Raw genomic sequence first — 57,671 nt, forward strand, 5'->3', positions numbered from 1 at the left:
TCGCTGAGCCTCGGTGACCGTTGCGTGTTCCGGTTCGGGAACACCGAGACCCGGGGGAAGCCCTACACGGACGTGGAGTTGGCGTCCGGGGATCTCTTCGTCTTCGGCGGGCCTTCGCGCTTCGCGTACCACGGGGTGCCCAAGGTCCTTCCCGGCACGGCCGATCCGGAACTCGGGCTGACGGGCCGCCTGAACATCACGCTCCGGGAGACGGGTCTCTAGGCCCTCTCACGAGACGCCTCAGCGCGAGCGGGAGTGGCCGAAGAGGATCCGGTATCCGATCAGCAGCACCAGCGCTCCGCCGACGGCCGAGAGCCAGGTCGCCGTGTCGTAGAAGCCGGTGGTGACCGGGCGGGCCAGGAAGGTCGCCGAGAGCCATCCGCCGACGAAGGCACCGGCGATGCCGATGACGGTCGTGCCGATGACCCCGCCCGGGTCGCGGCCGGGGAGCAGGACCTTGGCTATGACGCCCGCGATGAGGCCCAGGACGATCCAGCTGATGACGTTCATGCCGAGAAGGACGCGAGGGCGCCGGGCGCGGTTGCGGCCGCCCGCAGCGTGGGGTGCATGACATAGGGCCCGCCCGCAGCCCTTCGGTGCGTGACACAGGGCCCGCCCGCTGGGGCGGAGCCCTCCGACGCTCATCGCGAGGGCCGTGCCGGGCGCGTCGCGGGCCCTCGGGGCCCATGGCGTCCCCGGGGCGGGCCCGCCGCCTGCCGGGGGCCTAGCGGGCCGTGGGGCCGTATGTGGCGAAGGCCTCGTCCGTGCGGACGATCTCCTTGCCCAGCGGCAGCAGCGACACCGGGATCAGCTTGAAGTTCGCGATGCCCAGGGGGATGCCGATGATCGTGATGCAGAGGACGATGCCGGTGGTGATGTGGCCGAGCGCGAGCCACCAGCCCGCGAGGATCAGCCACAGCACGTTGCCCACGCAGGACGGGGCGCCCGCGTCGTGGCGGTCCACGACGGTGTAGCCGAAGGGCCAGAGGGCGTAGATCCCGATCCGGAACGCGGCCAGTCCGAAGGGGATGCCGATGATCGTGATGCACAGCAGGATGCCCGCGAGCATGTAGCCGAGGAACATCCACAAGCCGCACAGGATGAGCCAGATGACGTTCAGGATTGTGTTCACGGGCGGCGACCTGCCATCTGTTCGAGTCGGGCGATGCGCTCCGCCATCGGCGGGTGCGTCGAGAACATCTTCGAAACGCCTTTCCCCCCTCCGAAGGGGTTCGCAATCATCATGTGGCTCGCCGTCTCGATCCTCGGCTCGGGCGGCAGGGGGAGCTGCTTCGTGCCGGCGTCGAGCTTGCGCAGGGCGCTGGCCAGGGCCAAGGGGTCGCCCGTGAGCTGGGCGCCCGAGACGTCCGCCTGGTACTCCCGTGAGCGGCTGATCGCGAGTCGGATGACGGAGGCGGCGACCGGGCCGAGAATCATGATCAGGAGCATGCCGAGCAGGCCGGGGCCGTCGTCGTCGCTGGAGCGGCCGACCGGGATCAGCCAGGCGAAGTTGACCAGGAACATGATCACGGAGGCGAGCGCGCCCGCGACCGATGAGATCAGGATGTCGCGGTTGTAGACGTGGCTCAACTCGTGGCCGATGACTCCCCGCAGTTCGCGCTCGTCGAGGATGGCGAGGATGCCCTCGGTGCAGCAGACGGCGGCGTTGCGCGGGTTCCGGCCGGTGGCGAAGGCGTTCGGCGCCTGGGTGGGCGAGATGTAGAGCCGTGGCATCGGCTGGCGGGCCTGCGTGGAGAGCTCGCGCACCATCTTGTAGAGCGCGGGGGCCTCGAACTCGCTCACCGGACGCGCGCGCATCGCCCGCAGGGCCAGCTTGTCGCTGTTCCAGTAGGCGTACGCGTTGGTGGCGAGCGCCACGAAGACCGCGACGATCAGCCCTGTGCGTCCGAAGAAGCTGCCGATGACGATGATGAGGGCTGAGAGCCCTCCGAGGAGTACGGCGGTCCTCAGCCCGTTGTGCCCGCGGTGCACGGTACGCCCTCCAAGTGGTGCGGCAGGGGAACCCTTTGCTCGGTGGTGGTCCGACTCGTCCAGTGGACCCTCCCGTACTGGTCAACGCCAGGCGGGATGCGCGGGTTCCCCTGTGCTCACAGGGGGCGCTGTGAGCCGTACGGGTGATCCGTACGGCGGTCTCCTCGGCGAACCTCGCCCGGGGGCCCGTGGCGATCGCCAGGCCGTGCGGGCGGGCCGCGGGGTCAGAAGAGCGTGGTGGCCGCGAAGCGCAGCGCGAACTGCGGGTAGCCCGACAGCACGACGCCCACGACGGCCGCCAGCGCGATCGCGAGGGTGATCGCGGCCGGCACGCGCGCGTGGGCCCGCTCGCCGACGGGCGCGCGGAACAGCAGCGCGGTCCACCGTAGGTAGTAGTAGAGGCCGATCACGACGTTCACGCCCATGACGACCGCCAGCCAGCCGAGGCCGGCGTCGACCGCCGCCGAGAAGACGGTGACCTTGGCGAAGAGGCCGATGATGCCGGGGGGCAGACCGGCCAGGTTGAGCAGGAAGAAGCCCATGGTGAGGGCGAGCAGCGGGCTGGCCGCGTAGAGACCGCGGTAGTCGGCAATCCGGTTCTCCGGGTGCGTGCGCGCGACCAGGGCGGCGACCGCGAAGGCGCCGAGGTTCACGACGGCGTACATCAGGGCGTACGCGACGGTGGCGCCGATCTGGTCGTCGCTGGAGTACGCGGCGGCGGCGATCGGGACCAGGAGGTAGCCGGCCTGGGCCACGGAGGACCAGGCGAGCAGCCGGATCGCGCTCCACGCGCGCGTGGAGACCTGCCGCAGGGCGCCCACGTTGCCGATGGTCATGGTCAGCGCGGCGAGCACGGCGAGCGCCGGACCCCAGACGTCCGCGTACGAGGGGAACGCGACGACCGTGACCAGGATGAGGCCGGTGAAGCCGACGGCCTTGCCGACGACGGAGAGGTAGCCGGCGACGGGCAGCGGGGCGCCGACGTAGGTGTCGGGGACCCAGAAGTGGAAGGGGACCGCGGCGGTCTTGAAGGCGAAACCGACCAGGGTGAGGGCGACGCCCGCCTGGGCGACGGTCTGCAGCTGGGCGGGGACGTCGTCGAGGCGCTGGGCCACCTCGGTGAGGTGGAGGGTGCCGGTCGCCCCGTAGACGAAGCTGACGCCGAGCAGGGTGACGGCGGTCGCGGTGACCGAGGAGAGGAAGAACTTCAGCGCCGCCTCGCTGGAGCGCCGGTCGCCGCGGCGCAGGCCGACGAGCGCGAAGGCGGGCAGCGAGGCCACTTCGAGGGCGACGACGAGGGTCGCCAGGTCCCGGGAGGCGGGCAGCAGGGCCGCGCCGGCCGCCGAGGAGAGCAGCAGGAACCAGTACTCGCCCGCGGGGAGCTTCTCCCGGGTGTCGGCGAGGGACAGCAGGGCGGTGAGGAGCGCCCCGCCGAGCACCAGGAACTGGATGACCAGCGTGAACCGGTCGACGGTGTAGCTGCACGCGGCGGTCGCGGCCGGTTCGGTGGTCAGGCAGAAGGTCGAGCGGTCACCGGCGCGCAGCGGGATCAGCAGCGCCATCGAGGCGGCGAGCCCGCCGATCGCGGTCCAGCCGAGGAGCTGCTTGTGCCGCGCGGGCACGAAGAGGTCCGCGACGAGCACGACGAGCGCGACCACGGCGGTGAGGGTGGGCGGCGCGATCGCGAGCCAGTCGACGGACTGGACGAGGGTCGTGGGGGTCACGAGTTTCCTCCCGCGAGGAGCTGCTGCACGGCCGGGTCGGTGAGGCCGAGGAGAACCGCGGGCCACAGTCCGGCGAGGACGGTGAGGGCGACGAGCGGGGTCCAGGCGGCGAACTCGTACCCCTGGACGTCGGCGATCGCGGCCTCCCCGCTCGGGCGGGGGCCGCCCATGCAGACCCGGCGGACGACGACGAGGAGGTACGCGGCCGTGAGGAGCGTGCCGAACGCGCCGACGGCCATGAAGGTGAGGAAGGCGGGACGGCTGAGGCCCGGGGCCGGTTCGAAGGCGGCGAACAGGGCCAGCATCTCGCCCCAGAAGCCGGCCAGGCCGGGCAGTCCGAGGGAGGCGACGGCGGCGAAGGCGAGCAGTCCGCCCAGGCGGGGGGCCCGGCCGTAGAGGGCGGCGCCGGTGGCACCGGCGAGGGTGTCGAGGTCGGCGGTGCCGTACCGGTCCTTGAGCGCGCCGACGAGGAAGAAGAGCAGACCGGTGATGAGGCCGTGGGCGATGTTGGCGAAGAGCGCGCCGTTGACGCCGGTGGGGGTCATGGTCGCGATGCCGAGGAGGACGAAGCCCATGTGGCCGACGGAGGAGTACGCGATCAGGCGCTTGAGGTCGCCGTTGGTGCCGGGCCGTGTGAGGGCGAGGCAGGCGAGGGATCCGTAGACGATGCCGACGACGGCGAACGCGGCGAGGTAGGGGGCGAAGGTCCGCATGCCGTCGGGGGTGATCGGCAGGAGGATCCGGACGAACCCGTACGTTCCCATCTTCAGCATGACGCCGGCGAGGAGGACGGAGCCGACGGTGGGGGCGGCGGTGTGGGCGTCCGGCAGCCAGCTGTGCAGCGGCCACATCGGGGTCTTCACCGCGAGCCCGATCCCGATCCCGAGAACGGCGATGACCTGCACTGATGTGCTCAGTCCACGGCCGTTGTCAGTGGCGAGTGCCACCATGTCGAACGTGCCCGCCTTCAGACCGACGAGGAGCAGGCCGAGCAGCATGACGACCGAGCCGAGCAGGGTGAAGAGGATGAACTTCCAGGCGGCGGCCTGCCTGCCTCCGCCGCCCCAGCGGGCGATGAGGAAGTACATCGGGACGAGGACCATCTCGAAGGCCAGGAAGAACAGGATCAGGTCGAGGACGGCGAAGGTCGCGAGGGTGCCGGACTCGAGGACGAGGAACAGTGCCACGAAGCCCTTGGGGGAAGGGCCGCTCGGCATCTTGAAGTAGCTGTAGAGCGCGCAGAGGAAGGTCAGCAGCGCGGTCATGACCAGGAGGGGGAGGGAAATGCCGTCGACGCCGATGTGGAGGCGCACGTCGAGTGCGGGGATCCACGTGATGTCCGTGCTCGCCTGCATCTTCGACGGCTGGTCGTGGTCGAAGCCGAGCGCGAGGACGATCGCGGCGACGAGGACCACGCCCGTGACGATCACGCCGTGGCGGAGCACGGCCTGGTCCGGGGAGCTCCCCTTGAGCCCGGGCGGGGCGGGGAGCAGAGCGGCGACGGCACCGACGAGCGGTCCGGCGACGATCAACGCGAGAAGGAACTGCATCACGGATTCGCTGATATCGATCACGTCTCACGCTCCCGCGACGGCGACGAGTACGGCGGCGATCGCCAGGACGACGGAGCCGGCGAGCAGGGCGCTCAGATAGGTCTGCACGTTGCCGGTCTGGGCACGGCGGACGAGCCAGCCGAGCCACTGGGTGCCGGTGCCCGCACCGCGCACGTACGTGTCGACGACCTCGCGGTCCAGGAAGCGGACCAGGGAGGCCGCCGCGAGGACGGGGCGGACGAACGCGGCGGTGTAGAGGGCGTCCAGGTGGAAGCCGGCGGCCGCGGAGCGGTGCAGGGGGCCGAGCAGGGCGCGGCCGGGGTCGGTCGGGTCCTCGGCGGGGTGCGGCAGGTGCAGGGCCTCCGCCTCGACCTGGCCGGCGTCGGCGTCGGGGTGGGCGACGTGCGCCGGGACCGGCTCGCCGCCGGGGGCCGGGGCGGTGAGGGCCTGGGCCCTGGCGGCCTTGACGGCGAGGGTGCGCCAGACCGCGTAGGTGACGACGGCGCCGACGAGGGCGATGCCCGTGCCGAGGACCGCCGTGGTGACGGTGGGGGTGAGGGCGTGGCCGTCGAACCAGTCGTCGAGGTACGTGACGCTCAGACCGAAGCCGAGGGACGGGAGGGCGAGCACCCACAGGACGGTCGTCATGGCGAGCGGCTGGCGACCGTGATCGGGGGCCTCGGCGCCACGGCCCCGGAAGGCCAGCAGCCAGAGCCGGGTCGCGTAGGCGGCGGTGAGGAGTGCGGTGAGCAGGCCCGCGACGAGGACGGTCCAGCCGGCCCCCGCGGGCGCGACGGTCCGGTCGCCGAGGGCGGTGTGCTCGGCGGCCACGAGGACGGCTTCCTTGGAGAAGAAGCCGGCGAACGGCGGCAGGGCGGCGAGCGCGAGGAGGGCGACGGTCATCGTCCAGTACGCGTCGGGGACCCGCTTCGTCAGGCCGCTCATCCGGGACATCGCCGACAGCGAGTTCGTACCGGCGGCGTGGATGATCACGCCGGCGGCGAGGAAGAGGAGGGCCTTGAAGGCGCCGTGGGACATGAGGTGGAAGACGGCGGCGCCGCGGTCGCCGACGGCCAGGGCGCCGGCCATGTAGCCGAGCTGACCGATCGTCGAGTAGGCGAGGACGCGCTTGATGTCGTCCTGGGCGAGCGCGGCGAGCCCCGACCCGACCATCGTGACGGCGGCCATCACGGCGAGCACGGTCAGCGCGGCCGCGGACGAGGCGAAGACGGGCAGCAGGCGGGCCACGAAGTAGATGCCGGCGGCGACCATGGTCGCCGCGTGGATGAGCGCGGAGACGGGGGTGGGGCCGGCCATCGCGTCGGGGAGCCAGGTGTGCAGCGGGAACTGCGCGGACTTGCCCGCCACGCCGGCGAGGAGCAGCAGCGCGACGAGGGTGGGGTGGTCGAGGCCGCCGCTCGCGACGGCGCCGAGGATCCCGTCGATCCGGAAGGTGCCCGCGTCCGTGGCGAGCGCGAAGAGGCCGATCAGGAAGGGCACGTCGCCGAGCTTGGTGACCAGGAAGGCCTTGAGGGAGGCGGCCCGGGCCTCGGGGGTCTCCCAGTAGTGGCCGACGAGGAAGTACGAGCAGATGCCCATGATCTCCCAGCCGACCAGGAGCACCATCAGGTCGCCGGAGTAGACGACGAGCAGCATCGCGGAGGTGAAGAGGGAGACGAGTGCGGCGTACGAGGGGTAGCGCGGGTCCTCGCGCAGATAGCCGGTCGAGTAGATCTGCACGCAGGTGGCGACGACCCCGACGACCACGGCGACGAGGGCGGCGAAGCCGTCGATGTACAGCGCCAGGTCGATGGGGACCGAGCCGGTGGGGGTGAGCTGGGTGGAGGCCTCGATCGTCTGCCCGCCGCCCTGCCGGACGGCGACCACGACGGCCAGGACGGCGGCGGCCAGCGTGGGAAGGACGGCGAGGGGACGGACGAAGCCGGGCGCGGTCCGGCCCAGGAGCAGGCCGGCGGCGGAGCCGAGGAAGGGAAGGAGGGGGACGAGGACGGCGAGGGTCGTCGTGGTCACGCGGCGGCCTCGGCCTTCTCGTCGGCCCCGGCGGTCCGGGGCTCGGCGTCGTCGGTCCCGGGCCCGTGGGGCTCGGCGTTGTCGCGCAGGCGGTCGACGTCCGAGGTGCCGCGGTTGCGGTGGACCATCAGGACGATCGCGAGACCGATGCCGATCTCGGCGGCGGCGATGGCGATGGTGAAGAGGGTCAGCGCCTGGCCGGCGTGCAGGGCGTCGCGGAGCCAGACGTCGAAGGCGACCAGGTTGAGGTTGACGGCGTTGAGCATCAGCTCGACGGACATCAGGACCAGGATCGCGTTGCGGCGGGCGAGGACGCCGTACAGGCCGACGCAGAAGAGGAGGGCGGCGAGGACGGCGGGGTAGGCGAGATGCATCAGTCCCGGGCCTCCTTGGCGTTCTTGCGGGACAGGACGATCGCGCCGACCAGCGCGGCGAGCAGCAGGACGGAGAGCGCCTCGAAGGGCAGCACCCAGTGCCGGAAGAGGATCTCGCCGGACACCTTGGTGGAGCCCTGGGCCGGTCCGTCCAGCTCGATCCAGGTCGTACGGAAGGCGTCGACGACCACCCAGACGAGCGCGGCGGCCGCGGCGAGCGCGACCGCGAGGGCGACCGGGCGGTTGCCCGAGTCGGCGTCGGGGGAGCGCCCGATGGGGGCCTTGGTGAGCATGAGGCCGAAGAGAAGGAGGACGACGACGGAGCCGACGTAGATCAGCACCTGGACCCAGGCGATGAACTCCGCGGTCAGCAGGAGGTACTCGACGGCGAGCCCGCCGAGCGCCACGACGAGCCAGAGCGCGGCGTGGACGAGCTGGCGGGTGGTGACGGTGACGACGGCCGCGCCGAGGGTGACGAGGCCGACGAGGAGGAAGGCGACCTCGACGCCGGAGGGCGAGAGGAAGCCGGGGGTGGCTGCGGCGAGGGTACTGGCGGCGAGGTTCACTGCTGGTCCCCTTCGGCCTGAGCCTGGGCCTCGGCCTGCGCCTGGGCGGCGGCGGCCGCGGCGGCCGCCTTCTCGACGGCCTTGCGGGCGGCGCCGATCTCCTTCGGCTCCTCGGCGCGCGGGTCGAGCGCGGGCGGTTCGGGGACCGTCCACATCCACTCGCGGAGCTTGTCGCGCTCGTGGGTGAGCTCGTGGATGTCGGTCTCCGCGTACTCGAACTCGGGCGACCAGAACAGCGCGTCGAAGGGGCACACCTCGATGCAGATACCGCAGTACATGCAGAGGGCGAAGTCGATGGCGAAGCGGTCGAGGACGTTACGGCTGCGCTCTCGGCCACCGGGGGCGGCGGCGGGCACCGTCTCCTTGTGGGAGTCGATGTAGATGCACCAGTCGGGGCACTCGCGGGCGCAGAGCATGCAGACGGTGCAGTTCTCCTCGAAGAGCCCGATGACACCGCGGGTGCGGGGCGGGAGTTCGGGCTGCTTCTCCGGGTACTGCGCGGTGACGGTCTTCCTCGTCATCGTGCGGAGGGTGACGGCGAGGCCCTTGGCAAGGCCGGAACCGGGGATCGGGGACATCAGTTGATCGCCACCTTCACGATGCCGGTGAGCGCGATCTGCGCGAGGGCGAGCGGGATAAGCGTCGTCCAGGCGAGCTTCTGGAGCTGGTCCTCGCGGAGCCGGGGGTAGCTGACCCGGAGCCAGATGACGACGAAGGCGAGGATCGCGGTCTTGAGGAGGGTCCAGACCCAGCCGAGGCCTTCGGCGCCGAAGGGGCCGTGCCAGCCGCCGAGGAAGAGGACGGTGGTGAGCCCGCAGAGGACGACGATGCCGGCGTACTCGGCGAGCAGGAAGAGCGCGAATCGCAGGCCGGTGTACTCGGTGTACGCGCCGAAGATGATCTCGGAGTCGGCGACGGGCATGTCGAACGGCGGGCGCTGGAGCTCCGCGAGGCCCGCGACGAAGAAGACGATCGCGCCGACGATCTGCCAGGGCAGCCACCACCACTCGAAGGCATCGACGATGCCGGGGAGGGAGACGGTGCCGGCCGCCATCGCGACGGAGGCGGCGGTGAGGAGCATCGGGAGCTCGTAGGCGAGCAGCTGCGCGGCGGTGCGGAGGCCGCCGAGCAGTGAGAACTTGTTGGCGGACGCCCAGCCGGCCATGAGGCTGCCGAGGACGCCGACGCCCATGACGGCGAGGACGAAGAAGATGCCGGCGTCGACGACCTCGCCGACGGCGCCTTCGCCCGGGCCGATGGGGATGGCCACGAGGACGAGGAGGTACGGGAGGAGGGCGACGGCGGGGGCGAGCTGGAAGACGCGGCGGTCGGCGTCGGCCGGGACCACGTCCTCCTTCTGCGCGAACTTGACCCCGTCGGCGACGAGCTGGGCCCACCCGTGGAATCCACCGGCGTACATGGGGCCGAGGCGGCCCTGCATGTGGGCCATGACCTTGTGCTCGGTCTGCCCGATGACGAGGGGCAGGACGAGGAACACGGCGAAGACGACGAGCAGCCGCAGGGCGACGTCGAGTGCGTCGTTCACGCGGATTCGCCTCCGTCGGGGTCGGTGGGTGCGTCGGGGTCGGTGGGTTGTGTGCGTTCGGGCCGTCCGGCCGGGGGCGCCTGAGGACCGCCTTCCGGTGCCGCCTTGGGCGCGGGGGCGGGGCCGGCCTCCGGGGCGGGTTCGGGCTCCGGCGCGGGGGCGGGCTCCGGGGCCGTTTCGGGCGCCGGGGTCTCGTCGAACGTCGGGCGGGCGTGGTGCCACGGGGCGTCCGAGCTCCGGGTGCGCGGCGGCGCGGGCGCGGCAGGCGTACCCGCCTGGCTCGCGGAGCCGTCGGCCGCGCTGCGACTGCGGCGCGGCGGGCGCGCGGGAGCCTGCGGGGCCGCCTGGTCGGCGGGGGCCTCCGGGGCCTGGTTCGCGGCGCCGTCTGTCGTCTCGGTCGGCGTGGGCGCCTGACCGGCGGGGGCGGTGGCGTCTGCGGCGCCGTCCGCTGGCGGCGCCGCCTGGCTCGCGGAGCCGTCCGCCGCACTGCGGCTGCGGCGCGGCGGGCGGGCGGGAGCCTGCGGGGCCTGGTCCGGGGCGCCGTCCACCGTCTCAGCCGGCGAACCCGCCTGGCGCGCGGCAGCCTCCGGGGTCGCCCGGTCGGCGGGAGCGATGGCGCCCGGGGCCGCCTGGTCGGTGGAGGGGATGGCGTTCGGGGACGCCTGGTCCGTGGGGGGCTGCGGGGGCTGGCTCGTCGAGTCCTCCGGCGCCGTGCGGGCAGCGCGGCGTGGGGGCTCGGCCTCCGTACGGGTTCGGCGGGCCGGGCGGTCCCCCGTGGCGGCCGCGCGGGCGGGGCGGGCCGGGGCAGGGGGGAGCTGGCCCTTCATCGGGCCCCAGTCGTTCGGGTCGGGGACGCCCGGGGGAAGCATCTGGCGGCGCTTCGGGCCGCCGTGCTCCGACTCCCCCGGCTCCTTCGCACCCGGCCACGCCTTCACGACCCGCGCGGCCAGCACGAAGTCCTTCCGCAGCGGATGGCCCTCGAAGTTCTCCGGCAGCAGCAGCGGGACGAGGTTCGGGTGGTCCGTGAACTCGACGCCGAACATCTCGTGCGTCTCGCGCTCGTGCCACTCCGCGCCCGCGTAGACCGGGATCGCCGTCGGCAGCACCGGAGCCTCGTGGCTCACCGTCGTCCGCACCAGCAGGCGACGCACCGCGCCGCCCTCAAGGGCCACCACGTGCGCGCACACCCGGAACCCCGCGCCCGGCTCGTCCACGGCGCTCAGCCAGTCGAAGTACGTGCAGCCGAGCTTGTCCCGCGCGATCTCCAGCGCGGCGATCCACGAGCCGACGGGCACGTCCACCGTCAGCAGGTCGTACGCCCGTTCCGCCCGCGCCTCCTCGCCGAAGACCTCGGTCACGGCCTCCGGGAGGGAGTCGTACGCGTTCGCGTTCACTTGTCATCACCGCCCGGCGCGGGCGGAGCGACCAGACCGCTCGTCAGCTGGCCCACCGACGGGCCGGAGTAGCGCTCGGCCAGCGACTCCCGCGCGATCTTCTCCTGGAGCTTGAGGATTCCCTGAAGCAGCGCCTCCGGGCGCGGCGGGCAGCCCGGCACGTACACGTCGACGGGGATGATCTGGTCGACGCCCTTCGTCACCGAGTACGAGTCCCAGTACGGTCCGCCGCAGTTCGAGCAGGCGCCGAAGGAGATCACGTACTTGGGCTCGGGCATCTGCTCGTACAGCCGCTTCACCGCCGGCGCCATCTTGTCCGTCACCGTGCCGGAGACGATCATCAGGTCGGCCTGGCGCGGCCCGGGCGCGAACGGGATCACGCCGAGCCGGATGAAGTCGTGGCGGGCCATCGACGCGGCGATGAACTCGATCGCGCAGCAGGCGAGGCCGAAGTTGAAGACCCAGAGGCTGTAGCGGCGGCCCCAGTTCAGGACCACCTTCATCGGCTCGGGGGCGAGCCGCGCGAGCGGGCCCAGCTTCGGAGCCGGAAGCGGGTCCGGGAGCGGCGTCGGCGTCGAGGCCGGGGCCGAGGTCGGGGTCGGGGTCACGTCCATGTCAGGACGCCCTTCTTGTACGCGTAGAGCAGTCCCACGGCCAGGAAGCCGAGGAAGATGAACATCTCGACCAGCGTCGTCGCGCCGTAGCCGGGCGCGGCGAACACGGTCGCCCAGGGGAAGAGGAAGATCGAGTCGACCGCGAAGATCACGTAGAGGAACCCGTACACGTAGTAGCGGACCTGGGTGTGCGCCCAGCCCTCCCCCACGGGGTCGACACCGCACTCGTACGTCAGCAGCTTCTCCGGCGTCGGGACGACGGGGCGCAGCAGCCGGCCCGCGCCGAACGCGACGGCGACGAAGAGCACGCCGATGACGGCGAGCAGGCCGACGACGGAGTACGACCCGAAGTAGTCCGCCGCGAGTCCGATTCCCGCCCGCACGGTCGGATCCGGCACGTCCACCCCTCGCTTCCTGCCCGTTTCGACGATCTGTACGCACGGGAGTCTAGGGGGTGTCTTGTGGATCATGCCGGGCTCGCGACGCCTGGCACGCACTCCCCCGTAGCCCTTCGGGCACGGGAGGTGCCCCCACGCCGCGTTGTCGTCAGTCGCCGACGCTCCGCGTCGACTCCATCCTCCGCCTTGCGATCGCACGCACCAGACGCCGCTCCCTGATCCGGCCTGATCCACAAGACACCCCCTAGGCCCTGCTAAAGATCCCGTAAGCGGTCATGTCACAGAGTGAGCGGTGGGGATATCCCTACTCCCCTTCACCGACGTACCCCATGGCGTGCCGAGCCCCCCGACCGGCACGCTTGCCCCATGAGCGTCGACACCGAGACCCCGCTGCCGCCCGTGCGCCTCGCCTACGGCCGGCACACCTGGAGGGAGATCGCCTTCCTCCTCACCAACCTGCCGGCCGCCCTCGTCGGCTTCGTGTACACGGTGGTGGCGGTCGCCGTCGGCGTGGGTCTGGCCGTCACGGTGATCGGTCTGCCGCTGCTCGCCCTCGGTCTCGCCGGGGCGCGGGGGCTGGGCCGGGCCGAACGGAGGCGGGCCCGGGCGCTGCTCGGCGTACGGGTGGACGAGCCCAGTCCGCTCCCCCGTCGGCACGGCTTCCTCCCCTGGCTGTGGACGGCGCTGAAGGACCCGGTCGGATGGCGGACGATGCTGTACGGCTTCATCCGGCTGCCCTGGGGGATCGTGACCTTCACCGTCACCCTGGTCTCGCTGGTCGTGCTCTGGCCCCTGCTGCCCTTCGTCGCCCGCGGTCTGGCGACCGCCGACCGGGCCATGGTCCGCGGTCTCCTCTCCCCCTCGGACGAGCTGGAGCGGCGGATCGCCGAGCTGGAGACGGACCGGGGCGTGGTCGTGGACACCGCCGCCGCCGACCTGCGCCGGATCGAGCGCGATCTGCACGACGGCGCCCAGGCCCGGCTCGTCGCCCTCGCCATGGGGCTCGGTCTGGCGAAGGAGAAGCTCCTGGAGGACCCGGAGGCGGCGGCCGCGATGGTCGACGAGGCGCACGGCGAGGTGAAGCTGGCCCTCCAGGAGCTGCGCGACCTGGCCCGGGGCATCCACCCGGCGGTCCTGACCGACCGGGGCCTGGACGCCGCGCTCTCGTCGATCGCCGCGCGCTGCACGGTCCCGGTGAAGGTGACGGTCGACCTGACCGAGCGCCCGGCCGAGGCCATCGAGGGCATCGCGTACTTCACCGTGTCCGAGCTGCTCCAGAACGTGTCCAAGCACGCGCGGGCCCGTTCGGCCTCGGTGGAGGTGTGGCGGCGTGAGGACCGGCTGCTGCTCCAGGTACGGGACGACGGGCAGGGCGGGGCGCGGCTCGACAGCGGGACGGGGATGGCGGGGCTCGCGGAGCGCCTCGGGGCGGTCGACGGGCTCTTCGTCCTCGACTCGCCGGAGGGCGGCCCGACGACGGTCACGGCGGAACTCCCGTGGCGAGCCCGCCCGGCACAGGCGTAGGACGGCGCCCTACACGCCCCACGCGCGCGTGCGACTGCGCCCCTGCCCCCGGCCCGCGCGCAGGACGACACCCCCGTAGGTGACGACACCCCCCGTAGGTAGGGACAACCCCCCGTACGAGACGCCCACCCTCCTCATGGCCCGGCGTGCGCCCGCACGAAAGCCTTGAGGCGTGCTCCTCCACCCCTCCCCCGAGCAGAAACGGACAACAGCGATGGCCTCCCACCGCCTCCCCGCCGCGATCCGAGCGCCGTTCGAGGCCCGTACCTGGCGCGAGTTCGGCTACCTGGTGCTCGGGCTGCCGCTGAGCTGCGTCTACTTCGCCCTCGCCGTCGCCCTGGTCTCCGCCGGCGCCGGGCTCCTCGTCACCTTCCTCGGCATCCCGGTCCTCGCGGGCGCCCTCACCCTGTGCCGCGGCTTCGGGGCCGTCGAGCGGGCCCGGGCGCGCGGGCTGCTCGGCCTGGACGTGGCGCCGCCCGAGCCGGCCCGGGGCCGTACCGGCGGGGCCATGGCCTGGATGGGGGCGACCCTGAAGAGCGGCGCGTCCTGGCGCCACCTCCTCTACGCGCTCCTGCACATGCCGTGGGCGATCTTCGCCTTCACGGTCTCGGTGGCCTTCTGGGTGTACGGCTGGGCCCTCTTCACGTACCCGCTGTGGCAGTGGGTCTTCCCGATGTACGCCGGTCAGGACGGCCTCCAGCTGTACGGCGACCGGACGCACGCCTTCTATCTGGACTCCCCCTTCGAGGTCGCGGCCACCAGCGCCATCGGGCTGCTCTTCGTGGTCGCCGGGCCGTGGATCATCCGATCACTGGCGGCCGTGGACCGGCTGATGGTCTCGGGGCTCCTCGGCCCGTCGCGGCTCGCGACCCGCGTCACGGAGCTGGAGACGGACCGGGGCGTGGTCGTGGACACCGCCGCCGCCGACCTGCGCCGGATCGAGCGCGATCTGCACGACGGCGCCCAGGCCCGGCTCGTCGCCCTCGCCATGGATCTGGGGCTGGCCAAGGAGAAGCTGACGGAGGACCCGAAGGCGGCGGCGCGGATGGTCGAGGACGCGCACGGCGAGGTGAAGACCGCGCTGCAGGAGCTGCGGGACCTGGCCCGGGGCATCCACCCGGCGGTCCTGACCGACCGGGGCCTGGACGCGGCGCTGTCGGCGGTCGCGGCGCGCTGCACCGTCCCGGTCTCGGTGGAGGTGGATCTCCCGGCCCGGCCCGTGCCGGCGATCGAGGGCATCGCGTACTTCACCGTGTCCGAGCTGCTCCAGAACGTGTCCAAGCACGCCGGAGCCCGGCGCGCCTGGGTGGACGTGTGGCGGGTGGGCGACCGGCTGCTGCTCCAGGTGCGGGACGACGGCCGGGGCGGCGCGGACGCGTCGGCGGGCGGGGGTCTGGCCGGGCTCATGGAGCGGCTGGAGGCGGTCGACGGAATCCTGGCCGTGGACTCGCCGGCCGGCGGCCCGACGACGATCACGGCGGAACTCCCCTGGCGTGCCTAGGGCGTGTCGGCACCATGGCCCCCGGCCGCGAGCGGTCTCCGAGGCGGTACATCGCCCGCCCGAGAGCCCTGTGCGAGTCTCCCGAATGCTCCCCATCTGCTGACCATGCCATGACAGAGTCCTGACACACCCTGAACCCGACCCCGCCCCTTCGCGTCCCTCTTACTGCGATGCTGGGTCGCATCGAACACCGGAACATGGGGGCTGCAGGTCGTGGAAGACGTGGCGGACAGAGTGCGCGTGGTCATCGCCGAGGATTCGGTGCTGCTCCGTGAGGGCCTGACCCGGCTGCTGACGGACCGGGGGCACGATGTCGTCGCCGGGGTGGGCGACGGAGAGGCGCTGGTCAAGACCGTCGCCGGGCTCGCGGGCGAGGGCGCGCTGCCCGATGTGGTCGTGGCGGACGTACGGATGCCCCCGACCCACACGGACGAGGGCGTCCGGGCGGCGGTGCGGCTGCGCAAGGAGTACCCCGGGGTCGGGGTGCTGGTTCTGTCGCAGTACGTGGAGGAGCAGTACGCCACCGAACTGCTGGCCGGTTCCAGCCGGGGCGTCGGCTATCTCCTGAAGGACCGGGTCGCCGAGGTCCGCGAGTTCGTGGACGCCGTGGTCCGGGTGGCCCGGGGCGGTACGGCGCTGGACCCCGAGGTCGTGCAGCAGCTGCTCGGCCGGAGCCGTAAGCAGGACGTCCTGGCGAACCTGACCCCGCGCGAACGCGAGGTCCTCGGTCTGATGGCCGAGGGGCGGACGAACTCCGCGATCGCGAAACAGCTGGTGGTGAGCGACGGCGCGGTGGAGAAGCACATCAGCAACATCTTCCTGAAGCTGGGCCTGTCACCGAGTGAGGGGGATCACCGTCGGGTACTCGCGGTGTTGACCTACCTCAATTCCTGACGAGCTGACACTCTGTCAGATATCGGCGATCGGACCTACGACCGAAGAACGAGCGGAACGCGACTTTCCGGAAAGCTCTGGGGGGCGACAGAACGTGACGATCCATGGCAAAAAGTCATCTCAAAACGAGGTCCACGATGCGAGAAGTCCCGGGGAGGGCCTCCTTACCGTCGTAGGGTGGGCCACGGGGCCGGCCGGTTCGCCGACCGCTCCCCGAGCCTTCTCCCGCCTGTGGCGGAGAGACCCTTGCCGCGAGGGAGGTCCAGTTCAGTGACCAGCCAGGTCAGTAGCGAGGCCGGTGAGGCCCTGGTCGGGGAGCAGCGCAGCGCCGCCCCGACGGCCCGCCACGGCGACGAGAAGGAAGTCCGCCGACTCGATCGGGTGATCATCCGGTTCGCCGGCGACTCCGGTGACGGAATGCAGCTGACGGGTGACCGGTTCACCTCCGAGACGGCGTCCTTCGGGAACGACCTCTCGACGCTGCCGAACTTCCCGGCCGAGATCAGGGCCCCCGCCGGCACGCTGCCCGGTGTCTCCTCGTTCCAGCTGCACTTCGCGGACCACGACATCCTGACGCCGGGCGACGCCCCGAACGTGCTGGTCGCGATGAACCCCGCCGCGCTCAAGGCCAACATCGACGACGTGCCGCGGGGCAGCGAGATCATCGTCAACACGGACGAGTTCGCCAAACGCGCCATGGCCAAGGTCGGCTACGCCACCTCGCCGCTGGAGGACGGTTCGCTCTCCGGCTACCGGGTCCACCCGGTGCCGCTGACGACGCTGACGATCGAGGCGCTGAAGGAGTTCGGCCTGTCCCGGAAGGAGGCCGAGCGCTCGAAGAACATGTTCGCGCTCGGGCTGCTCTCCTGGATGTACCACCGGCCGACCGAGGGCACCGAGACCTTCCTGCGCCAGAAGTTCGCGAAGAAGCCGCAGATCGCCGAGGCGAACGTGGCCGCGTTCCGCGCCGGCTGGAACTTCGGCGAGACGACCGAGGACTTCGCCGTCTCCTACGAGGTCGCCCCGGCCACCCAGGCGTTCCCCACCGGTACGTACCGGAACATCTCCGGGAACCTGGCCCTGTCGTACGGCCTGATCGCCGCCTCCCGCCAGGCGGACCTGCCGCTCTACCTCGGCTCGTACCCGATCACACCGGCCTCGGACATCCTGCACGAGCTCAGCCGGCACAAGAACTTCGGCGTCCGCACCTTCCAGGCCGAGGACGAGATCGCCGGTATCGGCGCCGCGCTCGGCGCGGCCTTCGGCGGCTCGCTCGCCGTCACCACCACCTCCGGCCCCGGTGTGGCGCTCAAGTCCGAGACGATCGGCCTCGCGGTCTCCCTGGAGCTGCCGCTGCTCATCGTGGACATCCAGCGCGGCGGCCCGTCGACCGGGCTGCCCACCAAGACCGAGCAGGCCGACCTGCTCCAGGCGATGTACGGCCGCAACGGCGAGGCCCCGGTGCCGGTCGTGGCGCCGAGGACGCCCGCCGACTGCTTCGACGCGGCCGTCGAGGCCGCCCGGATCGCCCTCACGTACCGCACACCGGTCTTCCTGCTCTCCGACGGCTACCTCGCCAACGGCTCCGAGCCCTGGCGCATCCCGGACATCGACGAACTCCCGGACCTGCGGGTCCAGTTCGCCACCGGGCCGAACCAGGAGCAGGAGGACGGCACCGAGGTCTTCTGGCCGTACAAGCGCGACCCGCGGACCCTCGCGCGGCCGTGGGCCGTGCCCGGCACCCCCGGGCTCGAACACCGCATCGGCGGCATCGAGAAGCAGGACGGCACCGGCAACATCAGCTACGACCCGGCCAACCACGACTTCATGGTCCGCACCCGGCAGGCCAAGGTCGACGGCATCGACGTCCCGGACATCGAGGTCGACGACCCGGCCGGCGCGAAGACCCTCGTGCTGGGCTGGGGCTCCACCTACGGGCCGATCACGGCGGCCGTCCGCCGGCTGCGCGCCGCCGGACACCCCATCGCCCAGGCCCATCTGCGCCACCTGAACCCCTTCCCGAAGAACCTCGGCCAGGTGCTGAAGCGGTACGACAAGGTCGTCGTCCCGGAGATGAACCTCGGCCAGCTCGCCATGCTCGTCCGGGCGAAGTACCTCGTCGACGCCCGCTCGTACACCCAGGTCAACGGCATGCCGTTCAAGGCCGAGCAGCTCGCTTCGGCGCTCAAGGAGGCCATCGATGAGTGAGACGCTCCTGAACCTCGTGCCCAAGGCCGAAGCCTCCCAGTCGATGAAGGACTTCAAGTCCGACCAGGAGGTGCGCTGGTGCCCGGGGTGCGGCGACTACGCCGTCCTCGCCGCCGTGCAGGGCTTCATGCCCGAACTCGGTCTGGCGAAGGAGAACATCGTCTTCGTCTCCGGCATCGGCTGCTCCTCCCGCTTCCCGTACTACATGAACACCTACGGGATGCACTCCATCCACGGCCGCGCCCCGGCCATCGCGACGGGGCTGGCCACCTCCCGCCGCGACCTGTCCGTCTGGGTCGTCACCGGTGACGGCGACGCCCTCTCCATCGGCGGCAACCACCTCATCCACGCGCTGCGCCGCAACGTCAACCTCAAGATCCTGCTCTTCAACAACCGGATCTACGGCCTGACCAAGGGCCAGTACTCGCCCACCTCCGAGGTCGGCAAGGTCACCAAGTCGACGCCGATGGGCTCGCTCGACGCGCCGTTCAACCCGGTCTCGCTGGCGATCGGCGCGGAGGCCTCCTTCGTGGCCCGTACGGTCGACTCCGACCGCAAGCACCTCACCGAGGTCCTGCGCCAGGCCGCCGACCACCCCGGCACGGCGCTCGTGGAGATCTACCAGAACTGCAACATCTTCAACGACGGCGCCTTCGAGGTCCTCAAGGACAAGGACCAGGCCCAGGAGGCCGTGATCCGGCTGGAGCACGGGCAGCCGATCCGCTTCGGAGCCGCCCAGGACAAGGGGGTCGTACGGGACCCGGCCACGGGCGACCTGAAGGTCGTCACGGTCACCCCCGAGAACGAGAGCGCGATCCTGGTCCACGACGCCCACGCGGCGTCCCCGACCACCGCGTTCGCGCTCTCCCGGCTCGCCGACCCGGACACGCTCCACCAGACGCCGATCGGAGTCTTCCGCTCCGTCCGGCGCCCCGTGTACGACACGCTCATGGCCGACCAGCTGGACACGGCCATCGAGCAGCACGGCAAGGGCGACCTGGGGCAGCTCCTCGCGGGGAGCGACACCTGGACGGTCGTCGGCTGACACCGGCGGTACGGGTGAGGGGCGCGGCCGCGCGAGGGGCCGCGCCCCTCACCCCTTCTTCCAGCGCTTCTTCTCGTCGTCCGCCGCCTTCTCGAACTGGCCGAGGAAGCGCGGGGAGCCGCTCTCGACCCGGTACAGGAAAAGCTCCTTGTTGTACCGGAACATCATCACGTTCTTCTCCTCGAACCCGTACTGCTTCGCGAGCCCCTGGAACGTGAACGTCCGCATCGCCCCGCGTACGGCGATCCGCGCGACGGCCAGGTTCTGTTTCGACACCAGATCCGTCATGCGCTCGGCCAGGCCCGTCACCACGTCGTACGCCTCCACCGCGAACCGGTCGACCGGCGCCGTGCCCGCGAGGCCCCAGCGCCTGCGGTAGGCGGCCGTGAAGTTCCTGGCGGCGGGCAGCTTCGCCGGATCGACGAAGGTGGTGCCGAAGTACCAGCCCTCGGCCGCCTCCGGGCCCGCGACGGAGAGGAACTCCGGCCCCAGCGCGTACTCGACGCCGCCGCAGAGACCTGCGTAGCCCTGCTGCTTCAGCTCCTTGGCGCAGAGGCCGGCGCGGCGTGGGGAGACGCCCGCGTAGAGCACGATGCCGGGGCGGGCGGCGAGGACCTCGCGCACCACCGGCCCGAAGTCGTCCTCCGCCGCCCCGATCTGGTGGACGGTCACCGACTCGCCCACCGCGCTCATGGTGGTCTGCACGGAGTTGGCCGTACGCCAGCCGTAGTCGCCCGCCGCCCGGTCCTGCGCCACGGCCGTCCGCCTGGCTCCGCGCACGAGGGCGACGCTGGTGACGGGCAGTTGCAGCATGTCGTGGTGGACACGCATCTCGCGGTAGACGGGGTTGACGTTCGCACCGGCGAGGTCGCCCTGGTCGATGCCGACGGCGACGGTCGCGAGGACGAGCGTGCCGGCGATGTACGTGTCGGCCGCGGCGACCACGGTCTCGCGGGTGGTGGGGCCGATCACGGCCATGACGGTCCGGTCGGCGACGAACTCCCGTGCCACGGCACCGGCCCGGCGCGGGTCGCCCTCGTCGTCCCGTGCCTTCACCGCCAGGTCGAAGGGCCGGTCGGAGCGGGCGTTGAAGGTCTCGGCGGCGAGCCGCGCCCCGCGTTCCTGGGCGCGCCCGTCGGCTGCGCGGGGGCCACTCAGGTCGGTCTGGACACCGATCGTGTACGTGGGCAGGTTCGCGGGCGGCCCCCCGGTGCCCGACCCCGTGCCGCCGGTCGCGGGGTCGCCGTTGACGAGCCAGGCCGTCAGCCCGCCGGCCCCGGCGACGGCGGCCGCGGACCCGAGCGCCAGGAAGCGCCGCCGGGACGGCGAGGTGCGGGCCGGGTCGTCGGTCGGGACCAGGACGGTCGGCTCCGCCACGGGCAGGTCCAGGGCCCGCGTGGAGCGTTCGGCGATCAGCGCGGGCAGCCCGGGCGGAAGCCAGTCGTCCGCGGGCCCGTCGGCCGCGCCGAGCCGGGCCCGTACCTCCACCGCCGTCGGCCGGTCGGCGGGGTCCTTGGCCAGACACGCGGTCACCAGGGGCAGCAGCACCTGCGGTACGCCGTCGAGGTCGGGCTCCTCGTGGACCGTGCGGTACACGACCGCGGCCACCCCTCCCGTACCGAAGGGCCGCCGGCCCGTCGCCGCGTAGGCGAGCACACAGCCCAGCGAGAAGACGTCGCTCGGCGGGCCGACCTCCCCGGCGCCGGCGGCGCGGGCCTGCTCGGGGGCGAGGAAGCCGGGCGTGCCGATCATCACGTCGGTGGCGGTGAGGGCGGTGGCCCCGGCCGACCGGGCGATGCCGAAGTCGATCAGGCGCGGCCCGTCGAGGGCGAGGAGGACGTTCCCCGGCTTGACGTCCCGGTGGACGAGGCCGGCCTCGTGCATGTCCGCGAGCGCGTCGGCGAGCCGCGCGCCCAGGGCCCGCACGCTCGGCTCGGGCAGGGCGAGGTGGAGGCCCACGGCCTCGGCGAGGGAGGGGCCCGGCACGAACTCGGTGGCCAGCCACGGCTCCCGGGCCTCCGGGTCGGAGCCTAGGACACGGACCACCCAGCGGCCGGTGATCCGCTCGGCGGCCCGGGCCTCCCGCCGGAACCGCTCCCGGAAGCCGGGGTCGGCGGCGTGCTCGGCGCGGATCAGCTTGAGCGCGGCGAGTGCGCCGCCTCCGGAGCGGGCGAGATAGACCACGCCCATGCCGCCGGCGCCGAGCCGGCCGAGCAGGCGGTATCCGGCGATCGCCGAGGGATCGGCGGGACGGAGGGGCTTCACGGCTCAGACCCGTCTGTTCTTCGGAGGCCCGGCGGGGGCGAACTCCAGTGGCTTGAAACGGCCGTTCTCCACCGTGTAGATGAAGGTGCCGACCGTCGCCGAGCTCAGGCTGCCGTACTCGGGGTCGAAGGCGTAGTCGCCCATGACGCCCTTGTACGTGACCTTGCGCAGGATCGTCGTCATTGCGGTGCGGTCGACGGCCTTTCCGCCCTTGACGATCTTCTCGACCTCCTGGAGCAGCAGGTTGACCGCGTCGAAGGACTCTCCCGTGTAGTAGGCGGGGGCCGCGCCGTACCGCTTGCGGTGTGCGGCGACGAAGGCGGACGCCTCCTTGCGGGTCGCGGGGTCGACGACCGGCGCGCCGAGGATCCAGCCCTCAGCGGCCTCCCCCGCCTCCGCCAGGAAGCGCGGCCCGAAGACGTGCTGTCCGCTGGCCTTCATGCCGGTGAAGCCGAGTTCGTCCAGGGCCCGGGCGGCCAGGACGGCGCTCGGGGTGAGGCCGCAGTGGACGTACGCGTCCATGCCCTCCGCGATCATCTCGCCGAGCACGCGCTTGTAGTCGGTGGTGGTGCCGGGGACGACGCGGGGGACGGGGGCGACCTTCCCCTGCCGGAAGGCGAAGTTGGCTCCGCCGATGTACTGCCAGGCGTAGGTGTCGTCGGTCCGCTCCTGGAGGATGCCCGGCCGGACGCTGCCGGTCTTGTTCAGGACGTAGTAGGCGACGTGGGTGCCCGCGATGGCGTGCTGGGGGCAGGCCTGGAGCACCGAGAGTCCCTGGCCGGTCGCCCGGTTGGTCAGCAGGTTCAGCCCGGCGGAGACCGTGATCAGCGGCAGGCGTGCCTCGTCGTACGCGGGGAGGGCGGCCAGCCCCGTGTAGTCGGAGGTCGGCCCGAGGACACCGAGGACGTCGGGGTCGCCGGTGAGGACGCGGGCGGCGGCCAGGGCCCTGCGATCGTCCCCGCCGTCGTCGGAGACCGTGACTTCGAGGGTGAAAGGCTTGTCCGCGCGGGCGTTGAACCGCTCGACCGCGAGTCGGGCGCCACGTTCCTGCGCACGGCCGATGTCCTTGGCCGGACCGGTCAGGTCGGCCTGGACGCCGATGATCCAGCGCCGCTTCCCCCCGGGAGTGGCGGCCTTCCGGCCCTTGTCGTCGTCCCGCAGCGCGGCCCAGGCTCCGACGCCGCCTCCCGCGGCGAGGACGGCGCCACCGGAGGCGAGGAGCAGGAACCTCCTTCGACTGGGGGGCGCTTGGCCGCCGCCCTCGGACGCGCCGAGCCGGGTGGCGTCGATCTCGGGCAGGGCGAGCATCGCCGCGGAACGCTCGGCGATGGTCCGGACGACCGGGGCGGGCAGCCAGTCGGCGGGCGCGCCGGGGGTGTCCTCCGTGAGGCGGTCGGCGATCTCCTCGGCGGTGGGCCGCGGCGCCGGGTCCTTGGCGAGGCAGGCGCGCAGAAGGTCCAGGAGTCCGTCCGGTACGCCGGCGAGGTCGGGCTCGTCGTGGACCGTGCGGTACAGCAGGGCGTCGACGGCCCCCGTGCCGAAGGGCGGGCGGCCGGTGGCCGCGTGGGCGAGGAGGCAGCCGAGGGCGAAGACGTCGCTGGGCGGGCCGATCGCGGCCGCGCGGGCCTCGGCCTGTTCGGGGGCGAGGAATCCGGGGGTGCCGACGACCATGTCGGTGGAGGTGAGCGCGGTCTCCCCGGTCGTCCGCGCGATGCCGAAGTCGATCAGGCGCGGCCCGTCGACGGCGAGGAGGACGTTGCCCGGCTTGACGTCCCGGTGGACGAGTCCGGCCGCGTGGACGGCGGCGAGCGCCCGGGCGAGGGCGCCGCCGAGGATCCGTACGCTCCGCTCCGGCAGCGGGCCGTGGGCGGCCACGGCCTCGCCGAGCGAGGGCCCGGGGACGAAGGCGGTCGCCATCCACGGCTCGGGGGCGTCCGGGTCGGCGCCCGTGACGGGGACGGCCCAGGGGCTGGAGACCCGGCGGGCGGCCTCGACCTCGCGGCGGAAGCGGGCCCGGAAGTCGGCCTGGTCGGCCTGGTCGGCGTGGGTGACCTTCACGGCGGCGAGTTCGCCGTTGTCCGTACGGCCGAGGTAGACGACGCCCATGCCGCCGGCGCCGAGCCGGCCGAGCAGCCGGTAGCCGGCGATCGACGACGGGTCGGAGGGCAGCAGCGGCTGGAGGGCGGCGGGCCGGGGAGCGGACGGGGGGACGGGCGGGGCTGCGGGGCTCACGACTGGACCTCCAGCTCGTCCTCGGCGCGGCTGACCATGGCGACGAGGGCATGGACCTGGGCGCTGTCGACCTCTTTGGCGATGTGACCGGCCGCGCCCTTGACGACGGCGGCGACGGTGACCTGCCCGACGCGGGACTGGTACCAGGAGTACGTCTGCTCGCCCTTGACGGAGTCGTTGACGTAGGTCCCCGCCTCCCGGAGCGAGTCCACGGCGGTGAAGTTGCCGCCGACGCCGAAGGGGCTGCCGAGGGAGAGCAGGCCGGTGATCCGCTCCCCGTCGCGCAGTCGCTGCTCGGGGCAGCGGAGCGCCTCCTCCAGGGTCTCGGCCATCTCCCAGTCGGCGTCCGTCTCGGTGCGGTGCACGGTGACGGTCGCGGAGACCCGGAGCGCTCCCCTGCCCTCCTGGGCGGGGACCTCGCTGTAGGCGGTGACGCTGTAGAGCACCGTCCGCGGGCGGGTTCCGGTCTCCCAGGTGCACCGCTCACCGAGGACGGGCCAGTAGTCGTCGGCGCTGAGGTGCGGGGTGCGCTTGACGTAGTCCCCGCCCCAGGAGTCGGGGCCCGCGACGATCGCGAGGGCGAGCCGCTTGGCGTCGGCCTCGGTCCTGGGCGCCCTCTTCGGGTCCGCGGTGAAGGCCAGCCTCGACGGTGTCGGCAGGGGCTCCGCGGACGACGTTCCGCTCGGCCCCGGGGTCGCACTCCCCTTGTTCCCGGGGCTCTCGCCCTCGTCGCCCGGGCCGGAACAGCCCGTCAGGATCACGCCGCAGGCCAGTAGTCCCCCGCAGGCGCGCAGCACTCTTCGGTACCCGTACGGCACGATTCCCCCACGCACGCTCACACTTGCCCCCAGTGGTGAGCAGATCGTACGCCGTGCCGGGTCCAACCCGCCCCGGTTACAACATCATTGAGGCGATCCCGTAGCCGTCTCGCGACGTGCCTCGTCGTAGCGGGCGCGGGACTCCTGGACCGCCGGGACGCGGGCGTCGGTCCAGCGGGCCAGCTCCCAGACGCGGCCCGCGGCCTCCTCGCCCAGTTCGGTGAGGCTGTAGTCGACGCGGGGCGGGATGACCGGCTTGGCGTCGCGGTGGACGAAGCCGTCGCGCTCCAGGGTCTGGAGCGTCTGGGTGAGCATCTTCTCGCTGACCCGGCCGACCCGGCGGCGCAGCTCGCTGAAGCGGTACGAGCGCTCCCGGAGGGCGATCAGGATCAGGACGCCCCACCGGCTGGTGACGTGCTCCAGGACGAGCCGGGCGGGGCAGGTCGCACCGTCGACGTCCGCCAGCAGGCTCTTCGACTCTTCACTTACTTCCATACCAGCACCTTACTTCAAAGTGGGTACTTTCCCAAGGTTAGTGCCTCCCGTACGGTGAGTACATCGCCCACCGCACCCCACGGGAGAAGGAACCACCCATGAGCATCGTCGTCACCGGAGCCACCGGACAGCTCGGCCGTCTCGTCGTCGACGAGCTGCTGACGCGGGTCCCCGCCGAGTCCGTCGTCGCCGTCGTCCGCGACAAGGCGAAGGCCGCGGACCTGGCCGAGCGCGGCGTCGAGCTGCGCATCGCCGACTACAGCGAGCCCGAGACCCTCGCGGGCGCGTTCGGCCCCGGCGACCGGGTCCTGCTGATCTCCGGCAGCGAGGTCGGGCAGCGCGTGGCCCAGCACTCCGCCGTGATCGACGCGGCCAAGGCCGCCGGCGTCGCCCAGCTCGCGTACACCGGCGTCCTCGGCGGCCCGGAGGCCGACTTCGACCTGGCCGCCGAGCACCGCGCGACGGAGACGCTGATCCTCGACTCCGGCCTGCCGTACACCTTCCTGCGCAACGGCTGGTACACCGAGAACTACACCGCGAACCTCGCCCCCGTCCTCGCCCACGGCGCCGTCGTCGCCAACGCCGGCGAGGGCCGCGTCGCCTCCGCCGCCCGCGCCGACTACGCCGCCGCGGCCGCCGCCGTCCTGACCGGCCCGGTCGAGACCCATGTGCGCAGGGCGTACGAGCTGAGCGGCGACGTCGCCTGGTCGCTGGCCGAGTACGCGGCCGAGATCTCCCGCCAGACCGGCAGGGAGATCGCGTACAGCGACGTCCCGGCCGGGACGCACGAGGAGATCCTGACCGGCGCCGGCGTCCCGCCGCTCTTCGCCGCGATCCTCGTGGACGTCGACAGGGCCATCGCGCGCGGGGCGCTCGCCCGGCGGTCCGGCGACCTCTCCCGCCTCATCGGCCGCCCGACCACCCCGCTCGCCGAGACCGTCGCGGAGGCCCTCGCCCGGAAGTCATGACCGTATCGCGGTACGGACATGACAGCCTGCCCTCTCCGGCGCTACCTTCGTCAGAACGGCGCGGCGCAGGGCAGGAGGTTCGGTGAAGACGGACGACGAGGGACGAGCAGGTCTCCTCTACGGGATCGGTGCCTACGGAATGTGGGGACTGGTCCCGCTCTTCTGGCCGCTCCTCAAGCCGGCCGGGGCGGTCGAGATCCTCGCCCACCGGATGGTGTGGTCCCTGGCCTTCGTCGTCGTCGCGCTCCTCGCGGTGCGCCGCTGGGGCTGGATACGCGAGCTGGTGCGCAGTCCGCGCAAGCTCGGCCTGATCACGCTGGCCGCGACGGTGATCACCGTCAACTGGGGCGTCTACATCTGGTCCGTCAACGCCGGGCACGTCGTCGAGGCGTCCCTCGGCTACTTCATCAACCCGCTCGTCACGATCGCCCTGGGCGTCCTGCTCCTGAAGGAGCGGCTGCGGGCCGCGCAGTGGGTGGCGGTCGGCGTCGCCGCCACGGCCGTCCTCGTCCTCTCCGTCGGGTACGGGCAGCCGCCGTGGATCTCGCTGATCCTGGCCTTCTCCTTCGGCGTCTACGGACTGGTGAAGAAGAAGGTGAACATCGGCGGCCTGGAGTCGCTCGCGGCCGAGACCGCGATCCAGTTCCTGCCGGCCCTCGGGTATCTGCTGTGGCTCGGTTCGCAGTCCACGGCCACCTTCGGCTCCGAGGGCGCGGGGCACGCGGGCCTGCTCGCCGCGACCGGCGTCGTGACGGCCGTGCCGCTGATCTGCTTCGGCGCGGCGGCGATCCGCGTACCGCTGTCGACGCTGGGGCTGCTCCAGTACCTGGCGCCGATGTTCCAGTTCCTGCTGGGGGTCGCGTACTTCCACGAGGCGATGCCGCCGGAGCGGTGGGCGGGCTTCTCGCTCGTGTGGCTGGCGCTGACGATCCTGACGTGGGACGCGCTGCGGACCGCACGGCGCAGCAGGGCGCAGCTGGCGGCGGCGGAGCTCGCGGCGGCCGCGGCCGGGGCGGACGTGGTCGCGCCCGAGGCGATCGCGGCCGACGCCGCACTGGTTCCGGCCGACGAACCCATCGACGGAGCCAGGGCCGGGGCCGAGGCCGTCGGCGGCGAGGCCAGGACGTCGGGCGTCTCCTGACGCCGGGATCTCAGGCCGCCAGGAGGTCGTACTCCCGGATGAGCCAGCACACCGCCGTCAGCCGCAGCGTCGCGAAGTCGTGGCCCACCGGTTCGACCCAGTCCGCCTCCGACAGCGACTCCGTGAAACCGAGGACGTAGTCGGACAGATCCTGACGGCGCACGGTCCGCCGGAGCGCGGAGGCGCCGTCCGGCCGGCGCGGGGACGGGATCAGGGCGTCGCACACGGCCGCCGCGTGCTGGTCGACGGCGGCCACGAGCCCCGGCTCGAAGGGGAACTCCGAGAGCCGGGGCATGTACGTCGCGGCCACACCGACCAGCGGACAGTCGGGTGAATCGTTCATTCCTCCACACTAAGGGCGCCGGGGAGTCACGAGACGGTGACCTTGGTCGCCCCCTCGGGAACCTCCGGGACCTCCGGGACCTCCGGAGCCTCCCGTACCGCACCGGCGCTCCGCAGCCCCGTCGCGGTCACCAGCGCCCCGAGCGCCACCATCGCCACCGGCACGAGCAGCGCCGCCCGGAAACCGCCGAGCCCGCCGCCCGCGATCCCGAACACCGCGGTCACGAGCGAGATGCCGACCGCCGAGCCGAACTGCGTCGCCGTCGTCAGCAGCCCGCTCGCCAGCCCCTGCTCCTCCTCCTCGATCCCGTCGGTCGCGGCGATCGTCAGCGGCCCGTACGCCAGCGAGAAGGCGAGGCCGGTCAGCAGCAGGGTCGGGAACATCGCCGCGTACGACCAGTCCGGCCCGACCGGCAGGAACAGCGCGTACGAGACCACCGCGAGCACGAAGCCGCCGAGGATCACCCGGCCGTTGCCGAACCGCGCCACCAGCCTCGGCGTCAGCGTCGGGGCGAGGATCGCGTCGACGCCCATCACCATCAGCGCCAGCGCCGTCTCCAGGGAGGACCAGCCCCGCAGCTCCTGGAGGTAGAGCGTGGCGACGAACTGGAAGCCGAAGAACGATCCGACGAAGAGCAGCGCCCCGAGGTCGGCCCGGACGGTCGACGCCTTGCGCAGCAGCCCGAGGCGTACGAGCGGGGAGCCGGCGCGGCGTTCCACGGCGACGAACACCCCGACGAGGGCCGCACCCGCGGCGGCCACGAGCGCGGTCAGCCGCCACCCGTCGAGGCCGTGCTCCAGCCGTACGATCCCGAAGGCCAGCAGCAGCATCGCCCCTGCCGCGGTCAGCGCACCCGCCAGGTCGAAGCCGCCGGTCACCCGCTCCGGCCGTGCCTCCCGGGGGATCAGGCGCAGCGCGGCGAGCAGGATCGCCGCCGCCAGCAGGACGGGGGCGAAGAAGACCCAGCGCCAGCCGATCTGGGTGAGCAGCCCGCCGATGACGAGACCGAGGGAGAAGCCTCCGGCGGCCGTGCCGGCGAAGACCAGCAGGGCCTGGTTGCGCTGCGGCCCCTCCGCGTACGAGGTCGTGATGATCGACAGCGCGGCGGGGGTCATGAACGCGGCGGCGACTCCTGTCACGAAGCGGGCCGTGATCAGCATCCAGCCCTCCGTCGCGAAGCCGCCGAGACCGGAGAAGAGCAGGAAGACGGTGAGCCAGCCGAGGAACATCCGGCGGCGGCCCAGGAGGTCGGCGGCGCGCCCGCCGAGGAGTGTGAAGCCGGCGTAGCCGAGGACGTACGCGGACATCACCCAGGCCGCGGTGGATGTGGACAGGTCGAGATCGGATCTGATGCTCGGCACCGCGACGGCGAGCATGGCGACGTCGATGCCTTCGAGGAAGATCGTTCCGCACAGGACGAGCAGGAGGGCCCAGGCGCGTGCGGGCAGGGATGTGGACACAGTCGTCTCCAAGGAGGGGAAGGGGAGGGGCGGTTACCGGCCGTTGGGTCGGTTCCCTCTTGTAACCACCTGCATCCTGCGGCAGCATCGGGTGCCATGGAAGAAGGCACTTTGAAGTCACCGAGTCACTGCGAAGTGACCGACGCCGAGGGCTACTCGGGGGACGCGGACCCCTTCCAGTGGGACACGCGGGAGGACTGCGAGGTCCGGCAGATCCTGGACCGGGTCGCCGACAAGTGGTCCCTGCTGGTCATCGCCCTGCTCGACCGGCGCAAGCTGCGCTTCACGGAGCTGCGGCGGGAGATCGACGGGATCAGCCAGCGCATGCTGACCGTGACACTGCGGCAGCTGGAGCGGGACGGCCTGGTGAAGCGGACCGTGCACCCGGTGGTCCCGCCGCGCGTGGAGTACGAACTGACGCCGCTGGGCGGGACGTTGCACACGACGATCCGCTCGCTGGTGCTCTGGACGGAGCTCCACCAGAACGAGATCGCGGCGGCCCGGGAGGAGTACGACGCACGGGAGGCGGCGGAGGCGGCTGCCGTCACGGTCTGACGCGCGGGAGGCGGAGGCGGCCGGAGTGACGGTCCGACGCGCGGGAGGCGGAGGCGGCCGGAGTGACGGTCCGACGCACGGGAGGCGGCGGAGGCGGCTGCCGTCACGGTCTGACGCACGGGAGGCGGAGGCGGCCGGAGTGACGGTCCGACGCACGGGAGGCGGCGGAGGCGGCTGCCGTCACGGTCTGACGCACGGGAGGCGGCGGAGGCGGCTGCCGTCACGGTCTGACGCACGGGAGGCGGAGGCGGCCGGAGTGACGGTCCGACGCGCGGCGACGGGCGAAGGGCGGGGCGAGCCGCTATGACTGGTCCCATGGCACCCCTCCACTGGAAGCTCGTCGTCGACACCGCCGACCCGCACGCCCAGGCCGCCTTCTGGGCCGCCGCCCTCGGTTATGTGGACGAGGACCACACGGCCCTCGTCGAAGGCCTCCTCGCCGCCGGTGCGGCCCCACCCGAGCTGACGGTCACGCTCGGGGACGGCCGCCGGGCATGGCGTGACCTGGCCGCCGTCCGGCACCCGGACGACCCCTACGAGGAGAAGTCCGAGGCCGGTCTCGGCCGCCGGATCCTCTTCCAACGGGTCCCGGAGGAGAAGACCGGCAAGAACCGCCTCCACATGGACCTCCACCCGGGCCCGGAGACGCGCGACGCGGAGGTCTCCCGCCTGGAGTCCCTGGGCGCCTCGTCCCTGCGCCGGGTGTCGGAACACGGGTCCACCTGGGTCGTCATGGCGGACCCCGAAGGCAACGAGTTCTGCGTGCAGTGACGCCCCCGGAAGGGGACCGGAAAGCCCGACCGAAAGAAGATGCGGTCTGCCGTACAACCGTTCGCACCGACCGGGAGTCGTACCCGGCGGTGCGTACGGGTACGCGTACCGCGCCATCACGGACGCACGCACCGGTGCGCGCGGCGGGAACACCCACGCTCGTGCCCGGCGCACGGTCACCGAGCGGCGCCGCCCGCACCTTTGTGCCCTCGGACGCCTCGCGTGTCCGCTCCGTCATGAAGCAACCTTCGGAAGGTCACCTCACACGTGAAGCACCGCATTTCCGGCCGTCGGCTCGCCGCCGCGGTCCTCACCCTGTCCACGGTCACGGCCGTGACGGGGACCCTCGTCACCGTTCCGGCCTTCGCCGCCGTCCCCGCGGCGATCGCCGCGGCCGGTGCCGAGGCCGCCGACGGGGCGACGCTGCCGCTCGACGCCGACGTCGTCAGCGTCGGCGACACCGGCTACCTCACGTCCCGAAAGGACGCCGACGGCAAGTCGGTCCTGGAGTGGCGGAAGGCCGACGGCTCGGTTGAGCCGGTCAGCGGCGCCACCGTCGGCCACGACAGCGCGTCCGACTTCGTCGTCACGGGCGAGGGCGGCAGCACGGTCACCGTCCGGGACATGACGGCCCCCGCCGCCCCGCCCGTCACGGTCGACCTCGCCACCGAGTTCGCCGCCGGGGCCAAGCTGGTCGGCGTGGTCGGCAGGGACCTGTTCGTACAGGTCCCCGGGACGGGGAACTTCCACGACCTGTGGCTGTACACCCCGAACGGCGAGCAGACCAGGAAGGTCAAGCTCTCGGGGTACGGCAACCACGTGGGCTTCAAGGTCGTCGCGTCCGCCGGGAACGACGCGCTCGTCCTGGTCACCACCCGCTACGAGTCGGGGGCGACGTTCCGCAACCAGGACTCGCTGGCGCTGGTCGACTTCGTCCGCGGCACGTCACTCCGGCACGAGAGGGACACCGGCAAGCTCGTGACGGACGGATCGGGGGCCCGCACACACGACTACATCGCCCGCGTCGAGGCCCGTGCCGAGGGCAACAGGATCATCGTCGACAGGGCCGGCAAGCTCCCCAAGGAGATCCGGCTCGACAGCTTCAGCCAGAAGGCCGTCATCGTCGGCATCGTCGGTGACGTGCTGCTGTACGGCGTCCCGGGCGAGGCCACCGGAAATTCGGTGAACCCGCTGTACGCGGTGGACCTCTTCAAGTCCGACGCCCAGCCGTACGAGCTTCTGGAGCGCTTCTCCAGCGTCGCCCACGCCCCGGACGGCGCTGTGCACGTGCGTGGTGTCAAGAACGACGTCGACGGCCTGTACCGGCTGTTCGACGGCGTCCAGGGCAGCGTCCCCGTCGTGACCGAGGTCGCGAGCACGGGCCGCAACTTCGCCGTCACCGTGGTCGACTCGAAGGTTCCCGCGACGGTGGACCTCCAGCAGCCGGGCACCCCGGTGCGGTTCGAGTGGACGATCTCGCGGTCCGCCTTCGCGATGGTGACGCTGACGCACGTGGCCACCGGCAAGAAGGTCACCCTGCCCGGACCGGACGACCGCTCCACGAATCCGGTCATGGAGTGGAACGGCGCCCTCGAGGGAACGCACGCCCCGAACGGCGCCTACACCTGGCAGTTCGTCGCCATCCCGGGCGGCATCGGCAGCGCCGCGCGCGCCTCCGGCACCTTCCAGGTCACCCGGCAGGCCAACCCGCACGACTTCAACGACAACGGATCGACCGACCTGCTCGCGCGGGACTCCTCAGGCACGCTGTGGCGGGACGACCTGTCCGACGGGCCGGTGGACGGGCAGAACAAGTCGGCCGGCCGGACGGCCGTCGGCGGCGGCTGGCAGACGTACAAGCACATCGAGGCGGCCGGGAACATCGCCGGCACCCCGAACGGCGATCTCGTCGCCGTCGACACGGCCGGTTCGCTGTACCACTACCTCGGGAAGGGCGACGGGACCTTCGACAAGCGGGTCGCCGTGGGCGGCGGCTGGCAGAACTACCGGCAGATCGCCGCGGGCTCCGACCTCGACGGCGACGGGCGGGCCGATCTCGTCGCGACCGACGCCTCGGGCGTCCTCTGGTCCTACAAGGGCACCGGCGACACCACCCGGCCGTACGCCAAGCGCGTCCGCGTGGGCGGCGGCTGGCAGCAGTACAACCAGCTCACCGCCGTCGGCGACATCGCCGGCTCGGCCGCCGGTGACCTCGTCGCCCGCGGCACCGACGGTGTCCTCTGGCTCTACCAGGGCGACGGCCGCGGCAACTTCACCGCCCGTGTACGCGTCGGCGGCGGCTGGAACGCCTTCACCCAGCTCGTCGGCGCCGGTGACGTCACCAACGACGGCCGCCCCGACCTCGTCGCCTACGGAGCGGGCGGCACGTACGTCTACCGCTCCACCGGCTCGGTCACCGCGCCCTTCGAGCGGCTGACGACCGGTCTGTACGCGGGCGAGGGCACCACGTTCAACAGCGTGGCCTGAAGCACCGGTTCGCAGAAGTACGACGTCGGACCACGGACCCGGTCGGGGCGCCCGGCCGGGTTCCTTGGCCGACAGGATCCGGCCGCCGTCCGGGATCCGGACGGCGGCGGGGATCCGGACGGCGGCGGGGATCCGGACGGGGCCGGGGATCCGGACGGGGCCGGGACCGGGCGGCGGCAGGGATACGGACGGGGCCGGGATCCGGGCGGCGGCCGGGTTCAGGCGCGCCGCACCTCGAACTGGAAGCAGCCGTACTCCACGGCCCGGACGTGCACGAGTGCGACCGCCGGATCGGCGAAGGCCTCCGCGAAGGCCTTGTCGAAGGCCGCGGTCGCCTCGGCCGGGATCTCCAGAAGCCGCCCGCCCGCGATCCGCCCCTCGGAGTCGTAACGGCGCAGCGTGCGGAGCGCTCCCGGCCGGTCGAAGGGGTACGACTCCGGGCCCTGTGACGGCCCCGCGCACTCCTCGGCGTGGATGAAGACCGGGCCCTGCTCGTCGTACGCGCCGGGCCCGGCCCCGGTCGCGGCCGCCCAGCGCCGCAGCGGGGCGTACGAGACGAGGGCGATCCGCTCCCCCGGCTCCACCGCGCGCAGGCAGCAGCGCAGCGGGCTGCCGCCCTCGGCGGCGGTGGCGGTGTACGGGACACAGGGCTGACCGGCGTCGTCGGCGGCCCGGAGCTCGGCGAGGACGGCGGGTTCGACGGCGCGTGCGGTGTAGGTCGTCATGGCTCCAGCGTCACGCGCGGGCGCCGGTCCCGCTGGCGGGATTCGGACGTCACGCTCCGGGGCCCGCCACCCCTCCGCGGAGCCGCCCGCCACCCCTCCGTGGCCCGCCCCGCGTGGCGGCTCGTCCAGCGGCTCGTCCGGTGAGCGAACGCCCCTGACCGGTTTCCGCTCTTGACGCTCAGTCAAACTCTCGTTGAACATTCACCACGCACATCACGCACCACCCGGCACCATCCCGCACAGCTCCAACGCCCCGCGACTCCACAGCCGTCGGGGCGTCTCGCACGTTCCGTTCCCATCCCCGTTCGGAATCCGGAGCCCCCACATGAACCTCTCCGTTCCCAGACGTGCCGCCGCGCTCGCGGCGGTGACCGCCATGGCCCTCGCCGGTCTCACCGGCGCCGGCTCGGCGAACGCGGCGCCCGCCGCCGCGGCGGCCGCGCCCGACATACCCCTGGCCAACGTCAAGCAGCACCTCACCGACCTCCAGGCCATCGCCACCGCCAACGGCGGCAACCGCGCCCACGGCCGTCCCGGCTACAAGGCGTCCATCGACTTCGTGAAGGCCAAGCTGGACGCGGCCGGATTCACCACCACCGTCCAGCAGTTCACCTCCAGCGGCGCCACCGGCTACAACCTGATAGCCGACTGGCCGGGCGGTGACCCCAACCAGGTCCTCATGGCCGGCGCGCACCTCGACTCCGTCTCCTCCGGTGCCGGGATGAACGACAACGGCTCCGGGTCCGCCGCCGTCCTGGAGACCGCGCTCGCCGTCTCCCGCGCCAACCTCCAGCCCACGAAGCACCTGCGCTTCGGCTGGTGGGGCGCCGAGGAGCTCGGCCTGGTCGGGTCGAAGTACTACGTCAACCAGCTCCCGTCCACGGAGCGTTCGAAGTTCTCCGGCTATCTGAACTTCGACATGATCGGGTCGCCCAACCCCGGCTACTTCGTCTACGACGACGACCCCGCCATCGAGCAGACCTTCAAGGGCTACTTCGCCGGCATCGGCGTGCCCACCGAGATCGAGACCGAGGGCGACGGCCGCTCCGACCACGCCTCGTTCAAGAACGTCGGCATCCCGGTCGGCGGTCTGTTCACCGGCGCCAGCCGGGTGAAGTCCAGTGCCCAGGTCCAGAAGTGGGGCGGTACGGCCACGGCCTTCGACCGCTGCTACCACTCCTCCTGCGACACGACCTCGAACATCAACGACACGGCCCTGGACCGCAACAGCGACGCCGTCGCCCACGCGATCTGGACCCTGTCCGCCGGTACGACCACGCCGCCCACCGGCACGGTCTTCGAGAACACCGCCGACGTGTCCGTGCCGGACAACGGCGCCGCGGTGACCTCGACCGTCAACGTCACGGGCATCACCGGCAACGCCCCCTCGGCCCTCAAGGTCGACGTGAACATCGTCCACACCTACCGCGGTGACCTCGTCGTCGACCTCGTCGCCCCGGACGGCTCGGTCTACAACCTGCACAACCGGTCCGGCGGCAGCGCCGACAACCTCGTCCAGGCCTACACCGTGAACGCCTCCTCGGAGGTCGCCAACGGCGCCTGGAAGCTCCGCGTCCAGGACAGGGCGGCCCAGGACACCGGCTACATCAACAGCGTCAAGCTGACGTTCCCGTAAGGCCGGACGCCCCGGCACGCACGAACTCCCGGGTGGGTCGGTGACCATCGCCCCCGACCCGCCCGGGGTCCCAATCAGCCCTGCTGCGCGGCGTTGGCCGCGTCCACCAGCGCCTGCTTCGTCACGGCGCCGACGTAGACCTTGCCGTCGTCCGTCAGCAGCGCGTTCACCAGCTTCGTCTTGAAGACGGTGCCCGAGCCGAACTTCCCGGAGACCTTGTCCCCGAGCGCGTCCAGGAAGCCCTGGACCTCCGCCGGGGCATCGTCCGTCTTCGGGGCCTTGGCGCCGGTGTCGAACGTCGCGATCGAGGTCCAGCCCTCGCCGATGACGTTCGGGCCCTCGGCGCCGGCGCCCGCGCCGCCGAAGAGGCCCTCGAGGCCGCCGAACCCCTTCTCCAGCTCCTTCTCGACCTCCGCGGGGGCCTTCTCGTGCCCGGCGGCGCCCTCCGTCACCTTCGCGCCCTTCGGCGCCTCGAAGTCGAAGGTCGAGGCCGCCGGCCTGCCGAAGTCGACCTTCGTGAAGCCCGCGTCGAGGACCGGCTTGCCGCCGTCGACCGAGGCGAGGGTGAACTTCAGCGGGGTGCCGTTCTGCGCGTCCACCGCGACCTTCACCGACTCGACCGTCGAGCCGCTCTGCTTCGGCTTGACGACCAGCTGGTACGCGTCCCGGCCGGCCACCTTCGCCGTCCCGCCCACCGTGATCGACGTCGTGCCGTCCGCCGCCTTCAGGATCTCGTCGGCGAGCTCCTTGGGCGTGGCCGGAAGCTCCTTCTCCGGCGCCTTCCCGGCCCCGTCCGCCTTCTCGTGGAAGACCTCGTTCGACTTGCTGTCGTAGCCCCACACGTCGTCGCCGTTGTGGATCAGGCTGTACTCGTCCGAGCCGTCCAGGATCGTCAGCCTCTGCTTCTCCGGGCCGTCCGCCGCCACCCGCAGTGTGTGCGTGCCCGAGACCAGCTGCGTCAGCTTCTCCTGCGGGTCCGCCGAGGCGGAGCCCGAGCCCCCGCCGAGGGAGCCGGCCAGGCCCGCCACCGACGGCAGGCCCAGGTCGGTGCTCACCTTGAACGTGCCGGACAGCGTCTGCGTGTCCGAGGCGGCGATCTTCTCGATCAGCTGCTGTGCCGTGATCTCCGGCAGGTCGGGGTCGCCGGACGCCGCGAGAGCCGGTACGAGCCCGATGGTCGCAGCAGCCACTCCGGCCACCGCGACCGGGACGATGTAGCGGCTCGCCTTACGGTTGTCTGCCATGGTCTGTCCCTACCTCCGTGGTCGATGACTCCATCTGACCAAAGCGGCGGCACGGAATCGTCAGACTGCGGCATCAACCTCACGTACTGCTCTGGGATGACAACCCCTAGGGTCTCCCGCCCGTCCGGCCGAGCCGCGGGGCGGCCCGCCCGGTCGGAACAGGCCGGAGCCGGCCGGTTCAGCCCGCCCGGTGGACCACCGCGTCGCACAGCTCCATGAGGGCCGACTTCGCGTACCCCTCGGGCAGCGGCGCCAGCATCGCCCGCGCCTCCTCGGCGTACCGCACCGTGTCCCGCCGGGCCTGCTCCAGGGCCGGGTGGACCCGGAGCCGCCGCAGCACCTCCGCGTGCCGCTCGTCGTCCGTGAGGTCGCCGTCGATGAGCTCGACCAGCTCCACGTCCTCGGGGCGGCCGGAGGCGGCCGCGGCGGCCCGCAGACGCAGGACGGGGAGGGTCGGGATGCCCTCCCGGAGGTCCGTGCCCGGGGTCTTGCCGGACTCGTGGGAGTCGGAGGCGATGTCGAGGACGTCGTCGGCGAGCTGGAAGGCCACGCCGAGCCGCTCGCCGTACTGGGTGAGGATGTCGACGACGCTCTCGTCCGCACCGGCCATCATCGCGCCGAAGCGGCAGGAGACGGCGACGAGCGAGCCGGTCTTGCCGGCGAGGACGTCGAGGTAGTGGTCGACGGGGTCGCGGTCGCCCTGGGGGCCGGCCGTCTCCAGGATCTGGCCGGTGACCAGACGTTCGAAGGCCTCGGACTGGATGCGTACGGCATCGGGTCCGAGATCCGCCAGCGTGTGCGAGGCGCGGGCGAACAGGAAGTCACCCGTCAGGACGGCGATGGAGTTGCCCCATCGGGTGTTCGCGCTGTCGACGCCTCGACGCACGTCCGCCTCGTCCATGACGTCGTCGTGGTAGAGCGTCGCCAGGTGGGTGAGCTCGACGACGACGGCCGAGGGCACGACACCCGGCGCGTAGGGGTCGCCGAACTGGGCGGCGAGCATCACGAGCAGCGGCCTGAAGCGCTTGCCGCCTGCCAGGACAAGGTGCTGGGCGGCCTCCGTGATGAACGGGATCTCGCTCTTGGTGGCGTCGAGGAGCCCTGCCTCCACGGCCGCCAATCCGGTCTGGACATCGGCCTCAAGAGCCTGGTCCCGCACGCTAAGACCGAACGGCCCGACGACGGTCACGAGGGGGTCTCCTGTCTGCTGACGCCTGCTGGCACTGCCGACGATCACACGGATTGTCGATGTGTCGCTCGATTCACTCAAGTCAGCGTATCCGGTCGCGTTTCGATCACCATGGGCGCCTTCCCGCCACCCCCGGTATGTTCGTGATCAGCTCATACGACCAGGAGTAGGCGCTTTGTCCCGAACAACGATCGACAGCGACACGAACGGCGAGCAGCCACCGCCCGAGGACGATCATGCCTTCTTCGGCCAGCCGAAGGGGCTCCTGACCCTCTCGGGGCTGGAGGTGTGGGAGCGGTTCTCGTTCCTCGGCATGCAGGCGATCCTCGTGCTCTACTTCGCCGACAGCGTCGCGAACGACGGTCTGGGCATGGATCCGGGCACGGCCGCGTCCGTCGCCGCCGCGTACGGCACCCTCGTCTACCTCGTCTCCGTCGCGGGCGGCTGGCTCGCCGACCGCATCCTCGGCTCCTACCGGGCCGTCCTGTGGGGCGGCATCCTGATCGCGCTGGGCCACTACTCCATGGCGGTGCCGACGGCCGGGATGACCTGGGCGGGACTCGGCCTGATCAGCGCCGGCACGGGCCTGCTCAAGCCGAACGTCGCCACCATGGTCGGCAAGCTCTACGCCACCGACGACGACCGCCGCGACGCGGGCTTCGCCCTCTACTACATGGCGATCAACATCGGCGCCTTCGCCGGCCCGCTGATCACGGGCTGGCTCGCCGACCACCAGGGCTACCACTGGGGCTTCTCGGCGGCGGCCGTCGGCATGACCCTCGGCCTGCTCCAGTACGTCCTCGGCCGCCGTCACCTGGCCGGACGCAAGCACTCGGCCGAATTCGCGCTCGCCCCCGACGCCATGCGCCGGGCGGTCCGGACGATCATCCTGGGCGTGGTCGTCGTGGGCGTCCTCGGAGGGGTGCTCGCGGCCGTCGGCTGGCTGACCATGGACCGCTTCGTCGACCTGCTGACGCTCATCTCGGTGATCGCCCCGGTCGTCTACTTCTGGGTGATGTTCCGGAGCCCCCGGGTCACCCCTGAGGAGCGCGGCCGCCTCCGGCCGTACATCGTGCTCTTCCTGGCCTCGGTGGCCTTCAACTTCATCCTCTTCCAGGCGTACTCGACGATGATCCTGCTGGCCTCCACCAACGCCCGCACCACCATCCTCGGCTTCGACTTCCCGGCCAGCTGGTACGCCTCCGCGCTCGGCGCCTTCGAGGTGGCGCTCGCGCCCGTCGTGGCCGCCGTCTGGGTGCGGATGGGACACAGACAGCCGCACGTCTCCAACAAGATCGCCTTCGGGGTGATCCTCGGCGGTCTGTCGTTCCTGCTGATGGTGCTGCCGACCTCGGGCCACGCCGACGACACGTACAAGATGGCGGCCTGGTGGATCGTCGGCTCGTACCTGCTGCTCGGCCTCGGCGACGTCCTCCTGGAGACCTCCGGGATGTCGGCGACCAGCAAGCTCGCGCCGAAGGCCTTCTCCAGCCAGACCATGTCCCTCTGGTTCCTCTCCCTCGCGCTCGCCAACGGCATCCAGGCGCAGACGGTGAAGCTGTACGACGACGTCTCCAAGCCTGCCTACTTCGGCGTCAACGGAGCCATCGCCGTCGCCGTCGGCCTCGTCGTGATCGCCATGGCGCCCTGGCTGCGCCGCACCATGCACCCCGTCCACTGAGGTTGGTCCGCCATGCGCATCCGTACCGATTTCCCGTACGAGACGACCCACGAGGACGTCCGGATCCCGCTCCCGGACGGCACGAGGCTGTACGCCCGGATCTGGCGCCCGGTCACCGAGGAGGCCGTACCCGCCCTCCTGGAGTACCTCCCGTACCGCCTCACCGACTGGACGGCGCCCCGCGACTGGCAGCGCCACCCCTGGTACGCCGGGCACGGCTACGCCTCCGTACGCGTCGACGTACGCGGGCACGGCAACAGCGAGGGCCTGCCGGGCGACGAGTACGACGCCGTCGAGCTGGCGGACGGCGTGGCGGTGGTGAACTGGCTCGCCGAGCAGCCCTGGTGCACGGGGAAGGTCGGCATGTTCGGGATCTCCTGGGGCGGCTTCAACTCGCTCCAGATCGCGGCCCTCGCCCCCGAGCCGCTGAAGGCGGTCGTCACCGTCTGCTCGACCGACGACCGCTACGACAACGACGTCCACTACATGGGCGGCTCCGTGCTCGCCGTGGACATGCACGCCTGGGCCGCGACCATGCTCGCCTTCGTCTGCCGGCCGCCGGACCCGAAGTACGTGGGCGAACAGTGGCGCGAGATGTGGCTGCGGCGTCTGGAGGCCGTGGAGCCCTTCGCCCACACCTGGCTCGCCCACCAGACGCGGGACGCGTACTGGAGGCACGGCAGCGTCTGCGAGGAGTACGAGGCCGTCCGCTCCGCCGTCCTGGCCGTGGGCGGCTGGCACGACCCGTACCGGGACACCGTGCTCCGGCTGGTGGAGCACCTTCCCCAGGACCGGGTACGCGGGATCATCGGACCGTGGTCGCACCAGTACCCGGACCGCGGTCTGCCGCCGGGGCCCGCCATCGGCTTCCTCCAGGAGACCCTGCGCTGGTGGGACCACCACCTCAAGGGCGTCGAGAACGACGTGATGGCCGAGCCGCTGCTGCGCTCCTGGATCAGCGCCTCGCATCCGCCGGCCACCGTCTACGAGGAGCTGCCGGGCCGCTGGGTCGCCGACCCGGCCTGGCCGTCCCCGAACGTCAGCCCCGTCACGTACGCCTTCCAGGGCGAACCGGTCGTCGTCGACTCCCCGCAGCAGACCGGCCTGGACGCGGGGCGCTTCTTCCCCTTCGGCAACGACGCCGACCTGCCGCCCGACCAGCGCGAGGAGGACGCCCACTCGGCCTGCTTCGACTTCCCCGTGCCCGAGGACGGCGAGCCGATCGAGATCCTGGGCCGGCCGCGGGTGAGCCTCTCCCTCCGTGCCGGCGCCCCCACCGGACAGGTGATCGCCCGGCTGTGCGACATCGCTCCGGACGGCTCCTCGACCCTGGTCACCCGGGGGGTGCTGAACTTCTCCGCCCGCTACGGCCGCGACCGGGCCGTGGAGGCGCAGGTCGGGGAGGCCGAGGACTTCGTCTTCGAGCTGAACGGCATCGGCCACACCTTCCCGCCCGGCCACCGGGTCCGCCTCGCGGTCTCCTCCGCGTACTGGCCGTGGATCTGGCCCCAGCCGGACGCGGCGGGCTTCACCCTCGACCCGGTCGCCTCGCACCTGACACTGCCGGTCCGCCGCCGCACGGACGACGCGGTCGAGTGGGAGCCGCCTGAGCAGTCCGAGCCGCTGGGCGTGAGCGTCCCGGAGACGCTGGAGGAACCCCGCCCGGAGCGGCTGGTGGTGCGGGACGTGGCCAGGGGCGAGTGGCGGCTGGAGGTCGACCCCCGGTACGGCGGTACGCGGGTCTATCCGGACGGTCTGGAGTTCACCGAGGAGGCCCTGGAGACGTACACGATCGTCGAGGACGACCCGCTGTCGGCCCGCACCCGCTCGGACTGGTCGATCCGGCTGCACCGGCCGGAGATGGCGTGGGACGTGACGGTCGAGTCGCGCTCGGAGATCTCCTGCGACGCGGACGCTTTCCTCACGTCGAACGAGGTGGTGTGCAAACGCGGCGACGAGGTCGCCTTCCACCGGACGTGGGAGAAACGCATTCCGCGTACGGCGGGTTGAGCGGGAAGGGAAAGGGGCTCGCGCTCCGTACGGAACGCGAGCCCCCTGGTCACCGCTCGGATCAGGCGTCGGCGCCGGCCTTGCGGCGGCGGACGACGAACATCGCGCCGGCGCCGAGGGCCACGGCCGCGGCGCCCGCGAGGGCGAACTGCGGCATGACGTCGCTCGAACCGGTGTTGGCGAGCTGGCCGGTGGTCGTCACGGACGTGGTGGAGGTGCCGCCCTGCTGGGTGGTGCCGGTGTTGCCGCCGCCGGTGGTGCCGCCGGTCGTGGACTGGTCCCCGGGCTTCGCGTCGACCTGGAACTCGGTCCTGGCCCCTTCCTCGGCGAAGCCGCAGGAGCCGTCCTTGTTGTCGTAACCGAAGTCGGCGATGAACGTGCCCTCGGTCTTCGGGGCCTTGGCATCGACCGTCATCCGCACCAGGAGGTCGACCTTCTCGCCCTTGTCGAGCTCGCCGAGGTCGATGAAGCCGAACTCGGTGTCCAGCTTCTCCCACTCGGCGTTCTCCGGACCCCACTTGAGCTCCGTGTGGTCGGCCAGGGTGTCCTTCTCACCGAGGTCGTAGAGGCCGGTCATCCCGTAGACGGAGTCGAGGTTCTTGCCGGTGCCGTTGGTGATCTGGAGCTTGAAGTCGACGCTGGTGCCGGCGACGACCTTCGTCGGACCGGTCAGGGTCACCTTCAGCTGCTCGCTGACGTTCACGCAGTCGGGGTGCGGCGGCTCGGCGTCGGCGAGCGCCTTCTTGGCCGCGTCGAGGACCTTGAGGGCCTCGTCCTTGGCGGTCTTGGCCTCGCCGGTCTTCTTGAACAGTTCGGCCTGCTCGCTCTCCAGGGCCGTGTTCGCCTTGGTGACGTTCGCGTCGGCGGTGGTCTTGGCGGTGGCGGCGGTGGTGGCCTTCGTCTTCGCCTCGTCGAGAACCGTCTGCGCGGCGGCCTTCTCCTCGTCGGTGACGGCGGCGTCCAGCTTGGCCTGGGCGTCCACCACGGCCTGGTCGGCCGCCGTCTTGTCGAGGGTGGCCTTCTCCGCCGCCTTCTTCGCGTCGGCGACGGCGATCTGCAGCAGGTGGTCGGGCTTGTCGAGCGCGTCGAGGGCCTTCTGGGAGGCGTCGTACGCGACCACAGCGGCGTCGTACGCCTTCTGCGCCTCGGCGACCTTCTTCTGCAGCTCCTCGATCGTCGGCTGCTGCTCCTGCTCCTGCGTCTGCGACGGAGCGGACGGCTTGGTGTCGGCGAACGCCGGGGCGGCCGAGAGGAAGACGACGGGAGTCGTCACGGCGGCGGCCACGGCCGTCGCGAGAATACGGCGGATCTTCAAGGTGGACCTTTTCTGGTCAGGAGTGGTCGGTGAAGAAAAAGAAGGGGGGTCGCGCCTGCGGAAACCCTCACGCGGTGCGACGTTGCCACGATCGTATGACCCGCATAAGCCCCTGGAAAAGGGGGAATTGAGCGCGCTCAGACCCCGCAGCCCGCACACAGGACGCATAAAACAGGCGAACCTGGACAGTTGTGCACGGAGGCCTCACTTTCTCTGTGACCCATGTCATCCGCGCCGCGCGGCCCGCCCCGTAACGTGTCCCCCACACCCGTGGAAAGCGAGGCAAGCACCGATGCCCGAGCAGTCCCCGCTCGATCTGGCCGAAGGCGATCCCTTCGGCCCGCACAACCTTCCGTACGGCGTCTTCTCACCCGCCGACGAGCCCGACCGGCGGAGGGTCGGCGTCCGCATCGGCGGCCATGTCCTCGACGCGGGGGCCGCCGCCCACGCGCTCGGTTCGCCCTACGCCGCGCTGCTCGACCGGCCGAGCCTGAACCCGCTGCTCGCCGCCGGCCGCACCGCCTGGCGCGACGTCCGCCGGGCGCTGACGGGCTGGGTCACCGTGCCCGCGCACCGACCCGTCATAGAGCCGCTGCTGCACCCGCTGGACTCCGTCACGCTGCATCTGCCGTTCGAGGTCGCGGACTACGTCGACTTCTACGCGAGCGAGCACCACGCCACCAACGTGGGCCGGATCTTCCGCCCCGACGGCGACGCGCTGACCCCCAACTGGAAGCACCTGCCCATCGGTTACCACGGCCGCGCGGGCACCGTCGTGGTCTCCGGCACCGATGTCGTGCGCCCCGCGGGGCAGCGCAAGGCGCCCACCGACCCGGCGCCGGTCTTCGGCCCCTCGGTGAAGCTGGACATCGAGGCGGAGGTCGGCTTCGTCGTCGGCACCCCCTCGACCCTGGGCACCCCGGTCCCGCTGGCCGACTTCCGCGAGCACGTCTTCGGTCTGACGCTCCTCAACGACTGGTCCGCGCGGGACATCCAGGCCTGGGAGTACGTACCGCTGGGCCCCTTCCTCGGCAAGTCGTTCACGACGTCCGTCTCGGCCTGGGTGACCCCCCTGGAGGCCCTGGACGCGGCCCGTACGGCGCCGCCGGCCCGGGACTTCGACCTGCTGCCGTACCTGGACGACTCCGCCGACGAGGAGCCCGGCGGCTTCGACCTGCGGATCACGGTCGAGATCAACGGCGAGGTCGTCTCCGAGCCGCCGTTCGCCACGATGTACTGGACGGCCGCCCAGCAGCTCGCCCACATGACGGTCAACGGCGCCTCGCTGCGCACCGGTGACCTGTACGGCTCCGGCACCGTCTCCGGCCCCGAGACGCACCAGCGCGGCTCGCTCCTCGAACTGACGTGGAACGGCCGCGACCCGCTCGAACTGCCCACCGGGAAGCGGACGTTCCTGGAGGACGGTGACGTGGTCACGCTCACCGCGTGGGCGCCGGGGCCGGACGGCACCCAGGTCGCGCTCGGCGAGGTGACCGGCCGGATCGTTCCGGCACCGTAGCCCCGCACACACGTCAGGGCCCGGCCCCCGCGCGAGCGGAGACCGGGCCCTGACGGCGTTCCGCCTACCGTACGAACACGCTCGCCTGGCCTGCCAGGTCCAGGAAGTACTGCGGCGCGACGCCGAGCACCAGCGTGACCGCGACACCCACCGTGATCGTGACCGCCGTGAAGGCCGAGGGAACGGCGACGGTGGGGCCGTCCGCCTTCGGCTCGCTGAAGAACATCAGCACGATCACCCGGATGTAGAAGAACGCGGCGATCGCCGACGAGATGACGCCGACGACGACCAGCGCGCCCGCGCCGCCCTCCGCCGCCGCCGTGAAGACCGCGAACTTGCCGGAGAACCCGGAGGTCAGCGGGATTCCGGCGAAGGCGAGCAGGAACACCGCGAAGACCGCCGCCACGAGCGGGGAACGGCGGCCGAGACCGGCCCACTTGGACAGGTGCGTCGCCTCGCCGCCCGCGTCCCGCACCAGCGTGACCACCGCGAACGCGCCGATCGTCACGAAGGAGTACGCGCCCAGGTAGAAGAGCACGGACGAGATGCCGGTGGGCGTGGCGGCGATGACACCGGCCAGCAGGAAGCCCGCGTGCGCGATGGACGAGTACGCGAGGAGCCGCTTGATGTCGGTCTGGGTGATCGCGACGATCGCGCCGCCCAGCATGGTGACGATCGCGACGCCCCACATGACCGGCCGCCAGTCCCAGGTGAGGCCCGGCAGCACCACGTACAGCAGGCGCAGCAGCGCGCCGAACGCGGCGACCTTCGTCGCGGCCGCCATGAAGCCGGTGACCGGGGTCGGCGCACCCTGGTAGACGTCCGGGGTCCACATGTGGAACGGCACGGCGCCGACCTTGAAGAGCAGCCCCATGAGGACCAGGGCGAAACCGATGAGCAGCAGCGCGTCGTTGCCCATGGTGCCGGCGAGCGCCGGGTCGATCGAGCCGACCGAGCCGTCGACGACGCTCGCGATGGTGGCGTACGAGACGGAGCCCGCGTAGCCGTAGAGCAGCGCGATGCCGAAGAGCAGGAACGCCGAGGAGAAGGCGCCGAGGAGGAAGTACTTGACCGCGGCCTCCTGCGACATGAGCCGCTTGCGGCGGGCGACGGCGCAGAGCAGGTACAGCGGGAGGGAGAAGACCTCCAGCGCGATGAAGAGCGTCAGGAGGTCGTTGGCGGCGGGGAAGACCAGCATGCCGGCGATGGCGAACAGCGCCAGCGGGAACACCTCGGTGGTGGTGAACCCGGCCTTGACCGCTGCCTTCTCCTGGTCGCTTCCCGGGACCGAGGCGGCCTCGGCGGCGAAGGAGTCGACCTGGTGGCCGTGGTCGGCCGGGTCGAGCCTGCGCTCGGCGAAGGTGAAGACGGCGACGAGCGAGGCCAGCAGGATCGTGCCCTGGAGGAAGAGCGCCGGGCCGTCGACGGCGATGGCGCCCATGGCCGCGATGTGGGCCTTGGTGGAGCCGTAGCCGCCGGCGGCGAGGCCGACGATCGCGGCGAACGCGGCGACCAGCGCGAGGACGCTGAGGAAGACCTGGCTGAGCCAGCGGCCCCGGCGGGGCACGAAGGCCTCGACGAGGACGCTGAGGACCGCGGCGCCGACCACGATGAGGACGGGCGAGAGCTGCACGTACTCGATGTGGGGTGCCGGGATCTTGGTCAACGGCTCGGCAGCCGTCGTCCACAGGCTGTGGACAGCGGGCGCGGCGCCGGACGCGACGGCGGATGCACTCACTTGGCCGCCTCCAGGTTCTGAGTGGGCACGGCGGGCTGGGGGTCCTTCTGCTGGACGTCGGACATGGTGTGCGAGACGGCCGGGTTCACGATGTCCGTCAGCGGCTTCGGGAACACCCCGAGGAAGATCAGCAGGGCGATCAGCGGGGTGACCACGACCAGCTCCCGCACCCGCAGGTCCGGCATCCTCCGGACCTCCTCCGTCACCACCGGGCCCGTCATCGTCCGCTGGTAGAGGACGAGGGTGTAGAGCGCGGCGAGCACGATGCCGGTGGTGGCGATGATGCCCGCCACCGGGTAGCGGGCGAAGGTGCCGACCAGGACCAGGAACTCGCTGACGAAGGGCGCGAGGCCCGGCAGCGAGAGGGTGGCCAGACCGCCGATCAGGAAGGTGCCGGCGAGCACCGGGGCGACCTTCTGCACGCCGCCGTAGTCGGCGATGAGCCGCGAGCCGCGCCGCGAGATCAGGAAGCCGGCCACCAGCATCAGGGCGGCCGTCGAGATCCCGTGGTTGACCATGTACAGCGTCGCGCCGCTCTGGCCCTGGGTGGTCATCGCGAAGATGCCCATGATGATGAAGCCGAAGTGCGAGATCGAGGCGTACGCGACCAGACGCTTGATGTCCCGCTGGCCGACCGCGAGGAGCGCGCCGTAGACGATGCTGACCAGGGCGAGCGCGATGATCACCGGGGTCGCCCACTGCGAGGCCTCCGGGAAGAGCTGGAGGCAGAAGCGGAGCATCGCGAACGTGCCGACCTTGTCGACGACCGCGGTGATGAGCACGGCGACCGGGGCGGTCGCCTCCCCCATCGCGTTCGGCAGCCAGGTGTGCAGCGGCCACAGCGGCGCCTTCACCGCGAAGGCGAAGAAGAAGCCGAGGAACAGCAGCCGTTCGGTGTTGGTCGCCATCTCCAACTGGCCGCTCGCCCGGGCCTCGGCGATCTCGGTGAGGGAGAAGTTCCCCGCGACCACGTAGAGCCCGATGACGGCGGCCAGCATGATCAGTCCGCCGACCAGGTTGTACAGCAGGAACTTGACGGCCGCGTACGAACGCTGGGCCGCCGCGTTCTCGTCCGAGCCCGCGTGGGCCCGGTCGCCGAAGCCGCCGATGAGGAAGTACATCGGGATGAGCATGGCTTCGAACAGGATGTAGAAGAGGAAGACGTCGGTGGCCTCGAACGAGAGGATCACCATCGCCTCGACCATCAGGATCAGGGCGAAGAAGCCCTGGGTCGGCCGCCAGCGGCTGGACTTCGTCTCGAGGGGGTCGGCGTCGTGCCAGCCGGCCAGGATCACGAAGGGGATCAGCAGCGCGGTGAGCGCGATCAGCGCCACCCCGATGCCGTCCACGCCCAGTTCGTAGCGGACGCCGAAGTCCTTGATCCAGGAGTGGGACTCGACGAGCTGGTACCGGTCGCCGCCGGGCTCGAAGCGGACCATGACGACCGCCGCGAGCACCAGGGTGACCAGCGAGACCAGCAGCGCCAGCCACTTGGCCGCGGTACGGCGGGCGGCGGGCACGGCGGCGGTGAGGATCGCACCGACCGCCGGCACCGCTGCCGTCAGCGTGAGAAGCGGGAATGACATGGCAGTTACACCGCCCTCATCAGCAGGGTCGCGGCGATCAGCACCGCCGTACCTCCGAACATGGAGACCGCATAGGAGCGGGCGTAGCCGTTCTGCAGCTTGCGCAGCCGGCCGGAGAGACCGCCGACCGAGGCGGCGGTGCCGTTGACGACCCCGTCGACCAGGGTGTGGTCGACGTAGACGAGCGAGCGGGTGAGGTGCGTGCCGCCCGTGACGAAGACGGCGTGGTTGAAGTCGTCCTGGAGCAGGTCGCGGCGGGCGGCCCGGGTAAGCAGCGAGCCGCGCGGGGCGGTGACCGGGACGGGCCTGCGTCCGTACTGGAGGTAGGCGATCCCCACGCCGATCACCATGACCGCGACCGTGGCCGAGGTGATGGCTCCGGCGCCGATCGGCGGGTGTCCGTGCTCGAAGCTCGTCACCGGCTCCAGCCAGGTCACGAAGCGGTCGCCGATGGAGAAGAGACCACCCGCGGCCACGGACCCGACGGCCAGCAGGATCATCGGCACCGTCATCGACTTCGGCGACTCGTGCGGGTGGGGCAGGTCGCCCTTCTCGTCGGCCTGCCAGCGCTTCTCGCCGAAGAAGGTCATCAGCATCACGCGCGTCATGTAGTACGCGGTGATGGCCGCGCCGAGCAGGGTGACCGCGCCGAGGATCCAGCCCTCGGTGCCGCCCTTGGCGAAGGCCGCCTCGATGATCTTGTCCTTGGAGAAGAAGCCCGACAGGCCCGGGAAGCCGATGATCGCGAGGTAGCCGAGGCCGAAGGTGACGAAGGTGACCGGCATGTACTTCCGCAGGCCGCCGTAACGCCGCATGTCCACCTCGTCGTTCATGCCGTGCATGACCGAACCGGCGCCGAGGAAGAGCCCGGCCTTGAAGAAGCCGTGCGTGACCAGGTGCATGATCGCGAAGACGTAGCCGATGGGGCCGAGGCCGGCCGCCAGGATCATGTAGCCGATCTGCGACATCGTCGAACCGGCCAGCGCCTTCTTGATGTCGTCCTTCGCGCAACCGACGATCGCACCGAAGAGGAGCGTGACGGCGCCGACCACGACGACCACGAGCTGGGCGTCCGGCGACGCGTTGAAGATGTCGGCGGAGCGGACGATCAGATAGACGCCGGCGGTGACCATCGTGGCCGCGTGGATGAGGGCCGAGACCGGGGTCGGGCCCTCCATCGCGTCCCCGAGCCAGGACTGCAGCGGCACCTGGGCCGACTTGCCGCACGCGGCGAGGAGCAGCATCAGGGCGATCGCCGTCAGCGTGCCCTCGCTCGCCTCACCGGTCGACGCCAGGACCGGCCCGAAGGCGAAGGTCCCGAAGGTGGTGAACATCAGCATGATGGCGATCGACAGGCCCATGTCGCCGACCCGGTTGACCAGGAAGGCCTTCTTCGCGGCGGTGGCCGCGCTGGGCTTGTGCTGCCAGAAGCCGATCAGGAGGTACGAGGCGAGGCCGACGCCCTCCCAGCCGAAGTACAGGAGCAGGTAGTTGTCGGCGAGGACCAGGAGCAGCATCGCCGCGAGGAACAGGTTCAGATATCCGAAGAAGCGGCGCTTGCGCTCGTCGTGCTCCATGTACCCGATCGAGTACACGTGGATCAGCGAGCCGACACCGGTGATCAGCAGCACGAAGGTCATCGACAGCTGGTCGAGCTGGAAGGCCATCTCCGCCTGGAAGCCCTCGACCGGGATCCAGGTGTACAGGTGCTGGTACATGGCCCGGTCGTCCGCGCTCCTGCCGAGCATGTCGGCGAAGAGGGCGGCACCGATGACGAAGGAGGCGGCCGCGAGCAGCGTGCCGAGCAGGGGCCCGGCCTTGTCGAGGCGCCGCCCGCCGCACAGCAGGACGGCCGCTCCCAGCAGAGGCGCCGCGATGAGCAGCGCAATCAGGTTCTCCACGATTCAGCCCCTTACAGCTTCATCAGGCTGGCGTCGTCGACCGAGGCCGAGTGGCGGGAACGGAACAGCGACACGATGATCGCGAGCCCGACCACGACCTCCGCGGCGGCGACGACCATCGTGAAGAAGGCGATGATCTGGCCGTCGAGGTTGCCGTGCATCCGGGAGAAGGTGACGAGCGCGAGGTTGCAGGCGTTGAGCATCAGCTCGACGCACATGAAGACCACGATCGCGTTGCGCCGGATCAGCACCCCGGCCGCACCGATCGTGAACAACAGGGCGGCGAGGTACAGGTAGTTGACGGGGTTCATCGCGTGGCCTCCTCTTCGTCCCGGCCCCGGCCGGCCGCGTCCCGGTCCCGGCCGGCCGCGTCCCCGGCCGAATCCCGGTCCCTGCCGAGCCGCTCCTCCGAGCGCTGCTCCAGCGCCTTGAGGTCGGCCAGCGCCTCGCCGGACACGTCGCGGACCTGGCCGCGCCTGCGCAGCGTCTGCATCACGGTCAGCTCGGAGGGCGTGCCGTCGGGCAGCAGACCGGCGATGTCCACCGCGTTGTGCCGGGCGTACACGCCGGGCGCGGGAAGCGGCGGAACGTGCTTGCCCTCGCGCACCCGCTGCTCGGACAGCTCGCGCTGGGTGCGGGCCCGCTCGGTGCGCTCGCGGTGGGTGAGGACCATCGCGCCGACGGCCGCGGTGATGAGCAGCGCGCCGGTGATCTCGAAGGCGAACACGTACTTGGTGAAGATGAGGGCGGCGAGGCCCTCGACGTTCCCGCCGTACGCGCTGTTGGCCGCGCCGAGACCGTTGAACTCGCTCAGGGAGGCCTGGCCGATGCCGGCGATCAGCAGGATGCCGAAGCCGAGCCCGCAGGCGGCGGCCCACCAGCGCTGGCCCTTGATGGTCTCCTTCAGGGAGTCGGCGGCCGTGACGCCGACCAGCATGACGATGAAGAGGAAGAGCATCATGATCGCGCCGGTGTAGACGACGATCTGGACGATGCCGAGGAAGTACGCGCCGTTGGCGAGGTAGAAGATCGCCAGGATGATCATCGTGCCGGCCAGACAGAGGGCGCTGTGCATGGCCTTCTTCATCAGGACCGTGCACAGGGCGCCGATGACGGCGATCGTGCCGAGGACCCAGAACTGGAAGGCCTCACCGCCGGAGGTGCTGTAGGCCGCGAGTGTGGCGGTCATACGTCCACCTCTTCCGGCTCGCCCTTCTCCCCCTTGGACACGGCGACCTGCTGGACGGTGCCCGGGGCGGCCTCGGTGACCAGGCCCCGGTAGTAGTCCTGCTCGTCCGTGCCCGGGAAGACCGAGTGCGGGGAGTCGACCATGCCCTCCTCCAGGCCCGCGAGGAGCTGCTCCTTGGTGTAGATCAGGTTCTCGCGGGAGGAGTCGGCCAGTTCGAACTCGTTCGTCATCGTCAGCGCCCGGGTGGGGCAGGCCTCGATGCACAGTCCGCACAGGATGCAGCGGGCGTAGTTGATCTGGTAGACGCGGCCGTAGCGCTCGCCCGGGGAGTAGCGCTCCTCCTCGGTGTTGTCCGCGCCCTCCACGTAGATGGCGTCCGCGGGGCAGGCCCAGGCGCACAGCTCGCAGCCCACGCACTTCTCAAGTCCGTCCGGATGACGGTTGAGCTGGTGCCGGCCGTGGAAGCGCGGCGCCGTCGTCTTGCGCTCCTCCGGGTACTGCTCGGTCAGCCGCTTCTTGAACATGGCCTTGAAGGTCACGCCGAAGCCGGCCACCGGATTCTGGAAATCAGACACCGTCCGTCTCCTTTCCCTCACTCGCAGTAGCAGTATCGGGCGCGCCACTGACAACCAGCTCACGATCGGCTCGCGGCCTGCGCCGCGGCACGGGCGGCAGGGACTGTCCGGGCTTCGGCGGTACGGGGAACCCGCCGGCCATCGGGTCGAAGTCGCGCTCGTCCTCCGCCGGCCCCTCGGCCCCCTTCGCCCGCCGGTCACGGAACATGTCGGCGACGAAGGAGATGAGAAGGACGGCGATCACCGCCCCGGCGACGTAGAGCACGATCGTCTGGAACTCGTAGTTCTCGTTGCGCAGGGCGCGGACGGTGGCGACCAGCATCAGCCAGAGCACCGAGACCGGGATGAGGACCTTCCAGCCGAGCTTCATCAGCTGGTCGTAGCGGACCCGGGGCAGGGTGCCGCGCAGCCAGATGAAGAAGAAGAGCAGCAGCTGCACCTTGAGGACGAACCAGAGCATCGGCCACCAGCCGTGGTTCGCGCCCTCCCAGAAGGTGGAGATCGGGTACGGGGCGCGCCAGCCGCCGAGGAAGAGCGTCACGGAGACCGCGGAGACCGTCACCATGTTCACGTACTCGGCGAGCATGAACATCGCGAACTTGATGGAGGAGTACTCGGTGTTGAAGCCGCCGACGAGGTCGCCCTCGGACTCCGGCATGTCGAACGGGGCGCGGTTGGTCTCGCCGACCATCGTGACGACGTAGATGATGAACGAGACCGGCAGCAGGATGACGAACCAGCGGTCCGCCTGCGCCTCGACGATCGCCGAGGTCGACATCGACCCGGAGTAGAGGAAGACGGAGGCGAACGCGGCGCCCATGGCGATCTCGTAGGAGATCATCTGCGCGCAGGAGCGCAGGCCGCCGAGCAGGGGGTACGTGGAGCCGGAGGACCAGCCGGCGAGCACGATGCCGTAGATGCCGACGGAGGCGATCGCGAGGACGTACAGCATCGCGATCGGCAGGTCCGTGAGCTGCATCGTGGTGCGGTGGCCGAAGATCGAGACCTCGTTGCCGGCCGGGCCGAACGGGATCACGGCGATGGCCATGAACGCGGGGGCGGCGGCGATGATCGGCGCGAGGATGTAGACGACCTTGTCGGCGCGCTTGACGACGACGTCCTCCTTCAGCATCAGCTTGATGCCGTCCGCGAGGGACTGGAGGAAACCCCAGGGGCCGTGCCGGTTGGGCCCGATGCGCAGCTGCATCCAGGCGACGACCTTGCGCTCCCACACGATGGAGAAGAGCACGGTGACCATGAGGAAGGCGAAGCAGAAGACGGCCTTGATCGCGACGAGCCACCAGGGGTCCGTCCCGAACATGGAGAGGTCTTCCGCCGCGAGGACGCTGCGCTGTGCGTCCGCGAGGTGGGCGAGGCCCGTCATGAGCGCACCTCCCGTGCGGGGGCGGCCGGGGCTTCGCCCGACCGGACGACATGGGTACGGGCGGTCGGGCCCGACGCGGTGAGCGCGGCGGCGGCCGCACGGCCCGGCGCGGGCCGCTGGGCGCGTCCGGCGGGGCGGGTGCCGCCGCCGGGGGCGCGCGGGGCGAGGGCGGTCACGCGCCCACCTCCGTCGAAGTCGCCGGACCGATGCGGACCAGGTCGCCCGGGTGGGCGCCCGTGTCGGAGAGAACGCCGCCCTCGGCCGAGTTCAGCGGCAGCCAGACCACGCGGTCGGGCATCTCCGTGACCTGGAGCGGGAGCCGGGCCGAGCCGGCCGGGCCGGTGACGGCGAGGACGTCGCCGTCCTTGACGCCCGTCTCGGCGGCCGTGGCGGCCGAGAGGCGGGCCACCGCCGCGTGGCGGGTGCCGGCCAGCGCCGAGTCGCCCTCCTGGAGACGGCCCAGGTCGAGCAGGAGCCGGTGCCCGGCGAGGACCGCCTCGCCCTCGCCCGGACGGGGCGCGGCCTGTGCGGGCTCGGTGGGCTCGGAGGCCCGCTCGCCGTCCCAGCCGCCGAGCCGGTCCAGCTCCCGGCGGACCGACCGCAGGTCGGGCAGGGCCAGGTGCGCGTCGAGGGCGTCGGCGAGCATGTGCAGCACGCGCGCGTCCGCCGGGGGCAGCCGCCGGGTCATCTGCTCGGGCTTCAGCGCGGCCTCGAAGAGGCGGGCCCTGCCCTCCCAGTTGAGGAAGGTGCCGGGCTTCTCGGCGACCGCGGCGACCGGCAGGACCACGTCGGCCCGCTCGGTGACCTCGCTCGGCCGCAGCTCCAGGGAGACCACGAACGCCGCGTCGAGCGCCTCACGCGCGCGTGCCGGGTCCGGCAGGTCGCGGACCTCGACGCCGCCGACGAGCAGCGCGCCGAGTTCGCCGGTGGCCGCGGCCTCGACGATCTGGCCGGTGTCGCGGCCGTAGCCGTGCGGGAGTTCGCGCACGCCCCAGGCGGCCGCGACCTCCTCACGCGCGCGTGGGTCGGTCGCGGGGCGGCCGCCGGGCAGCAGCGTCGGGATGGCGCCGGCTTCGAGCGCGCCGCGCTCACCGGCCCGGCGCGGGATCCACACCAGCTTCGCGCCGGTCGCCGCCGCCGTCCGTACGGCCGCGGTCAGCCCGCCCGGTACGGCGGCGAGCCGCTCGCCGACCACGACGACCGCGCCGTCCTGGCGGAGCGCCTCGGCCGCCCGCGTACCGGCCTCGTCGAGGCCGACCCGGGAGGTGAGGGCGTCCAGCCACTCGGTCTCGGTGCCGGGGGCGGCCGGCAGCAGCGTGCCGCCCGCCTTCTCCAGGCCCCGGGTCGCGAACGCGGCGACCGCGTAGGTCTTCTGGCCGCTCTTGCGCCAGGCCTTGCGCAGCCGCAGGAAGACGCCGGGCGCCTCCTCCTCGGACTCGAAGCCGACGAGGAGCACCGCCGGGGCGGCTTCGAGGGAGGTGTACGTGACCCCCGTGCCGTCCAGGTCGCGTCCACGGCCCGCGACGGCCGAGGCCAGGAAGTCGGCCTCCTCGCTGGAGTGGACCCGGGCCCGGAAGTCGACGTCGTTGGTGTCGAGGGCGACGCGGGCGAACTTGGCGTACGCGTAGGAGTCCTCGACGGTCAGCCGGCCGCCGGCCAGGACGCCGGTACGGCCCCTGACCAGTCCGCGGGCCGCCGCCTCCAGGGCCTCCGGCCAGGAGGCCGGTTCGAGGACGCCCTCCGCGTTGCGTACGAGCGGGGTCGTCAGCCGGTCGCGCTGCTGGGCGTACCGGAACGCGAAGCGTCCCTTGTCGCACACCCACTCCTCGTTGACCTCCGGGTCCTCCGCCGCGAGCCGCCGCATGACCTTGCCGCGCCGGTGGTCCGTGCGCGTCGCGCAGCCGCCCGCGCAGTGCTCGCAGACGCTCGGCGAGGAGACCAGGTCGAAGGGGCGGGAACGGAACCGGTACGCCGCCGAGGTCAGCGCACCGACCGGGCAGATCTGGATGGTGTTCCCTGAGAAGTACGACTCGAAGGGGTCGCCCTCGCCGGTGCCGACCTGCTGGAGCGCGCCGCGCTCGACCAGCTCGATCATCGGGTCGCCCGCGACCTGGTTGGAGAACCGGGTGCAGCGCGCGCAGAGCACGCACCGCTCACGGTCGAGCAGCACCTGCGTGGAGATCGGTACCGGCTTCTCGTAGGTCCGCTTGTGTCCCTCGAAGCGGGACTCGGACTGCCCGTGGGACATCGCCTGGTTCTGCAGCGGGCACTCGCCGCCCTTGTCGCAGACCGGGCAGTCCAGCGGGTGGTTGATGAGCAGCAGCTCCATCACGCCGTGCTGGGCCTTCTCGGCGACCTGCGACGTCAGCTGGGACTTCACGACCATGCCGTCGGTGCAGGTGATGGTGCAGGACGCCATCGGCTTGCGCTGGCCCTCGACCTCGACGATGCACTGCCGGCAGGCGCCGGCCGGGTCGAGGAGCGGGTGGTCGCAGAACCGCGGGATCTCGATGCCGAGCTGCTCGGCGGCGCGGATGACCAGGGTCCCCTTGGGGACGGAGATCTCGGCGCCGTCGATGGTCAGCGTGACCATGTCCTCCGGCGGTACCGCCGGGGAACCGCCGCCCGCGGGGCCGGCCGTGGTGACCGTCATGCCGTCACCTCCTTGTGGTTGTCCGCCCAGGCGGTCGACTTGGCCGGATCGAAGGGGCAGCCCCGGCCGGTGATGTGCTGCTCGTACTCCTCGCGGAAGTACTTCAGCGAGGAGAAGATCGGGGAGGCGGCGCCGTCGCCGAGCGCGCAGAACGACTTGCCGTTGATGTTGTCGGCGATGTCGTTCAGCTTGTCGAGATCGGACATCACGCCCTTGCCGGCCTCGATGTCACGGAGCAGCTGCACCAGCCAGTACGTGCCTTCACGGCACGGCGTGCACTTGCCGCAGGACTCGTGGGCGTAGAACTCGGTCCACCGGGTCACCGCGCGGACCACGCACGTGGTCTCGTCGAAGCACTGGAGCGCCTTCGTGCCGAGCATCGAGCCGGCCGCGCCCACGCCCTCGTAGTCCAGCGGGACGTCGAGGTGCTCGTCGGTGAACATCGGGGTGGAGGAGCCGCCCGGGGTCCAGAACTTCAGCCGGTGGCCGGGGCGCATCCCGCCGCTCATGTCGAGGAGCTGGCGCAGCGTGATGCCGAGCGGCGCCTCGTACTGGCCCGGCGAGACGACGTGCCCGCTGAGCGAGTAGAGCGTGAAGCCCGGGGACTTCTCGCTGCCCATCGACTTGAACCAGTCCTTGCCCCGGTTGAGGATCGCGGGAACGGAGGCGATGGACTCGACGTTGTTCACCACGGTGGGGCAGGCGTACAGACCGGCGACCGCGGGGAAGGGCGGACGCAGCCGGGGCTGGCCGCGCCGTCCTTCGAGCGAGTCCAGCAGCGCGGTCTCCTCGCCGCAGATGTACGCGCCGGCGCCCGCGTGCACGGTGATGTCGAGGTTCAGGCCGCTGCCGAGGATGTTCCGGCCGAGGAAGCCGGCGTCGTACGCCTCGCGCACGGCCTCGTGCAGCCGCCGCAGGACGGGCACGACCTCGCCGCGCAGGTAGATGAACGCGTGCTCGGAGCGGATCGCGTAGCAGGCGATGATCATTCCCTCGATGAGGGAGTGCGGGTTGGCGAAGAGCAGCGGGATGTCCTTGCAGGTGCCCGGCTCCGACTCGTCGGCGTTGACGACGAGGTAGTGGGGCTTGCCGTCGCCCTGCGGGATGAACTGCCACTTCATCCCGGTGGGGAAGCCGGCGCCGCCACGGCCGCGCAGACCGGAGTCCTTGACGTACGCGATGAGGTCGTCGGGCGACATCGCGAGGGCCTTCCGCAGACCCTCGTACCCCTCGTGCCTCCTGTACGTCTCCAGCGTCCAGGAGTCGGGCTGGTCCCAGAACGCCGAGAGGACCGGCGCAAGAAGCTTCTCGGGGCTGCTGTTGTTGATCTCGGCTGCCAAGGTCATCACTCCCCCTCCCCACTGGCCGATTCGCCGCGCGGGTGGACGATCTTGTGGTGCGGGGTCTCGCCCTTGGCCAGCCGCAGCCCGACGAGCGAGGCCGGGCCGGCCCCTCCGGTGGCCTCGACGGCCCCCTCGCGCTCGTCGGGGAAGCCGGCCAGGATGCGGGCGGTCTCCTTGTATGTACACAGGGGCGCGCCCCGCGTCGGCTGGACCGGGCGGCCGGCCCGCAGGTCGTCGACCATCTTCTTGGCCGAGTCGGGCGTCTGGTTGTCGAAGAACTCCCAGTTGACCATCACGACGGGCGCGAAGTCGCAGGCCGCGTTGCACTCGATGTGCTCCAGCGTGACCTTGCCGTCCTCGGTCGTCTCGTTGTTACCGACGCCCAGGTGCTCCTTCAGCTCCTCGAAGATGGCGTCGCCGCCCATGACCGCGCAGAGCGTGTTGGTGCAGACCCCGACCTGGTAGTCGCCGGAGGGCTTGCGGCGGTACATCGTGTAGAAGGTGGCGACCGCGGTGACCTCGGCGGTGGTCAGGCCGAGGACGTCGGCACAGAACCTCATGCCGGTCCGCGTCACATGGCCTTCCTCCGACTGCACGAGGTGCAGCAGCGGCAGGAGCGCGGAGCGGGACCCCGGGTAGCGGGCGATGATCTCCTTGGCGTCCGCCTCCAGCCGGGCGCGTACCTCGGCCGGGTAGTCGGGGGCGGGGAGCTGGGGCATCCCGAGACTGGTCTGTCCGTCCGTCATCGGTCGACGCCTCCCATCACGGGGTCGATGGACGCGACGGCGACGATGACGTCGGCGACCTGGCCGCCCTCGCACATCGCCGCCATGGCCTGCAGGTTGGTGAAGGAAGGGTCGCGGAAGTGGACCCGGTAGGGGCGGGTGCCGCCGTCGGAGACGACGTGCACGCCGAGCTCGCCCTTGGGCGACTCGACGGCCGCGTAGGCCTGTCCGGCCGGGACGCGGAAGCCCTCGGTGACCAGCTTGAAGTGGTGGATCAGGGCCTCCATGGAGGTGCCCATGATCTTCTTGATGTGGTCGAGGGAGTTGCCGAGGCCGTCGGGGCCGAGCGCGAGCTGGGC

General features: G+C 71.6%; 50 protein-coding genes (2 of these 50 only partly in view). 15 read left to right on the forward strand and 35 right to left on the reverse strand.

What is annotated here, in order from left to right; genetic code table 11:
- On the forward strand, positions 1-222 hold the end of the coding sequence (locus M5362_RS22420; RefSeq protein ID WP_260229483.1) for an alpha-ketoglutarate-dependent dioxygenase AlkB. Its footprint begins 405 nt before the window's first position; only the last 222 of its 627 coding nucleotides appear in the window; the start codon falls outside the window, past its left edge; it ends in the stop codon at positions 220-222.
- Between the two features lie 18 nt (positions 223-240).
- On the opposite strand, the gene M5362_RS22425 is transcribed toward M5362_RS22420, so the two are convergent.
- From M5362_RS22425 to M5362_RS22485, 13 genes are all read right to left on the reverse strand, one after another.
- The gene (locus tag M5362_RS22425) at positions 241-510 is read right to left on the reverse strand and encodes a GlsB/YeaQ/YmgE family stress response membrane protein (RefSeq protein ID WP_260229484.1); all 270 of its coding nucleotides are present in this window, start codon (positions 508-510) and stop codon (positions 241-243) included.
- A gap of 214 nt (positions 511-724) precedes the next feature.
- Positions 725-1,132, reverse strand: a complete 408-nt coding sequence (locus M5362_RS22430; RefSeq protein ID WP_260229485.1) for a YccF domain-containing protein — start codon at positions 1,130-1,132, stop codon at positions 725-727.
- Positions 1,129-1,992 (reverse strand): zinc metalloprotease HtpX, encoded by an 864-nt coding sequence (gene htpX / locus M5362_RS22435; protein ID WP_260229486.1) that lies wholly within the window; start codon positions 1,990-1,992, stop codon positions 1,129-1,131. The genes M5362_RS22430 and htpX overlap by 4 nt, the downstream gene beginning before the upstream one ends.
- Positions 1,993-2,216: 224 nt before the next feature.
- Complete coding sequence (locus M5362_RS22440) at positions 2,217-3,716, reverse strand: NADH-quinone oxidoreductase subunit N (RefSeq protein ID WP_260229487.1); 1,500 nt, start codon at positions 3,714-3,716, stop codon at positions 2,217-2,219.
- Entirely contained in the window at positions 3,713-5,266 is a 1,554-nt protein-coding gene (locus M5362_RS22445; protein WP_260229560.1) for a NuoM family protein, read from the reverse strand. Before M5362_RS22445 ends, M5362_RS22440 begins: the two co-directional genes overlap by 4 nt.
- A gap of 27 nt (positions 5,267-5,293) precedes the next feature.
- On the reverse strand, positions 5,294-7,300 hold the full coding sequence (locus M5362_RS22450; protein WP_260229488.1) for an NADH-quinone oxidoreductase subunit L: 2,007 nt from the start codon (positions 7,298-7,300) through the stop codon (positions 5,294-5,296).
- Positions 7,297-7,674: an NADH-quinone oxidoreductase subunit NuoK gene (nuoK, locus tag M5362_RS22455; protein ID WP_260229490.1), complete on the reverse strand. Its 378-nt coding sequence runs from the start codon at positions 7,672-7,674 to the stop codon at positions 7,297-7,299. The genes M5362_RS22450 and nuoK (M5362_RS22455) overlap by 4 nt, the downstream gene beginning before the upstream one ends.
- On the reverse strand, positions 7,674-8,240 hold the full coding sequence (locus tag M5362_RS22460; protein WP_260229491.1) for an NADH-quinone oxidoreductase subunit J: 567 nt from the start codon (positions 8,238-8,240) through the stop codon (positions 7,674-7,676). Before M5362_RS22460 ends, nuoK (M5362_RS22455) begins: the two co-directional genes overlap by 1 nt.
- On the reverse strand, positions 8,237-8,818 hold the full coding sequence (locus tag M5362_RS22465) for an NADH-quinone oxidoreductase subunit I (RefSeq protein WP_260229492.1): 582 nt from the start codon (positions 8,816-8,818) through the stop codon (positions 8,237-8,239). The genes M5362_RS22460 and M5362_RS22465 overlap by 4 nt, the downstream gene beginning before the upstream one ends.
- Positions 8,818-9,786: a complex I subunit 1 family protein gene (locus M5362_RS22470; protein WP_260229493.1), complete on the reverse strand. Its 969-nt coding sequence runs from the start codon at positions 9,784-9,786 to the stop codon at positions 8,818-8,820. The genes M5362_RS22465 and M5362_RS22470 overlap by 1 nt, the downstream gene beginning before the upstream one ends.
- Positions 9,783-11,180 (reverse strand): NADH-quinone oxidoreductase subunit C, encoded by a 1,398-nt coding sequence (locus M5362_RS22475; RefSeq protein ID WP_260229494.1) that lies wholly within the window; start codon positions 11,178-11,180, stop codon positions 9,783-9,785. The genes M5362_RS22470 and M5362_RS22475 overlap by 4 nt, the downstream gene beginning before the upstream one ends.
- Positions 11,177-11,794, reverse strand: coding sequence for an NADH-quinone oxidoreductase subunit B (locus M5362_RS22480; RefSeq protein WP_260229495.1), 618 nt, complete (start codon positions 11,792-11,794; stop codon positions 11,177-11,179). Before M5362_RS22480 ends, M5362_RS22475 begins: the two co-directional genes overlap by 4 nt.
- Positions 11,785-12,264, reverse strand: coding sequence for an NADH-quinone oxidoreductase subunit A (locus M5362_RS22485; RefSeq protein ID WP_260229496.1), 480 nt, complete (start codon positions 12,262-12,264; stop codon positions 11,785-11,787). Before M5362_RS22485 ends, M5362_RS22480 begins: the two co-directional genes overlap by 10 nt.
- A 294-nt stretch (positions 12,265-12,558) precedes the next feature.
- On the opposite strand from M5362_RS22485, the gene M5362_RS22490 reads away from it, so the two are divergent.
- The 5 genes from M5362_RS22490 (at position 12,559) to M5362_RS22510 (ending at position 19,364) form a co-directional block, all read left to right on the forward strand.
- A complete protein-coding gene (locus tag M5362_RS22490; RefSeq protein WP_260229498.1) occupies positions 12,559-13,716 on the forward strand; it encodes a sensor domain-containing protein in 1,158 nt (385 codons plus the stop codon).
- A 214-nt stretch (positions 13,717-13,930) separates the two neighbouring features.
- Entirely contained in the window at positions 13,931-15,217 is a 1,287-nt protein-coding gene (locus M5362_RS22495) for a sensor histidine kinase (protein ID WP_260229499.1), read from the forward strand.
- 234 nt (positions 15,218-15,451) lie between these two features.
- The gene (locus tag M5362_RS22500) at positions 15,452-16,111 is read left to right on the forward strand and encodes a response regulator transcription factor (RefSeq protein WP_260229561.1); all 660 of its coding nucleotides are present in this window, start codon (positions 15,452-15,454) and stop codon (positions 16,109-16,111) included.
- Between the two features lie 270 nt (positions 16,112-16,381).
- Entirely contained in the window at positions 16,382-18,319 is a 1,938-nt protein-coding gene (locus M5362_RS22505) for a 2-oxoacid:acceptor oxidoreductase subunit alpha (RefSeq protein WP_260229500.1), read from the forward strand.
- Entirely contained in the window at positions 18,312-19,364 is a 1,053-nt protein-coding gene (locus tag M5362_RS22510) for a 2-oxoacid:ferredoxin oxidoreductase subunit beta (protein ID WP_260229501.1), read from the forward strand. Before M5362_RS22505 ends, M5362_RS22510 begins: the two co-directional genes overlap by 8 nt.
- Positions 19,365-19,412: 48 nt before the next feature.
- On the opposite strand, the gene M5362_RS22515 is transcribed toward M5362_RS22510, so the two are convergent.
- The 4 genes from M5362_RS22515 to M5362_RS22530 form a co-directional block, all read right to left on the reverse strand.
- Positions 19,413-21,629: a bifunctional serine/threonine-protein kinase/ABC transporter substrate-binding protein gene (locus tag M5362_RS22515; protein WP_260229502.1), complete on the reverse strand. Its 2,217-nt coding sequence runs from the start codon at positions 21,627-21,629 to the stop codon at positions 19,413-19,415.
- A 3-nt stretch (positions 21,630-21,632) separates the two neighbouring features.
- Positions 21,633-23,861, reverse strand: coding sequence for a bifunctional serine/threonine-protein kinase/ABC transporter substrate-binding protein (locus tag M5362_RS22520; RefSeq protein WP_260229562.1), 2,229 nt, complete (start codon positions 23,859-23,861; stop codon positions 21,633-21,635).
- Positions 23,858-24,679 (reverse strand): hypothetical protein, encoded by an 822-nt coding sequence (locus tag M5362_RS22525; protein WP_260229565.1) that lies wholly within the window; start codon positions 24,677-24,679, stop codon positions 23,858-23,860. The genes M5362_RS22520 and M5362_RS22525 overlap by 4 nt, the downstream gene beginning before the upstream one ends.
- A gap of 84 nt (positions 24,680-24,763) precedes the next feature.
- Positions 24,764-25,174, reverse strand: a complete 411-nt coding sequence (locus tag M5362_RS22530) for a helix-turn-helix domain-containing protein (RefSeq protein ID WP_260229503.1) — start codon at positions 25,172-25,174, stop codon at positions 24,764-24,766.
- Positions 25,175-25,272: 98 nt separating this feature from the next.
- Between M5362_RS22530 and M5362_RS22535 the strand changes: the two genes are divergently transcribed.
- Entirely contained in the window at positions 25,273-26,142 is an 870-nt protein-coding gene (locus tag M5362_RS22535) for an SDR family oxidoreductase (protein WP_260229504.1), read from the forward strand.
- Positions 26,143-26,224: 82 nt separating this feature from the next.
- The gene (rarD, locus tag M5362_RS22540; protein WP_260229505.1) at positions 26,225-27,283 is read left to right on the forward strand and encodes an EamA family transporter RarD; all 1,059 of its coding nucleotides are present in this window, start codon (positions 26,225-26,227) and stop codon (positions 27,281-27,283) included.
- A 10-nt stretch (positions 27,284-27,293) separates the two neighbouring features.
- Here the strand turns inward: rarD and M5362_RS22545 are convergent, their stop codons facing one another.
- A complete protein-coding gene (locus tag M5362_RS22545) occupies positions 27,294-27,626 on the reverse strand; it encodes a DUF6401 family natural product biosynthesis protein (RefSeq protein WP_260229506.1) in 333 nt (110 codons plus the stop codon).
- 26 nt (positions 27,627-27,652) lie between these two features.
- Positions 27,653-29,074, reverse strand: a complete 1,422-nt coding sequence (locus M5362_RS22550) for an MFS transporter (protein WP_260229563.1) — start codon at positions 29,072-29,074, stop codon at positions 27,653-27,655.
- A gap of 108 nt (positions 29,075-29,182) precedes the next feature.
- Here M5362_RS22550 and M5362_RS22555 point away from each other — a divergent pair, with 108 nt between their 5' ends.
- From M5362_RS22555 to M5362_RS22565, 3 genes are all read left to right on the forward strand, one after another.
- On the forward strand, positions 29,183-29,641 hold the full coding sequence (locus tag M5362_RS22555) for a helix-turn-helix domain-containing protein (RefSeq protein WP_260229507.1): 459 nt from the start codon (positions 29,183-29,185) through the stop codon (positions 29,639-29,641).
- Between the two features lie 315 nt (positions 29,642-29,956).
- Positions 29,957-30,412, forward strand: a complete 456-nt coding sequence (locus M5362_RS22560; protein WP_260229508.1) for a VOC family protein — start codon at positions 29,957-29,959, stop codon at positions 30,410-30,412.
- Positions 30,413-30,679: 267 nt separating this feature from the next.
- A complete protein-coding gene (locus tag M5362_RS22565; RefSeq protein WP_260229509.1) occupies positions 30,680-32,899 on the forward strand; it encodes a VCBS repeat-containing protein in 2,220 nt (739 codons plus the stop codon).
- Positions 32,900-33,117: 218 nt separating this feature from the next.
- Here M5362_RS22565 and M5362_RS22570 read toward each other — a convergent pair whose 3' ends face one another.
- Positions 33,118-33,624, reverse strand: coding sequence for a DUF1203 domain-containing protein (locus tag M5362_RS22570; RefSeq protein WP_260229510.1), 507 nt, complete (start codon positions 33,622-33,624; stop codon positions 33,118-33,120).
- Positions 33,625-33,949: 325 nt separating this feature from the next.
- Here M5362_RS22570 and M5362_RS22575 point away from each other — a divergent pair, with 325 nt between their 5' ends.
- Positions 33,950-35,260 (forward strand): M28 family metallopeptidase, encoded by a 1,311-nt coding sequence (locus tag M5362_RS22575; RefSeq protein WP_260229511.1) that lies wholly within the window; start codon positions 33,950-33,952, stop codon positions 35,258-35,260.
- 74 nt (positions 35,261-35,334) lie between these two features.
- Here M5362_RS22575 and M5362_RS22580 read toward each other — a convergent pair whose 3' ends face one another.
- Complete coding sequence (locus tag M5362_RS22580; RefSeq protein WP_260229512.1) at positions 35,335-36,504, reverse strand: sigma-E factor regulatory protein RseB domain-containing protein; 1,170 nt, start codon at positions 36,502-36,504, stop codon at positions 35,335-35,337.
- 178 nt (positions 36,505-36,682) lie between these two features.
- On the reverse strand, positions 36,683-37,693 hold the full coding sequence (locus tag M5362_RS22585; protein WP_260229513.1) for a polyprenyl synthetase family protein: 1,011 nt from the start codon (positions 37,691-37,693) through the stop codon (positions 36,683-36,685).
- Positions 37,694-37,868: 175 nt separating this feature from the next.
- Between M5362_RS22585 and M5362_RS22590 the strand changes: the two genes are divergently transcribed.
- Together M5362_RS22590 and M5362_RS22595 are read left to right on the forward strand one after the other, a co-directional pair.
- A complete protein-coding gene (locus M5362_RS22590; protein WP_260229514.1) occupies positions 37,869-39,374 on the forward strand; it encodes a peptide MFS transporter in 1,506 nt (501 codons plus the stop codon).
- Positions 39,375-39,386: 12 nt separating this feature from the next.
- Positions 39,387-41,384, forward strand: a complete 1,998-nt coding sequence (locus M5362_RS22595; RefSeq protein ID WP_260229516.1) for a CocE/NonD family hydrolase — start codon at positions 39,387-39,389, stop codon at positions 41,382-41,384.
- A gap of 61 nt (positions 41,385-41,445) precedes the next feature.
- Here the strand turns inward: M5362_RS22595 and M5362_RS22600 are convergent, their stop codons facing one another.
- Positions 41,446-42,699, reverse strand: a complete 1,254-nt coding sequence (locus tag M5362_RS22600) for an LPXTG cell wall anchor domain-containing protein (RefSeq protein ID WP_260229517.1) — start codon at positions 42,697-42,699, stop codon at positions 41,446-41,448.
- A gap of 292 nt (positions 42,700-42,991) precedes the next feature.
- On the opposite strand from M5362_RS22600, the gene fahA reads away from it, so the two are divergent.
- Positions 42,992-44,218, forward strand: coding sequence for a fumarylacetoacetase (gene fahA / locus M5362_RS22605; protein WP_260229518.1), 1,227 nt, complete (start codon positions 42,992-42,994; stop codon positions 44,216-44,218).
- 64 nt (positions 44,219-44,282) lie between these two features.
- Here the strand turns inward: fahA and nuoN are convergent, their stop codons facing one another.
- The 12 genes in view from nuoN to M5362_RS22665 are tightly spaced (at most 11 nt apart) and all read right to left on the reverse strand, a layout consistent with a single transcriptional unit that may run on beyond the window.
- The gene (gene nuoN / locus M5362_RS22610; protein WP_260229519.1) at positions 44,283-45,956 is read right to left on the reverse strand and encodes an NADH-quinone oxidoreductase subunit NuoN; all 1,674 of its coding nucleotides are present in this window, start codon (positions 45,954-45,956) and stop codon (positions 44,283-44,285) included.
- A complete protein-coding gene (locus tag M5362_RS22615) occupies positions 45,953-47,542 on the reverse strand; it encodes an NADH-quinone oxidoreductase subunit M (protein ID WP_260229520.1) in 1,590 nt (529 codons plus the stop codon). The genes nuoN and M5362_RS22615 overlap by 4 nt, the downstream gene beginning before the upstream one ends.
- A 5-nt stretch (positions 47,543-47,547) precedes the next feature.
- A complete protein-coding gene (gene nuoL, locus M5362_RS22620; RefSeq protein ID WP_260229521.1) occupies positions 47,548-49,443 on the reverse strand; it encodes an NADH-quinone oxidoreductase subunit L in 1,896 nt (631 codons plus the stop codon).
- 11 nt (positions 49,444-49,454) lie between these two features.
- Positions 49,455-49,754 carry an NADH-quinone oxidoreductase subunit NuoK gene (gene nuoK, locus M5362_RS22625; RefSeq protein ID WP_260229523.1) on the reverse strand — a complete coding sequence of 100 codons (300 nt, stop codon included), beginning with the start codon at positions 49,752-49,754 and terminating at the stop codon, positions 49,455-49,457.
- Positions 49,751-50,632, reverse strand: coding sequence for an NADH-quinone oxidoreductase subunit J (locus M5362_RS22630; RefSeq protein ID WP_260229524.1), 882 nt, complete (start codon positions 50,630-50,632; stop codon positions 49,751-49,753). Before M5362_RS22630 ends, nuoK (M5362_RS22625) begins: the two co-directional genes overlap by 4 nt.
- A complete protein-coding gene (gene nuoI, locus M5362_RS22635) occupies positions 50,629-51,207 on the reverse strand; it encodes an NADH-quinone oxidoreductase subunit NuoI (RefSeq protein ID WP_260229525.1) in 579 nt (192 codons plus the stop codon). Before nuoI ends, M5362_RS22630 begins: the two co-directional genes overlap by 4 nt.
- Positions 51,200-52,591 carry an NADH-quinone oxidoreductase subunit NuoH gene (nuoH, locus tag M5362_RS22640; RefSeq protein ID WP_260229526.1) on the reverse strand — a complete coding sequence of 464 codons (1,392 nt, stop codon included), beginning with the start codon at positions 52,589-52,591 and terminating at the stop codon, positions 51,200-51,202. Before nuoH ends, nuoI begins: the two co-directional genes overlap by 8 nt.
- Positions 52,588-52,767, reverse strand: a complete 180-nt coding sequence (locus M5362_RS22645; RefSeq protein ID WP_260229527.1) for a hypothetical protein — start codon at positions 52,765-52,767, stop codon at positions 52,588-52,590. Before M5362_RS22645 ends, nuoH begins: the two co-directional genes overlap by 4 nt.
- Positions 52,764-55,244 carry an NADH-quinone oxidoreductase subunit G gene (locus M5362_RS22650; protein ID WP_260229528.1) on the reverse strand — a complete coding sequence of 827 codons (2,481 nt, stop codon included), beginning with the start codon at positions 55,242-55,244 and terminating at the stop codon, positions 52,764-52,766. The genes M5362_RS22645 and M5362_RS22650 overlap by 4 nt, the downstream gene beginning before the upstream one ends.
- Positions 55,241-56,593 (reverse strand): NADH-quinone oxidoreductase subunit NuoF, encoded by a 1,353-nt coding sequence (nuoF, locus tag M5362_RS22655; protein WP_260229529.1) that lies wholly within the window; start codon positions 56,591-56,593, stop codon positions 55,241-55,243. Before nuoF ends, M5362_RS22650 begins: the two co-directional genes overlap by 4 nt.
- Positions 56,590-57,333, reverse strand: coding sequence for an NADH-quinone oxidoreductase subunit NuoE (gene nuoE, locus M5362_RS22660; protein ID WP_260229531.1), 744 nt, complete (start codon positions 57,331-57,333; stop codon positions 56,590-56,592). Before nuoE ends, nuoF begins: the two co-directional genes overlap by 4 nt.
- A protein-coding gene (locus M5362_RS22665) for an NADH-quinone oxidoreductase subunit D (RefSeq protein WP_260229532.1) crosses the window boundary here: on the reverse strand, positions 57,330-57,671 show its 3' end. The gene runs 981 nt beyond the window's last position; the window shows 342 of its 1,323 coding nt (coding positions 982-1,323); the start codon falls outside the window, past its right edge; it ends in the stop codon at positions 57,330-57,332. Before M5362_RS22665 ends, nuoE begins: the two co-directional genes overlap by 4 nt.

It is taken from the genome of Streptomyces sp. Je 1-79, assembly GCF_025195125.1.
In the GTDB taxonomy this organism is placed as follows: Bacteria; Actinomycetota; Actinomycetes; order Streptomycetales; family Streptomycetaceae; genus Streptomyces.

Excerpts from the sequence above, each read along its gene's own strand:
- M5362_RS22425 (WP_260229484.1), bottom strand. The coding sequence starts at position 510 with ATGAACGTCATCAGCTGGATCGTCCTGGGCCTCATCGCGGGCGTCATA.
- M5362_RS22445 (WP_260229560.1), bottom strand. The coding sequence starts at position 5,266 with ATGCAGTTCCTTCTCGCGTTGATCGTCGCCGGACCGCTCGTCGGTGCC.
- nuoK (WP_260229490.1), bottom strand. The coding sequence starts at position 7,674 with ATGCATCTCGCCTACCCCGCCGTCCTCGCCGCCCTCCTCTTCTGCGTC.
- M5362_RS22465 (WP_260229492.1), bottom strand. The coding sequence starts at position 8,818 with ATGTCCCCGATCCCCGGTTCCGGCCTTGCCAAGGGCCTCGCCGTCACC.
- M5362_RS22480 (WP_260229495.1), bottom strand. The coding sequence starts at position 11,794 with ATGGACGTGACCCCGACCCCGACCTCGGCCCCGGCCTCGACGCCGACG.
- M5362_RS22485 (WP_260229496.1), bottom strand. The coding sequence starts at position 12,264 with ATGATCCACAAGACACCCCCTAGACTCCCGTGCGTACAGATCGTCGAA.
- M5362_RS22490 (WP_260229498.1), top strand. The coding sequence starts at position 12,559 with ATGAGCGTCGACACCGAGACCCCGCTGCCGCCCGTGCGCCTCGCCTAC.
- M5362_RS22495 (WP_260229499.1), top strand. The coding sequence starts at position 13,931 with ATGGCCTCCCACCGCCTCCCCGCCGCGATCCGAGCGCCGTTCGAGGCC.
- M5362_RS22510 (WP_260229501.1), top strand. The coding sequence starts at position 18,312 with ATGAGTGAGACGCTCCTGAACCTCGTGCCCAAGGCCGAAGCCTCCCAG.
- M5362_RS22530 (WP_260229503.1), bottom strand. The coding sequence starts at position 25,174 with ATGGAAGTAAGTGAAGAGTCGAAGAGCCTGCTGGCGGACGTCGACGGT.
- M5362_RS22535 (WP_260229504.1), top strand. The coding sequence starts at position 25,273 with ATGAGCATCGTCGTCACCGGAGCCACCGGACAGCTCGGCCGTCTCGTC.
- M5362_RS22545 (WP_260229506.1), bottom strand. The coding sequence starts at position 27,626 with ATGAACGATTCACCCGACTGTCCGCTGGTCGGTGTGGCCGCGACGTAC.
- M5362_RS22555 (WP_260229507.1), top strand. The coding sequence starts at position 29,183 with ATGGAAGAAGGCACTTTGAAGTCACCGAGTCACTGCGAAGTGACCGAC.
- M5362_RS22560 (WP_260229508.1), top strand. The coding sequence starts at position 29,957 with ATGGCACCCCTCCACTGGAAGCTCGTCGTCGACACCGCCGACCCGCAC.
- M5362_RS22570 (WP_260229510.1), bottom strand. The coding sequence starts at position 33,624 with ATGACGACCTACACCGCACGCGCCGTCGAACCCGCCGTCCTCGCCGAG.
- M5362_RS22575 (WP_260229511.1), top strand. The coding sequence starts at position 33,950 with ATGAACCTCTCCGTTCCCAGACGTGCCGCCGCGCTCGCGGCGGTGACC.
- M5362_RS22580 (WP_260229512.1), bottom strand. The coding sequence starts at position 36,504 with ATGGCAGACAACCGTAAGGCGAGCCGCTACATCGTCCCGGTCGCGGTG.
- M5362_RS22595 (WP_260229516.1), top strand. The coding sequence starts at position 39,387 with ATGCGCATCCGTACCGATTTCCCGTACGAGACGACCCACGAGGACGTC.
- fahA (WP_260229518.1), top strand. The coding sequence starts at position 42,992 with ATGCCCGAGCAGTCCCCGCTCGATCTGGCCGAAGGCGATCCCTTCGGC.
- M5362_RS22615 (WP_260229520.1), bottom strand. The coding sequence starts at position 47,542 with ATGTCATTCCCGCTTCTCACGCTGACGGCAGCGGTGCCGGCGGTCGGT.
- nuoK (WP_260229523.1), bottom strand. The coding sequence starts at position 49,754 with ATGAACCCCGTCAACTACCTGTACCTCGCCGCCCTGTTGTTCACGATC.
- M5362_RS22630 (WP_260229524.1), bottom strand. The coding sequence starts at position 50,632 with ATGACCGCCACACTCGCGGCCTACAGCACCTCCGGCGGTGAGGCCTTC.
- nuoH (WP_260229526.1), bottom strand. The coding sequence starts at position 52,591 with ATGACGGGCCTCGCCCACCTCGCGGACGCACAGCGCAGCGTCCTCGCG.
- M5362_RS22650 (WP_260229528.1), bottom strand. The coding sequence starts at position 55,244 with ATGACGGTCACCACGGCCGGCCCCGCGGGCGGCGGTTCCCCGGCGGTA.
- nuoE (WP_260229531.1), bottom strand. The coding sequence starts at position 57,333 with ATGACGGACGGACAGACCAGTCTCGGGATGCCCCAGCTCCCCGCCCCC.